General features: G+C 51.7%; 54 protein-coding genes (1 of these 54 running past the window's edge). 27 read left to right on the plus strand and 27 right to left on the minus strand.

All coding sequences use genetic code 11. The features are described from left to right. Positions 1–1,047: the start of an NAD-glutamate dehydrogenase gene (locus C0081_RS15930; RefSeq protein WP_101534805.1), read on the minus strand. It extends 3,783 nt beyond the left edge of the window; only the first 1,047 of its 4,830 coding nucleotides appear in the window; its start codon is at positions 1,045–1,047; its stop codon lies off the left edge, out of view. A 371-nt stretch (positions 1,048–1,418) separates the two neighbouring features. Here C0081_RS15930 and C0081_RS15935 point away from each other — a divergent pair, with 371 nt between their 5' ends. Next, a complete protein-coding gene (locus tag C0081_RS15935) occupies positions 1,419–2,024 on the plus strand; it encodes a peroxidase-related enzyme (RefSeq protein ID WP_101534941.1) in 606 nt (201 codons plus the stop codon). A 63-nt stretch (positions 2,025–2,087) separates the two neighbouring features. On the opposite strand, the gene leuB is transcribed toward C0081_RS15935, so the two are convergent. From leuB to C0081_RS15960, 5 genes are all read right to left on the minus strand, one after another. Further along, positions 2,088–3,197 carry a 3-isopropylmalate dehydrogenase gene (leuB, locus tag C0081_RS15940; protein ID WP_180966932.1) on the minus strand — a complete coding sequence of 370 codons (1,110 nt, stop codon included), beginning with the start codon at positions 3,195–3,197 and terminating at the stop codon, positions 2,088–2,090. A gap of 151 nt (positions 3,198–3,348) precedes the next feature. Continuing rightward, positions 3,349–3,969 (minus strand): LysE family translocator, encoded by a 621-nt coding sequence (locus tag C0081_RS15945; RefSeq protein WP_101534807.1) that lies wholly within the window; start codon positions 3,967–3,969, stop codon positions 3,349–3,351. 43 nt (positions 3,970–4,012) lie between these two features. Continuing rightward, the gene (gene leuD / locus C0081_RS15950; protein ID WP_101534808.1) at positions 4,013–4,618 is read right to left on the minus strand and encodes a 3-isopropylmalate dehydratase small subunit; all 606 of its coding nucleotides are present in this window, start codon (positions 4,616–4,618) and stop codon (positions 4,013–4,015) included. Positions 4,619–4,645: 27 nt separating this feature from the next. Further along, positions 4,646–5,617, minus strand: a complete 972-nt coding sequence (gene argC, locus C0081_RS15955) for an N-acetyl-gamma-glutamyl-phosphate reductase (RefSeq protein ID WP_101534809.1) — start codon at positions 5,615–5,617, stop codon at positions 4,646–4,648. Between the two features lie 103 nt (positions 5,618–5,720). Next, complete coding sequence (locus C0081_RS15960) at positions 5,721–5,993, minus strand: hypothetical protein (protein ID WP_101534810.1); 273 nt, start codon at positions 5,991–5,993, stop codon at positions 5,721–5,723. 433 nt (positions 5,994–6,426) lie between these two features. On the opposite strand from C0081_RS15960, the gene C0081_RS15970 reads away from it, so the two are divergent. Further along, positions 6,427–7,470: an aspartate-semialdehyde dehydrogenase gene (locus C0081_RS15970; protein ID WP_101534812.1), complete on the plus strand. Its 1,044-nt coding sequence runs from the start codon at positions 6,427–6,429 to the stop codon at positions 7,468–7,470. Between the two features lie 129 nt (positions 7,471–7,599). On the opposite strand, the gene C0081_RS15975 is transcribed toward C0081_RS15970, so the two are convergent. The 5 genes from C0081_RS15975 to C0081_RS15995 form a co-directional block, all read right to left on the minus strand. Continuing rightward, on the minus strand, positions 7,600–8,238 hold the full coding sequence (locus tag C0081_RS15975) for a carbonic anhydrase (protein ID WP_101534813.1): 639 nt from the start codon (positions 8,236–8,238) through the stop codon (positions 7,600–7,602). A gap of 165 nt (positions 8,239–8,403) precedes the next feature. Then, on the minus strand, positions 8,404–9,369 hold the full coding sequence (locus C0081_RS15980) for a threonine/serine dehydratase (protein ID WP_101534814.1): 966 nt from the start codon (positions 9,367–9,369) through the stop codon (positions 8,404–8,406). 29 nt (positions 9,370–9,398) lie between these two features. Continuing rightward, entirely contained in the window at positions 9,399–10,715 is a 1,317-nt protein-coding gene (locus tag C0081_RS15985) for an SAM-dependent methyltransferase (RefSeq protein WP_101534815.1), read from the minus strand. Positions 10,716–10,725: 10 nt separating this feature from the next. Continuing rightward, on the minus strand, positions 10,726–11,673 hold the full coding sequence (pdxY, locus tag C0081_RS15990) for a pyridoxal kinase (RefSeq protein WP_101534816.1): 948 nt from the start codon (positions 11,671–11,673) through the stop codon (positions 10,726–10,728). Positions 11,674–11,709: 36 nt separating this feature from the next. Further along, on the minus strand, positions 11,710–12,882 hold the full coding sequence (locus tag C0081_RS15995; protein ID WP_101534817.1) for an NAD(P)/FAD-dependent oxidoreductase: 1,173 nt from the start codon (positions 12,880–12,882) through the stop codon (positions 11,710–11,712). A gap of 130 nt (positions 12,883–13,012) precedes the next feature. On the opposite strand from C0081_RS15995, the gene C0081_RS16000 reads away from it, so the two are divergent. Together C0081_RS16000 and C0081_RS16005 are read left to right on the plus strand one after the other, a co-directional pair. Further along, positions 13,013–13,900, plus strand: coding sequence for an HpcH/HpaI aldolase/citrate lyase family protein (locus C0081_RS16000; RefSeq protein ID WP_101534942.1), 888 nt, complete (start codon positions 13,013–13,015; stop codon positions 13,898–13,900). Positions 13,901–13,902: 2 nt separating this feature from the next. Continuing rightward, positions 13,903–14,121, plus strand: a complete 219-nt coding sequence (locus C0081_RS16005) for a DUF1737 domain-containing protein (protein WP_101534818.1) — start codon at positions 13,903–13,905, stop codon at positions 14,119–14,121. A gap of 82 nt (positions 14,122–14,203) precedes the next feature. Here the strand turns inward: C0081_RS16005 and C0081_RS16010 are convergent, their stop codons facing one another. After that, positions 14,204–15,424 (minus strand): glycerophosphodiester phosphodiesterase family protein, encoded by a 1,221-nt coding sequence (locus C0081_RS16010; RefSeq protein WP_101534819.1) that lies wholly within the window; start codon positions 15,422–15,424, stop codon positions 14,204–14,206. Between the two features lie 163 nt (positions 15,425–15,587). On the opposite strand from C0081_RS16010, the gene C0081_RS16015 reads away from it, so the two are divergent. The 17 genes from C0081_RS16015 (at position 15,588) to lpdA (ending at position 35,360) form a co-directional block, all read left to right on the plus strand. Next, on the plus strand, positions 15,588–16,649 hold the full coding sequence (locus C0081_RS16015) for a MaoC family dehydratase (RefSeq protein WP_101534820.1): 1,062 nt from the start codon (positions 15,588–15,590) through the stop codon (positions 16,647–16,649). A 431-nt stretch (positions 16,650–17,080) separates the two neighbouring features. After that, the gene (gene sdhC, locus C0081_RS16020; RefSeq protein ID WP_101534821.1) at positions 17,081–17,485 is read left to right on the plus strand and encodes a succinate dehydrogenase, cytochrome b556 subunit; all 405 of its coding nucleotides are present in this window, start codon (positions 17,081–17,083) and stop codon (positions 17,483–17,485) included. Between the two features lie 18 nt (positions 17,486–17,503). Then, the gene (gene sdhD / locus C0081_RS16025; protein WP_101534822.1) at positions 17,504–17,878 is read left to right on the plus strand and encodes a succinate dehydrogenase, hydrophobic membrane anchor protein; all 375 of its coding nucleotides are present in this window, start codon (positions 17,504–17,506) and stop codon (positions 17,876–17,878) included. A 7-nt stretch (positions 17,879–17,885) separates the two neighbouring features. Continuing rightward, positions 17,886–19,733: a succinate dehydrogenase flavoprotein subunit gene (gene sdhA, locus C0081_RS16030; RefSeq protein ID WP_101534823.1), complete on the plus strand. Its 1,848-nt coding sequence runs from the start codon at positions 17,886–17,888 to the stop codon at positions 19,731–19,733. Positions 19,734–19,839: 106 nt separating this feature from the next. Further along, the gene (locus tag C0081_RS16035; RefSeq protein WP_101534824.1) at positions 19,840–20,622 is read left to right on the plus strand and encodes a succinate dehydrogenase iron-sulfur subunit; all 783 of its coding nucleotides are present in this window, start codon (positions 19,840–19,842) and stop codon (positions 20,620–20,622) included. Between the two features lie 298 nt (positions 20,623–20,920). Further along, the gene (locus C0081_RS16040) at positions 20,921–21,373 is read left to right on the plus strand and encodes an arsenate-mycothiol transferase ArsC (RefSeq protein ID WP_180966925.1); all 453 of its coding nucleotides are present in this window, start codon (positions 20,921–20,923) and stop codon (positions 21,371–21,373) included. Positions 21,374–21,648: 275 nt separating this feature from the next. Beyond that, positions 21,649–22,731 carry a class II fructose-bisphosphate aldolase gene (fbaA, locus tag C0081_RS16045; protein ID WP_210200529.1) on the plus strand — a complete coding sequence of 361 codons (1,083 nt, stop codon included), beginning with the start codon at positions 21,649–21,651 and terminating at the stop codon, positions 22,729–22,731. Positions 22,732–23,231: 500 nt separating this feature from the next. Further along, positions 23,232–23,699: an AprI/Inh family metalloprotease inhibitor gene (locus tag C0081_RS16050; protein WP_180966926.1), complete on the plus strand. Its 468-nt coding sequence runs from the start codon at positions 23,232–23,234 to the stop codon at positions 23,697–23,699. A gap of 97 nt (positions 23,700–23,796) precedes the next feature. Next, the gene (locus tag C0081_RS16055) at positions 23,797–24,360 is read left to right on the plus strand and encodes an AprI/Inh family metalloprotease inhibitor (protein ID WP_101534828.1); all 564 of its coding nucleotides are present in this window, start codon (positions 23,797–23,799) and stop codon (positions 24,358–24,360) included. 178 nt (positions 24,361–24,538) lie between these two features. Further along, positions 24,539–25,684: a cell division protein ZapE gene (gene zapE / locus C0081_RS16060; RefSeq protein ID WP_101534829.1), complete on the plus strand. Its 1,146-nt coding sequence runs from the start codon at positions 24,539–24,541 to the stop codon at positions 25,682–25,684. A 153-nt stretch (positions 25,685–25,837) separates the two neighbouring features. Next, a complete protein-coding gene (gene mdh / locus C0081_RS16065) occupies positions 25,838–26,803 on the plus strand; it encodes a malate dehydrogenase (RefSeq protein ID WP_101534830.1) in 966 nt (321 codons plus the stop codon). A 141-nt stretch (positions 26,804–26,944) separates the two neighbouring features. Further along, entirely contained in the window at positions 26,945–28,141 is a 1,197-nt protein-coding gene (gene sucC, locus C0081_RS16070; protein ID WP_101534831.1) for an ADP-forming succinate--CoA ligase subunit beta, read from the plus strand. A gap of 4 nt (positions 28,142–28,145) precedes the next feature. Further along, the gene (gene sucD / locus C0081_RS16075; RefSeq protein ID WP_101534832.1) at positions 28,146–29,057 is read left to right on the plus strand and encodes a succinate--CoA ligase subunit alpha; all 912 of its coding nucleotides are present in this window, start codon (positions 28,146–28,148) and stop codon (positions 29,055–29,057) included. 124 nt (positions 29,058–29,181) lie between these two features. Next, positions 29,182–32,163: a 2-oxoglutarate dehydrogenase E1 component gene (locus tag C0081_RS16080; RefSeq protein ID WP_101534943.1), complete on the plus strand. Its 2,982-nt coding sequence runs from the start codon at positions 29,182–29,184 to the stop codon at positions 32,161–32,163. A 38-nt stretch (positions 32,164–32,201) separates the two neighbouring features. Beyond that, on the plus strand, positions 32,202–33,428 hold the full coding sequence (odhB, locus tag C0081_RS16085; protein ID WP_101534833.1) for a 2-oxoglutarate dehydrogenase complex dihydrolipoyllysine-residue succinyltransferase: 1,227 nt from the start codon (positions 32,202–32,204) through the stop codon (positions 33,426–33,428). A gap of 28 nt (positions 33,429–33,456) precedes the next feature. Then, the gene (locus C0081_RS16090) at positions 33,457–33,939 is read left to right on the plus strand and encodes a hypothetical protein (protein WP_146006483.1); all 483 of its coding nucleotides are present in this window, start codon (positions 33,457–33,459) and stop codon (positions 33,937–33,939) included. 20 nt (positions 33,940–33,959) lie between these two features. Continuing rightward, complete coding sequence (lpdA, locus tag C0081_RS16095) at positions 33,960–35,360, plus strand: dihydrolipoyl dehydrogenase (protein WP_101534835.1); 1,401 nt, start codon at positions 33,960–33,962, stop codon at positions 35,358–35,360. Positions 35,361–35,436: 76 nt separating this feature from the next. Here lpdA and C0081_RS16100 read toward each other — a convergent pair whose 3' ends face one another. The 3 genes from C0081_RS16100 to fsa form a co-directional block, all read right to left on the minus strand. Then, complete coding sequence (locus C0081_RS16100) at positions 35,437–35,847, minus strand: hypothetical protein (protein ID WP_146006484.1); 411 nt, start codon at positions 35,845–35,847, stop codon at positions 35,437–35,439. Between the two features lie 271 nt (positions 35,848–36,118). Continuing rightward, positions 36,119–37,081: a tyrosine recombinase XerC gene (locus C0081_RS16105; protein ID WP_101534837.1), complete on the minus strand. Its 963-nt coding sequence runs from the start codon at positions 37,079–37,081 to the stop codon at positions 36,119–36,121. Positions 37,082–37,205: 124 nt separating this feature from the next. Next, positions 37,206–37,859 carry a fructose-6-phosphate aldolase gene (fsa, locus tag C0081_RS16110; protein ID WP_101534838.1) on the minus strand — a complete coding sequence of 218 codons (654 nt, stop codon included), beginning with the start codon at positions 37,857–37,859 and terminating at the stop codon, positions 37,206–37,208. 166 nt (positions 37,860–38,025) lie between these two features. Here fsa and C0081_RS16115 point away from each other — a divergent pair, with 166 nt between their 5' ends. From C0081_RS16115 to C0081_RS16140, 6 genes are all read left to right on the plus strand, one after another. After that, positions 38,026–40,230, plus strand: a complete 2,205-nt coding sequence (locus tag C0081_RS16115; protein WP_245417972.1) for a primosomal protein N' — start codon at positions 38,026–38,028, stop codon at positions 40,228–40,230. Positions 40,231–40,436: 206 nt separating this feature from the next. Continuing rightward, a complete protein-coding gene (locus C0081_RS16120) occupies positions 40,437–41,015 on the plus strand; it encodes a F0F1 ATP synthase subunit delta (RefSeq protein ID WP_101534840.1) in 579 nt (192 codons plus the stop codon). Next, entirely contained in the window at positions 41,015–42,544 is a 1,530-nt protein-coding gene (atpA, locus tag C0081_RS16125) for a F0F1 ATP synthase subunit alpha (RefSeq protein WP_101534841.1), read from the plus strand. The genes C0081_RS16120 and atpA overlap by 1 nt, the downstream gene beginning before the upstream one ends. Before the next feature lie 32 nt (positions 42,545–42,576). After that, the gene (locus tag C0081_RS16130; RefSeq protein ID WP_101534842.1) at positions 42,577–43,464 is read left to right on the plus strand and encodes a F0F1 ATP synthase subunit gamma; all 888 of its coding nucleotides are present in this window, start codon (positions 42,577–42,579) and stop codon (positions 43,462–43,464) included. Between the two features lie 23 nt (positions 43,465–43,487). After that, the gene (gene atpD / locus C0081_RS16135) at positions 43,488–44,915 is read left to right on the plus strand and encodes a F0F1 ATP synthase subunit beta (protein WP_101534843.1); all 1,428 of its coding nucleotides are present in this window, start codon (positions 43,488–43,490) and stop codon (positions 44,913–44,915) included. 42 nt (positions 44,916–44,957) lie between these two features. After that, a complete protein-coding gene (locus C0081_RS16140; protein ID WP_101534844.1) occupies positions 44,958–45,362 on the plus strand; it encodes a F0F1 ATP synthase subunit epsilon in 405 nt (134 codons plus the stop codon). A 113-nt stretch (positions 45,363–45,475) separates the two neighbouring features. Here C0081_RS16140 and C0081_RS16145 read toward each other — a convergent pair whose 3' ends face one another. The 12 genes from C0081_RS16145 to C0081_RS16200 form a co-directional block, all read right to left on the minus strand. Further along, complete coding sequence (locus C0081_RS16145; RefSeq protein ID WP_101534845.1) at positions 45,476–45,979, minus strand: RNA pyrophosphohydrolase; 504 nt, start codon at positions 45,977–45,979, stop codon at positions 45,476–45,478. A gap of 10 nt (positions 45,980–45,989) precedes the next feature. Further along, positions 45,990–47,114 carry a divergent polysaccharide deacetylase family protein gene (locus C0081_RS16150; RefSeq protein ID WP_101534846.1) on the minus strand — a complete coding sequence of 375 codons (1,125 nt, stop codon included), beginning with the start codon at positions 47,112–47,114 and terminating at the stop codon, positions 45,990–45,992. Between the two features lie 66 nt (positions 47,115–47,180). Next, positions 47,181–48,545 (minus strand): S41 family peptidase, encoded by a 1,365-nt coding sequence (locus tag C0081_RS16155; RefSeq protein ID WP_101534847.1) that lies wholly within the window; start codon positions 48,543–48,545, stop codon positions 47,181–47,183. Next, on the minus strand, positions 48,542–49,909 hold the full coding sequence (locus tag C0081_RS16160; RefSeq protein WP_146006485.1) for a murein hydrolase activator EnvC family protein: 1,368 nt from the start codon (positions 49,907–49,909) through the stop codon (positions 48,542–48,544). The genes C0081_RS16155 and C0081_RS16160 overlap by 4 nt, the downstream gene beginning before the upstream one ends. A gap of 252 nt (positions 49,910–50,161) precedes the next feature. After that, positions 50,162–50,644, minus strand: a complete 483-nt coding sequence (gene rlmH / locus C0081_RS16165; protein WP_101534849.1) for a 23S rRNA (pseudouridine(1915)-N(3))-methyltransferase RlmH — start codon at positions 50,642–50,644, stop codon at positions 50,162–50,164. Between the two features lie 72 nt (positions 50,645–50,716). Next, complete coding sequence (gene rsfS, locus C0081_RS16170; RefSeq protein ID WP_101534850.1) at positions 50,717–51,097, minus strand: ribosome silencing factor; 381 nt, start codon at positions 51,095–51,097, stop codon at positions 50,717–50,719. A 174-nt stretch (positions 51,098–51,271) separates the two neighbouring features. After that, positions 51,272–51,916 (minus strand): nicotinate-nucleotide adenylyltransferase, encoded by a 645-nt coding sequence (locus tag C0081_RS16175; RefSeq protein ID WP_101534851.1) that lies wholly within the window; start codon positions 51,914–51,916, stop codon positions 51,272–51,274. 60 nt (positions 51,917–51,976) lie between these two features. Next, the gene (locus tag C0081_RS16180; RefSeq protein ID WP_245417973.1) at positions 51,977–53,251 is read right to left on the minus strand and encodes a glutamate-5-semialdehyde dehydrogenase; all 1,275 of its coding nucleotides are present in this window, start codon (positions 53,249–53,251) and stop codon (positions 51,977–51,979) included. Positions 53,252–53,324: 73 nt separating this feature from the next. Continuing rightward, positions 53,325–54,455 carry a glutamate 5-kinase gene (gene proB, locus C0081_RS16185; RefSeq protein ID WP_245417974.1) on the minus strand — a complete coding sequence of 377 codons (1,131 nt, stop codon included), beginning with the start codon at positions 54,453–54,455 and terminating at the stop codon, positions 53,325–53,327. A gap of 43 nt (positions 54,456–54,498) precedes the next feature. Beyond that, on the minus strand, positions 54,499–55,536 hold the full coding sequence (gene obgE, locus C0081_RS16190; protein ID WP_101534853.1) for a GTPase ObgE: 1,038 nt from the start codon (positions 55,534–55,536) through the stop codon (positions 54,499–54,501). A gap of 91 nt (positions 55,537–55,627) precedes the next feature. Continuing rightward, positions 55,628–56,182 carry a GNAT family N-acetyltransferase gene (locus tag C0081_RS16195; RefSeq protein ID WP_101534854.1) on the minus strand — a complete coding sequence of 185 codons (555 nt, stop codon included), beginning with the start codon at positions 56,180–56,182 and terminating at the stop codon, positions 55,628–55,630. After that, positions 56,182–56,856 (minus strand): GNAT family N-acetyltransferase, encoded by a 675-nt coding sequence (locus tag C0081_RS16200; RefSeq protein ID WP_101534855.1) that lies wholly within the window; start codon positions 56,854–56,856, stop codon positions 56,182–56,184. The genes C0081_RS16195 and C0081_RS16200 overlap by 1 nt, the downstream gene beginning before the upstream one ends. Positions 56,857–56,937 lie beyond the last annotated feature (81 nt).

A 56,937-nucleotide genomic window follows, 5' to 3' on the forward strand; every position in this document is an offset into this window, starting at 1 on the left:
CAGGAAGGGGATGTTGGTAGCGGAGCGGTTATAGGCTGTCGAGGTGAAGAGGCCGACAATGCGAAGTTCGCCGGTTAACTGCCCTTGATCGCCATAGAGTTTGACGCCGATATAATCCATGTAGGTGCGGCGATGGACATTTGTTTTGACGTTTGCCTTGGTGATGATCAATGGCTCGGGGCGCATTAGAAATTCGCGAATTTCTGGCGTCATGGTTACCAGCTCTGTGCCGCGGCGCAGCACCCGGACATCTGGATTGCGCAAGAGGCCGAGGCCGGGGCGCTGGGTGCGCGTCAACTCGCCTTCTTCTGACGTGCCATCGAAAGCATATTCGCGCATGCCCAAAAGCGTGAAATTGTTGCCGGCCAGCCAGCGCAGGAACTCAACTGTTTCATCGATATCGTCTTGCGGCAGGGGCGGCGGCATGATCTTGAACACTGCAATGGTTTCTTCCAAGCGCAGCAGCATGCTTTTCCAGTCACCAACCACCGCATCCACGTCGCTGAGAATAGAATCCAGCGTTTTCTCCAACTCGGCGCGCTTGCTCTTGCTGGGCAGACGGGAAACATGAACGTGAATGAGGCTCTCGCGCTGAAGTTTTGGATCGCCCCTGACGTCCAGACGGTTATGCAAGGCAATCAGGTTGCCCTTGTCATCGCGTTCGACTGTGAGGATGGGGTGAAGAACCAGATGAATATCCAGCCCTGCGTTTTGCAGAGCACCCATGATGGAATCGACCAAGAAGGGCTTGTTGATATTGTTCAGCTCGATGATTGTGATCTGGTTGGTCATGGCATCGGCGTCGCCTTTAAAGGCGGGATCGAAAATTTCGATGTGATGCTGGCCATCATAGCTAGAAGCAAATTTTTCGAAAGACTTGTGGACAAGCTGGGCAATTTCAGGCGCTTTATAGCGCGCAAGATCTTCTTTGTCGCCGAGGGCAAAAAACTTCTCCAGAAAATCAACTTCCAAGGGGCTGTTCTTCGCGGCCAAGGCTTTGGCTTCTGCTATGCGTGCTGCGTGTTCGCGTTTGAGTTCCGGTGCCATTGTGTTTCCTCCAGGCGAACCATTTCTGTTGTAAGTTCTGCCTCATATTGTTGACCGCTTGGTGACAATCAACCGGGTGCCTGCGTCATATTAAGGACGTTCGTCTCATAAGATACTGCATTTAGAGTAAATGAGAGCCAAACAAGTTTCGTAAAATTTTGTTGATTGCGAATAAGTTGTGCATTGAAAAACGACGATAATACGTTGTAACGCGTATATTTGTTGAATGAAGCCCGCTTTGCAGCGCTCTGTGTTGGCTTCTCAGACCTGTGTCCATCTTGCGCGGGTGATTGTGGCTGGTCATGATGTTTGTTCAAGCAAATGCCAATCAGAACCAAAACGGTCGCTTGGCACATGAGGGGGGGAAGAGAATGTCTGATCATCAAGGGCCAGAAGCGCCCAAGCCGCAGAGTGGCAAGGCTGTCATCGCGCTGGACCTGTCACCAATGGATCCTATGCCAGAAGACATTGCCAAATATTTCGCTATTTGTGCTGATAAACTGGGCATGGTACCCAACGTCTTGGTTGCTCACAGCTTTGATGAAGCGAAATTCCGCGCTTTTTCAGCGCTTTACAACAATTTGATGTTGGATGAAAGCGGGCTTTCCAAACTGGAACGAGAAATGATCGCGGTGGTGGTGTCGTCCATCAATCGTTGCTTATATTGTCTCGTGGCGCATGGACAGGCGGTGCGGGCTTTGTCTGGTGATCCGCTTCTGGGGGAGTTGTTGGTTATGAATTACCGAGCGGCTGATTTGTCGCCGCGTCACAGGGCGATGCTGGATTATGCTGCCAAACTCACCGAGGAACCTGAGAAAATGACCGCTGCGGATCGGCAAGCTTTGAGCGATGTCGGCTTTTCTGATCTGGATATTTGGGATATCGCCAATGTGATCGGCTTTTTCAATATGTCAAATCGTGTTGCCATCGCAACCGACATGGCCCCTAATGATGCCTATCACAGCATGGACCGGTGATATTCAACAAAAAAGCCGGGTGATAAATCATCCGGCTTTTAGATTCTGTCGTGATAGCGCTGATTAATTCAGAGCTTCTAGTTCGGCGATGATGGCCGCGCCCATTTGCGTTGTGGTGACCGTTGTATCGCCTTCTTTGGCGATGTCGCGGGTGCGCAGGCCTTTTTCCAGTACGTTGGCAATGGCTTTTTCGACCATATCGGCTTCTTTGACCATTTCAAAGCTGTAGCGCAGAGCCATGGCAAAGGACGCAATCGTTGCGATGGGGTTGGCAGAGCCCGTGCCTGAAATGTCAGGGGCCGAACCGTGGACAGGTTCATACATGGCTTTGCGTTTGCCTGTTACAGCGTCCGGGGCACCCAGTGATGCGGATGGCAACATGCCAAGTGAGCCGGTTAGCATGGCGGCGACATCAGACAGGATATCTCCGAACAGGTTGTCACAGACAATCACGTCATATTGTTTCGGACGGCGGACCAGCTGCATGGCGCAGTTGTCTGCCAAAACATGCTCGAGCGGGGTGTCGGGATATTCTTCCGACCCGATTTTGGTGACGATTTGCTTCCAGAGCACACCGGATTTCATCACATTGTGTTTCTCGGCAGAAGATACACGGTTTGAACGGGTTTTTGCCAGATCGAAAGCGACGCGGGTGATCCGTTCGATCTCGGACGTGGTGTAGACCTGGGTATCGACAGCGCGCTGTTGGCCATCTTCCAAGGTGACGACTTCTTTGGGTTCACCAAAATAAACACCACCGGTCAATTCGCGCACGATGAGAATGTCGAGGCCCTCAACCAGTTCTTTTTTAAGCGAGGAGCTGTCAGCCAATGCGGGATAACAAAGCGCAGGGCGCAAGTTGGCAAACAAGCCAAGATCTTTGCGCAAGCGCAGCAAGCCTGCTTCAGGGCGCTTATCATAAGGGACGTCAGCCCATTTTGGGCCCCCGACAGCACCGAACATCACAGCATCAGCGGCAAGAGCCTTGGCCATATCTTCTTCTGAAATGGCTTCCCCACAGGCATCATAGGCGGATCCACCAACAAGGCCTTCGTCGCACTCGAACGTGACATCCATGTTGGCATTCATCCAATTGATGATTGCCTTCACTTCGTTCATGATTTCGGGACCAATACCATCGCCGGGCAGAAGAAAGAGCTTATGAGACATGATAGATTTCCTGTTTGGGTAACAAGTCGCTCCAATCCAGCATGCAAGACGCAAAGATCGGAAAGAAATGGAATGTTGTTGAGTGGATTAATACTCAACGAGCTGCATTGCAAGGGCTAAGCTGATTTACAGTGCTTGGCTTGGCTTGGTTTGGCTAACGGCGGGCGGCTGTCAAAAACAGGCCTGCTGAAATGAGCGCCACCCCCGAACCCCGGTTGAGCCATTTTTGACCCCGCGCAGAACGCACGAGGTGGCTTAAATAGGCTCCAGCAAAGGCGTATGAAGAGATTGCGATCAGCTGAAGCAGCAAGAACGTGATTCCAAGCAGGGTGAATTGCAAAAATACCGGTTCGGATTCTTTAAGAAACTGAGGGAAAAACGCGGTAAAAATAATGATCGCTTTGGGATTTGTGATCGCAACCAGAAAATCCTGTCGGGCGAGTTGGCCCCATTCCAGATGATGGGTTTGTCGCAGGTGTTGATCAGCCGGCTTGGACAAGACCATGCGCAGGCCAATATATATCAGGTAAATGCCACCTACCCATTTGAGGAGTATGAAATAGGTTTCCGAAGCGGCCAACAATGTGCCAAGACCCAGCCCGCATAGGGCAATGAGGATGGCAAAAGCAGACAGACGGCCAATGCCTGCCAGAATGGTTATGATAAAGCCCTGCTTGGCAGCCGTAGAAAGGGCCAACAGATTGTTGGGTCCGGGATAGACAGCTAAAGCCAAGGCAGCAGGAATGAAAAGAAGCCAAGTCTGTATCGAGAGCATGATTTGGCTCCTTTTCTAATTCCTAAAATGCCTTTGGCTTAGGTTACACCCAAGGGCGATCCTGCGCCATTTTCGCTTCGTATTTGTCGACATTTTCAATTTTTGCCATCGACAAACCGATATCGTCCAAACCTTCGAGCAGGCATTTCTTTTTGGCCGGATCAAGATCGAAGCTGATTTCGCCGCCGTCTGGTCCTTTAATGACCTGATTTTCCAGATCAATGGTCAATGTGGCATTGGAGCCGCGCGATGCGTCGTCCATCAGTTTGGCATGGTCTTCTTCGTTCACAACGATTGGCAAGATGCCGTTTTTGAAGCTGTTGCTATAGAAAATGTCGGCAAAGCTGGTGGAAATGATGCAGGTGATGCCGAAATCAAGCAACGCCCAAGGGGCATGCTCGCGAGAAGAGCCACAGCCAAAATTGTCACCGGCTACGATGATGTTGGCGTTGCGATAGCCGTCTTTATTCAAAATGAAATCCGGATTTTCGGAGCCATCTTCATTAAAACGCATTTCATGAAACAGATTGGCACCCAGACCGGAACGCTTGATGGTCTTGAGGAACTGTTTGGGGATGATCATATCGGTATCGATATTGATCAGCGGCATGGGCGCCGCAACGGCGGTCAAAGTGGTGAATTTTTCCATCTGGTCGATCCTTTAGCGGTCTTTGTCTTAATGCGAGGCGGTGGGCAGCGAAGCAGCTGTGAGGCCGGTGGCTTCGTCGATACCCATCATGATATTCATATTTTGAACAGCAGCGCCGGATGCGCCTTTGCCCAGATTGTCGTAAACAGCAAGCAGCACAGCCTGACCGATGTCGTCATTGCCATGCACGTGAATATGCAGCGAGTTGGTGCCGTTCAGATGTTCCGGCGTAATGGCGTCCAGTTTTCCTGCAGATGCCAGCGGGGCCACTTTTACAAATGTTTCCCCTTCATACCGCTTTGTCAGGCACGCATGCAAATCGGCCATTTTCAATCCACTTTCAAGCGCCCATAGATTGAGCGGAATAGCATCAATCATGCCTTGGGCATAGTGGCCCACAGCCGGTTGAAACACGGGAGGGTGTTGCAGGCCAGCATAGGCTGTCATTTCGGGCACATGCTTGTGGCCAAGGGTCAGACCATAAGGCCAATACGGCACTTTGATCGGCTCTTCACCTTGTTCATACTCGGCAATCATGCCCTTGCCGCCGCCGGAATAGCCCGAGACAGCATTCAGCGTGGCTGGAAAATCGCTTGGGATCAACCCGGCCTCGACCAACGGACGCATCATGGCGATATAGCCTTGCGGATAACAGCCTGGATTGGACAGCCGCTTTGATGCCGCGATCTCGGCGCGCTGGGTGGGGGACAGTTCGGCAAAGCCGTAGGTCCAGCCATCGGCTACGCGATGGGCGGAGGAGGCATCAATCACCCGTGTTGTTTTATTCTCGATCAACGCGACGGCTTCAATGGCAGCGGCGTCCGGCAAGCACAGGATCGCGATGTCGGCTTCATTGAGCATTTGGGCGCGGGCTTCTCGCTCTTTGCGCAGATTTTCAGGCAGGCGCAAAAATTTGATATCGCTGCGGCCATCAAGACGGGCCCGAATTTGCAATCCAGTGGTGCCAACTTCGCCATCAATAAAAATTTTTGCAGTCATGATAAAGGTGCCCGAATATCGTGTAGAAACTGTCGAACGGTGAATGCCGTTTCCAAAGGCTCACCTCGATTTTTCCTCTGCTTACAGCAAAGGTAGCGCTTTGTCATCGTGTGAAATGGCTAACCAGCCATAGGACAAGGATAATCGCAAAGATGGCCCCGCCGATGCGGCCAATACGGGTGCCCCAAACCTCAATGAGATCGTCGGGATCGGCATCTTGTGCCCCCAAATGGTCTTTTGCCTTATTGGCCGTGCGTGCAAAAGCCGAGGTGCCAAGGGCTTCGCCTTCCATATCGACACGCGCGAGCGCTCGTTCGGCTTGTTGCCGCTGCTCTTCTTGGCGCTGTTCTCTAGAGGCTGTGTTTTGCTCAGTCATGTAAGCTGTTTAACCCGTTTTATAGCTCTTTATCAAGAAACTCCGGATAATACGGGGCTCTGATGTGATCTTTTTGTTCGTTTGTTGGCGTTGTTGCGCAAGATATATGTATTTGGTCTTGACTTCACAAACCCCTTCCCGCAAAAACCCAAGCGTGAGCCGAGAGGGTTTGGCATCCATTGCCACATATGGGTTTGAAATGGCATTTGTTGTAACAACAGCATTGAAGAGCAAGACCACAGGTCAAATGACCGGTGCGGTTTTTGCTGGCCAGATCACATCAACCACAACCGAAACTACCACCAAGGTTTAACCCCTCTTGCTCCCTGTTCGCTTCCCCCAGGGTTGTGAGGGGAGTGAAACCGCACGTTGGAGCGCAAGCGAAAACGGCGGGTACTTCGGGGAAGCTGGCGGATCAGGAGATCATTTGAAAATGGGTTATAAAGTTGCAGTCGTCGGGGCTACGGGCAATGTTGGTCGCGAGATGATGGACATACTTTCCGAGCGCGGGTTCCCCGCAGACGAAGTTGTCGCATTGGCGTCCAGCCGCTCAAAAGGCAAAGAAGTGTCCTATGGCGATAAAACCCTGAAATGTCAGGTGTTGGATCATTATGATTTTTCCGACGTGGATTTCTGCTTGATGTCCGCGGGGGGCACTTTGTCCAAAGAATGGTCGCCCAAGATTGCCGCGACCGGTTGCATCGTCATCGATAACAGTTCCCAATGGCGCTACGACGAACGCATTCCACTGATCGTTCCTGAAGTGAACGCGCATGTGCTGGACGAATGGGTGAAGAAGAAAGATCGCATCAATATTATTGCGAACCCTAACTGTTCCACTGCGCAGTTGTTGGTGGCGCTGAAACCCTTGCATGACAAAGCCACGATCAAACGCATCGTTGTGTCTACCTATCAGTCTGTTTCTGGTGGTGGCAAAGCGGCTATGGACGAGTTGTTTCATCAGACCCGCGCTGTTTTTGTTGCGGATCCGATTGAAAATAACATTTTTACCAAACGCATCGCCTTTAATGTGATTCCGCATATCGACAGCTTTATGGATGACGGCTCCACCAAAGAAGAATGGAAAGTGGTTGCCGAAACCAAAAAAATGCTCGACCCGAAAATCAAGGTCACTTGCACCGCGGTGCGCGTGCCTGTGTTTGTGAGCCATGCGGAAGCGGTGAATATCGAGTTTGAAAACCCGCTGTCAGCCGATGAAGCCCGCGACATCCTGCGCGAAGCGCCTGGTTGTCTGGTAATCGACAAACGCGAAGATGGTGGTTACATCACACCGGTGGAAGCCGCTGGTGAAGATGCGACTTATATTTCGCGTATTCGCGAAGATCCGACCCTTGAGAATGGCCTAAACATCTGGGTTGTTTCTGATAATCTGCGCAAAGGGGCTGCGTTGAACACGGTTCAGATCGCTGAGACTTTGGTCAACAAGGGCCTTGTTAAACCGCGCTCAGACGCATAATCAGACCGCGTCTGTAGAGGGCCTTTGCCTGCTGCGATCCATCAAATAAAAGCCAGCCCGACGTCTGTCAGGCTGGCTTTTTGCTTCTGTTGGTTACGGCGCTTTGGGTGCCTTAGCGGCTGCCTTCAATCACACTTTCAAAAATGTGCCTTTGTCGACGTCGTAATATTCCAATTCGCTTGATGAGATATCGAACCAGGCTCCGTGCAAGGAAATCAGGTTTTTATCTGCTCTTTCCTTGATGAATCGATAGGAATAAAGATTTTCCATGGATTGGATAACAGAGGCGCGTTCGAGCAATCCGCAATGGTCCAGATCTGGGCGATTGAGTGCGCGGAAGCGGATTGGATTGTCCACGCTTTCGAGCTGACCGGACCATTTGCCTATGTAATCTCCTTCTGTTAGAGGCTCATCGTCTTCGATATAGGCTTTTACGCCGCCACAGCGGCCATGGCCCATGACAACGATATGGTCAACTTCCAAGCCGTTGACGGCAAATTCCAACGCTGCCGTGGTGCCGTGCACTCCGGTTTGCTGGGTAGAGGCGTGTGGCACAAAGTTAGCAACGTTGCGGACCACAAAGATCTCGCCTGGGCCTGTATCAAAAATCGTCTCTGGTGCAGCGCGACTGTCGCAGCATCCGACCACCATAATCTTGGGATTCTGCCCTAATTCAGCCAGTTTTTCATAACGAGCACGCTCGGTTTCGAAACGACCATTTTTGAAATCGGCATATCCCTTGATGAGTCGCGTGGGTAAATTTGGCATTTTGCTCTCTTTGCTCTCTTTGCTCTCTCTCAACTCAAGTCTTTTCCATGTCGCGTTTATACAGAGTTTTTTCAAGTTCCGATCACACAATTCTATGGATTGATCGTAATAATTCCCCTTTGGACTGTTTGAATGGAGTTTGCTGCACGTTGTCCTGCTTCTTTCTCAGGTGGAGGCTATGTCTGCCAATTTTTCCAGTTCAATGTTTGATCCGCACAAAATGACACCGACACGTTCATTGGGCGCAGGCTTGTAAGCGCCAGATAAAAGCGCCGCAAAAGCAGTGGCCCCTCCTGCTTCGCATGCAAGACGATAGTCATTCCACAGGGTTCTTTGTGCTGCAATGATGGCGTCATCGGGTAGGGTGATCACCCGTTCGATTTTGTTTTTGGCGATTTCAAAAACCATCTCGCCGGTGCGCTTGGCCCCTAGAGAATCTGCAGCGACTCCTGACACAGGCACATCAACAGGCTGGCCTTGTTCGAGTGCTTGTGCAAGCGCGCTGGCTTTGTCCGGCTCAACACCAATTATTTTGATGTGTCCCTTTTGACTGAATCGGGAAAACCAGCTGGCGATGCCGGAAATCAAACCACCGCCGCCAACGGCCACCAGCAAGGTATCGGGCAAATCGTCGCCAGTTTGGTTTTCCAGTTCAAGACCGAGTGTGCCTTGGCCGCAGATGGTGTGGAAACCATCATAGGCATGCAGGCCAATGGCGCCTGTTTTTTGCTGATAGGCGGTGCATAGCTCGAGGGAATCGGCATAGCGATCACCTTGGACCAGAATGTCTGCGCCATAGCTTTTTATGCGCTCGATTTTAGAAGGTGAGGCAATTTCAGGTACAAAGATTTTGGCCTTGATACCCAGTTGAGCTGCGGCATAGGCGACTGCTGCGCCATGATTGCCGCCGGAAGCGGCTGCAACACCGGCTTGAGGCACCTGGCGACTCAACAGGTTGAAAAAAGCCCCGCGGGGTTTGAAGGAGCCCGCATGTTGCAGCATTTCCAGTTTGAGCTGAATGGGTTGGTTGGTGCCAAATGCATTGCCGCTGATCTCTAAAATAGGGGTTTTGCGAATATGGGACCGGATTTGATTGTAGGCTTTCTGGATGTCATCTTTTGTCGGGGTCATTGGGCCATGCTGACTTCATTGTGAGTGGACTATTGATAAAGGTCGGCGCGACTGGGAGGTAGGCGGCTTGGACCTTTGGCATTTTTACTGGCAAGTGTTTGATACAGACGGGCAGAGCCGCGCATGAACGCAAGGGAGCAGCCAGCCAGATAAGCGACCCATATGCGATAGACTTCTTCTCCGACCAGTTTGATGGCTTCGTCCTTGTTGGCTTCCAGACGTTCCAGCCAGAATTTTGTTGTCAGTTGGTAGTGCTCGCGCCATCCCTCGACATCCATGATTTCGAATTTATGGTGTTCAAACTTGGCAATGGTCTCTCCCAGATCAATCAATTCACCACCGGGAAAAATGTATTTTTGAAGGGCGCGCTGTTCGGGGCGGGAGGAGAATTTGCGTTTCTGTTTTTTGGCCTTGCGGGATATGGCGTGGTTAAGAAACAGGCCTTTGTCAACGAGCAGGCGATTGACGGTGCCGCAATAGATGTCGAGATTGTCCTGTCCTATATGCTCCATCATGCCGATTGAGGAGATTTTATCAAAAGGGCCGTCAAGCAGAGTGTAATCTTTCAATTCCACCGTGATTTTGTCACTCAGACCCAATTCTGTAACTTTTTTCGAGACATGATCATATTGTTCTTGAGAGAGCGTCACCCCGTGGGCCTTGACTCCATAGTGGGTTGCGGCATGAATGATGAGAGCGCCCCAACCGCAACCGATGTCGAGAAAACGTTCATCGGGCTTGAGGCGAAGCTTGCGACAAATCATATCGATTTTGTCGAGCTGTGCCTGCTCCAAGTCGTTGTTCCAGTCTGTGAAATAGGCGCAGCTGTAGAGCCGTTGGGGATCCAGGAACAATTTGTAAAAATCATTGCTGACATCATAGTGGAACTGAATGTAGTTTTTATCGTCAGCCTTGGATCGTTTGGCTTTTTGGCCCTGTTCGTCGCCTTTATAAGCGCGTCCTGCATTCAGTGGCAGTCCCGGTGCAAAGATGAAGCTTTTTACAACATTGAAGAGTATCCGCTTTGGGATTGCTTTGAGTCGTTTGCGCGTGGGTAGAAAGGCCAATAGGCTGCCGAGATCAAGTAGATTGCCACCTTCGATATCGATCAGGCCATTGATGTAGGGGCGGATGATATTGTCCAGCTTGGGTCGACGCAGCAATGAGGTGACTACGCCCGGATGATGGATCGCTAAAATCAAGCTGGGGTTCTGATCGGATCCCAGTGCGGTGATCGAGCCGTCCCACAATTTGATGCCTATGTTGACGTCTAGCGCCTTGCCTATTTCCTGCAGCAGTACTTTGGCAGAATCCAGCTGTTTGGTCTGTTTGGCATTGGATGACATGATTGGTCTCCTAGGCGCTGTTGGGTTTGTATTTCTTTGCTTTCTTAACGATAGGGTTTGCTGTGATGGTGCGGGTGTTGACCATGGCCATGGGGTGTAGGAAGCAATCGGCGAAGCGGGCGACTTCAAGGTCGCGATACCCTTGAGACGCGGAGCTTGAGACCACGTCCAACGTGGCGCTGGAGGCCAACTTTAGAGCCAACTCGTCCTTTTGTCCTGCCAATTTTCGCGCCAGAAACAGTGCCGCGATCATGTCGCCAGTGCCGCTGGGCGGATTGGGTATCGAGCGATGCTCACACAACAAAGCTTGTTCTTTGCTGTCCTGTGTCGCGGCATGTATCAGCAGATTGGCGATAGAATTGCGCATCATGGGAAACGCGCTGGTGATCAATGTCGAGGGGCGGTCCAGCTTTTTTGATTGTTTTGCGAGCGCTTCGTTGCTGTCTTCCTTGCTTGCCGTGAGCCAGTTGAACTCAAAGCGGTTGGGGGTGATGATGTCGGCGCGCGGTACCAGCTCGTCACGGATGGCTTCTGCGATCTCTTGGGCAATATAAAGGCCGCTTTCTTCCCCCATCACCGGATCGCAGAGATACAACGCATCGCTGTTTTTAGCTTTGAGCCGATCAACCAGTTTTGTCACGGCGCGCACCTGATCAACCGACCCCATATAGCCGGTCAGAATCGCACCCAAATTGGCAAAATCAGGATGATTGGCCAGATCTTCAAGGCTTTTGGCAAACAGTGCCGCGTCGATGGTTTGGCGCGTGGAAGGGCCATGTCCGGGATGCCAGGGCAAAATGACCGTTGGGACTTCCCAGACGGGATGCCCCAGTCTCTCAAGCGCAAAGGCGGCGGCGCGGTTGCCCACGGCACCGGTCATCACGTGGGACGAGATGACCAGAACGGTGCTTGTTTCAGTACTTTTTCCAGCCTTGGGCTTGCCGACAGCTTGCGTCATATTTTGTCTCGCAAAAGGGTCTTATGGCCAACTTATTCAGATGACGTTGATTTCTCTAACCGGTTTTTGGCTCACTATTCTTTCATAGCCGAAAATGGAGGCATCAAGCGAGCGATATTCGCCAAACAGGAACAACTCTCCAATGGCACGGCCTGCGCCGGGGGCATGTTGCAAACCGTGGCCAGAATAGCCTGCATTGAAATAGAAGTTGGAGATTTCTGGATGGGCGCCAATGATAGCGTTTTGATCCAACGTGCAATATTCATAATGGCCGGCCCAAGCATTGACCATTTTGATGGCGTCAAAGCCGGGCATGCGGTTATAGAGTGATGGCCAGATCATCTCCTCGAACAGATCGTAATGGGGATCGAGATCGTCTGGACCCACTGGGATATCTTCTTCCGAAGAGGGGCAGACACCGGAAATAAAATAATTGCCTTCAGGACGAATATAGACCCCTGATGTATCGACCATCAGCGGCATGTCTGGATGCGGGGTTTTGCAGTCGATGACAAACACCGTGCGCTTGCGGGCTTCGATGGGCAGGGGGATGCCGAGCATCGAGGCGATGGAAGCGGCTGCCGGCCCTGCACAATTGACCACGGCACCGCAGGCGATGGTATCGCCCGAGCTTAACTTGACCGAGGTGACTTTGTTATTTTGCTTTTCCAGCCCGACCACTTCGTCTTTGAGGAAAAGAGCGCCTGCAGCAATTGCTCCCTTGCGGACCAGATCGAGCAACATATGAGCGTCAAACCAGCCTTCTCCCGAAGTGCCAAAAGCGCCTGCGGCCAAATCTTCGACATTGAGCCATGGGAAACGGGCTTTAAGACGGTCGGGGGTCATCAGGTCGATGTCGGCCCCTTGCGCAATCTGGGTGGTGTGGTTGTTTTGCAGAATGGGCAAACCGGCTTCACTTGCCAGCATCAAATAGCCGCCCTCATGAAAACCAATGTCCGCCTCCGGCCCGAATCGGTCTTTCAATTCGGATATGAATTTCAAACCAAATTGCGATAGGGCTATATTTTCCGGTGTCGAGAATTGTTGGCGAATTGACGCAGCCGAAAGGGTAGTGGAGCTTTTGGTGTAGGTGGGGTCCTTTTCAATCACGACAACCGAGCCTTTAAAACCAAGGTCGTGTTTGAGGAAATAGGCGACTGAGGCCCCCATGATTGCACCGCCTACAATGACGAGATCTGCCTGTTTCATGTCTTGCTTCCGCTTCTTTTCTGGATCCTTCTTCGGTCGATTGGCCTAACGAAGGGGATGGCGAGGCGCGCTATTGTTGATTATGGTGTCGCGCGTTCAGTATATTGCCTTGATGATTGGAGAAAATTCAATGACTTTCAGACCACGCCGCACCGCTCTTTACATGCCCGGCTCCAATGCACGGGCGCTTGAAAAGGCCCGCAACCTGAATGTGGATGTGCTGCTGCTGGATTTGGAAGATTCAGTGGCGCTGGACAATAAGGACATGGCCCGCCAACAAGTGGTGGACGCAGTCAAGGCAGGTGGCTTCGGATATCGCGAAGTGGTGGTTCGTATCAATGGTCTGGACACTGCGTGGGGGGAAGCCGATCTTGATGCCGTGGCCCGCGTGCAGCCCGATGCGGTGTTGGTCCCCAAGGTGGATTGTGCCGAAGATGTTTATGCTGTTGGACGCAGACTGAATGATGCCGGAGCCGATCAGGCGCTGAAGATCTGGGCGATGATGGAGACCCCCGGCGGGATGTTGCGGGCGGCTGAAATCACCGCCAGTACGCAAGAATTTAACGGTCGCCGTTTGTCCTGTTTGGTAATGGGAACCAATGACTTAGCCAAAGAAACCCGTGCGGCAATGTTGCCCGGTCGCGCGCCGATGATGCCGTGGCTAATGACCTGTCTGGCGGCGGCGCGGGCCTATGATCTCGATATTATTGACGGGGTGTATAACCAGTTCAATGATGCTGAAGGGTTTGACGCAGAATGTATGCAAGGAGCCCAGATGGGCATGGATGGCAAGACCATCATTCACCCCAAACAAATCGAAGCGGCCAATCGCATTTTTTCTCCCAGCTCTGAGGAGATCGAAAGCTGCCGTGAAATCATTGAAGCCTTTGACGCGCCGGAAAATCAGTCTAAAAATGTCATGACGATCAACGGCAATATGGTCGAACGATTGCATGCGGATATGGCCCGCCGTGTGGTCGAAATAGCCCAAGCCATTGCCAAGCAGGATGAGCAATAGTCATGAATGAAAAACAAAAGGTATACCGGTTTATCACAGGGGTGGACGATTCTAACTTTTGTCACAGGGTGACAGAGGCCCTGTCCAAAGGCTGGTCCATCCATGGTTCACCCTCCTACGCATTTGACGCAACCGAAGGTGTCATGAAATGCGGCCAAGCGGTGACAAAAGACGTTGAACCATTTGACTATACCCGCGAAGTAAAGTTGGGCGAGTTTTAGGCGCCAGGATTTTTCAAAAGCATTTAAGGCGGCCGGTGGTCGCCTTTTTTGTTTGTCATGCAAACGGGATTGATTCGGCTTGTTATTTCAGGCCCATGCAATTGGCGAAAAATGTGGTGGTGGCCGGCCAGTCGGAGAAGACGTTGGAAACGCCGATTCGATTCGCCAATACGTCAAGCAATTCATAAACCGCTCCGTCATTGTCGACGATGTTGTTGATGGATTGATAATACCAACCGCCGCCGGTGGTGAGTGGGCCGGAACGCTCTAGCGACCATGCGATGATGTTCAAACCTGCGGCCTTGGCTTGGGTGGCATAGATGGAAGGAACGATCTTGCCGTCTTGTGCTGTGACCAGCATCCAAAGGGGCGGAGCGATGTAATTGACGCCCATGTCTTTGAGCGCTTGCATCGATGGCTTGAAACTGTTGGCATCCATAATGTCGATTTGTTTGCTGTTGCGGCCATCAAGATAGACGGCCTGTTTGCCGAACGCGGGCTCATGTTTGATCCAGTATAAAATATCGTCGAGGTTGAAGCTTTGCACCCAGACATCAGAGGCTGGCACACCGGCGGTTTTGTAGTCGTCGATCAACATCTGGGCATAATTTTCTTGGCTCATGCCATCATAGGGCATGGTGACCGAAGGGGATTTGAGCTCCGGGGTGAATTTAACACCCAGTTGCTTGAGCAAAGTAATTGAGTCTTTGTGAGTCATCAGGGTGCCGGATGTCGCAGCGTAAAGGTCTGTACGCCAACCAGCGGTGCCCTTGATATATTCTTTAGGCGTCGTGGCGGTTTTGTCAGCTGCATCCATCTTGCCCTTCAGGCTTTGGAATTCTGCCAAGGTGATGTCTGAAGTCAGGCATTTGGCGTTGGCTTTGCTGTGCTTTGTGGCGGGTTCAAAAGGCGTGGTGCATTTGGCCGCGAGATCGGTGGTCAGAATGTTGGTTGTGGTGTGCAAGTCTGCTTGCGAATGACGGCAGACCAATTGTTTGTCCTTGGTAAAGGTCACATCGCACTCAACGATACCCGCGCCCATTTGGGCTGCGGCTTTATAGCTCTGGGCGGTGTGTTCGGGGAATTGTAACGGTGCGCCTCGGTGGCCGATCGAAAAGAGAGTGGTTTCCAGTTTTTTACCTGCCAAAAAATCTGCGGCACATGCGGAGAGCTGCTCTTTCAGCGGACCTTGTTGCATTTGATCAACAAGAAAAAAGGGACGAGGGCCGATGGTTGCCGCATGGGCGGCTGTGATGCCGACGGCGAAAGGGATTAGAAGGGACAGCAGAATTTGGGTGCGCATGGAAGCCTCTCGCTGGAATTTGATATGTGTCTATCGCGTGCATCTGAATGTTGATGGACCGTTTGGAATGCAGTGTAGCGTCTTATCCTAACGTTCGAATGACAGTTCTGTTGCGGTGCAATATAGTTTACGGACCCATTGAAGGCGTGTGAGGGAGGGTCTTATGAGCAAAACCAATTCGGGTCGTTATTTCGAAGATTTTACCATCGGTCATGTGATCCGTCACGCTACGCCACGTACCGTGACGCAAGGCGATGTCTCTCTTTATACTGCTCTGTATGGTTCTCGTTTTGCGGTGCAAAGCTCGGATGTCTTTGCCCAAGACATTGGCTATGAGCGGGCTCCGGTGGATGATCTGTTGGTCTTTCACATTGTGTTTGGCAAAACAGTGCCGGATATATCGCTCAATGCGGTGGCCAATCTGGGCTATGCTGGCTGCCGTTTTCTAGCTCCTGTCTTCCCCGGGGATACGCTGGTTGCCAGCTCGGAAGTGATCGGGCTGAAGGAAAACTCCAATGGCAAGACCGGCGTTGTTTATGTGCGCTCAACCGGCTTCAATCAAGAGGATGTGTGTGTTCTTGATTATGTGCGCTGGGTGATGGTGCGCAAAAAAGACCCTGCCATTGCGACGGGGCATGATGCTGTGCCGTCTTTGCCAGCCGCGTTGGCGCCAGACTCGCTGGGAGATGCGGTGCCGATCCTTGATGTTTCGGCCTTTGATACAGATCTTTCCGGCTCGGTCCATATGTGGGACGATTATCAGATCGGTGAGAAAATCGACCATGCAGATGGCATGACAGTAGAAGACGCCGAGCATCAGATGGCGACGCGGCTGTATCAAAATACGGCCAAAGTGCATTTCAATCATTTCATAGAAAGCAAAGGCCGGTTTGGCTGTCGGTTGATTTATGGTGGCCATGTGATGTCTCTGGCGCGTGCCTTGTCGTTTAACGGTCTAGGCAATGCTTTTCATATTGCTGCCATCAATGGCGGGCGTCATGTCGCGCCACTGTTTGCCGGTGATACGGTGTTTGCCTGGTCTGAAGTGATCAACAAAGCGGAACTGCCCGGACGTGAAGATGTGGGGGCGTTGCGGGTGCGGCTTTTTGCCACCAAGGACTGCCCGTGTGCTGCTTTTCCGACCAAGACGGAGGCTGGATATGATCCGGCTGTGATTCTCGATATGGATCTTTGGGTTTTGCTGCCACGGTCTTCCTCCGCCTGAAGACTGAGTGAACGGCTGGCCATTCGTATAGTCTTCGGATTGAGACACTTTCTCATCTGCTGGGCTGTAGCTGGGATGAACGGGATGAAAGCACGGCTGCTGTGTATCGCGCTTGTGGATCTTGATCCGCATGCGTTCTGATTCCCAAGCAAATCAAGTCGGGTTTGAGAAATATCATTTAACTTCTCGCCAAAGCCTTTTAAGCTTGGGTGCGATCCGGCTAATATCCCGTTGATTTATAGGATGGTCCAATGTTTTCGTTTTCGTAACGTAAGCTTTGTATCGTCCGTTAGGCGTATTTTGGACGAAAAATTTGAGTTTCACCCGCTACTGGCTTTGACCAAATGCCAATTTGTCGTTAAGACAACAGGCATGCGAACCAGCTCCTTGGTTACCTTTACGCAAGCGTCACCTGTCGAGGACCGAAAAATATGACAGACGTCGACCTGAAGGGCAAACGCCCTATTTCTCCCCATGTTCAGCAGGGTGCCTATGCCGTCACCTTTTCAATGGCTATTTCCATTAGCCATCGTCTATCCGGTATGGCCCTTTATGCTGGTACTTTTTTCCTTGCCTACTGGCTGATCGCTCTGGCGATTGGACCTGAAGCTTTCGATACTGCGCAGATGCTCTGGGGTTCGATCCTGGGCCGCTTGGTTTTGATGGCCTTCACTTGGGCGCTCGTGCATCACATGCTCGGCGGTATCCGGCACTTCATCTGGGATATTCCTGCGATGATGGAAAAACCGCAAATCGAGTTTCTGTATCGCGCGACCCTGATCGGTGGCATTTTGCTGACCGTGATCCTTTGGGTCATCGGCTACGCAGTAATGTAGTGGCAGGGAGATAGAATAATGAAAACACCTCTTAAAACAATTCGTGGACTGGGCAATACCCACCATGGCACCGAGCATCACTGGATTATGCGCCTCACATCTGTTGCGCTTCTTTTCCTGAGCGTCGGGTTCATCTGGTTTGTGATCTCTGCGCTCAATTCCGATTATGAAAGCGCAAAAGTGCTGGTTGGGCATCCGGTTGTTGCCGTGATGTTGCTGCTTTTTGTGGTCATCGGCTGTTACCATATGTATCAGGGTTCGCTGACCATTACCGAAGACTACTTCCAATGTCAGCTCTATCGGACTGCTTCGAAGATCGCCACCTTCTTTCTTTCAACCGTCGTCGGTACCGCATGTGTGTTTGCTGTACTGAAAGTGTCATTCGGGGGTTAATGATCAGATGGCAAATACCTATAGTATCAATGGCCGCGACTACACGGTTGTCGACCATTATCATGACGTTGTTGTTGTCGGTGCCGGTGGTGCAGGTTTGCGCGCCACACTTGGTATGGCAGAGCAGGGTCTGCGCACCGCATGTGTGACCAAAGTGTTCCCAACCCGTTCGCACACTGTTGCGGCACAGGGTGGCATCGCGGCGTCGCTGCAGAATATGGGCCCAGATAGCTGGCAGTGGCATATGTATGACACCGTCAAGGGTTCTGACTGGCTCGGCGATACCGATGCAATGGAATATCTTGCACGCGAAGCACCCAAGGCTGTGTATGAACTTGAGCATTACGGTGTTCCATTCTCACGCACAGAAGAAGGCAAGATCTACCAGCGGCCGTTCGGCGGTCATATGCAGAATTATGGTGAAGGTCCTGCTGTGCAGCGTACCTGTGCCGCGGCTGACCGTACCGGTCACGCGATCCTGCATACATTGTATGGTCAGTCCATCCGCAACAACGCGGAATTCTACATTGAGTATTTCGGCCTTGATTTGCTGATGTCCGATGAGGGCGTTTGTGAAGGCGTTGTGGCATGGAATCTTGATGACGGCACCATTCACCGTTTCAACGCCAAAATGGTTGTTTTGGCGACAGGTGGTTATGGACGCACTTACTTCTCTGCAACCTCGGCCCACACCATCACCGGTGATGGCAATGCCATGGTTGCTCGTGCAGGTCTGCCTTTGCAGGACATGGAGTTTGTTCAGTTCCATCCAACCGGCATTTATGGCGCTGGCTGTCTGATCACTGAAGGTGTTCGCGGCGAGGGTGGCTATCTGGTCAACTCTGAAGGCGAGCGCTTTATGGAACGTTATGCTCCGAGCGCCAAAGACCTTGCGTCTCGCGATGTGGTGTCTCGTTGTATGACCATCGAAATCCGCGAAGGCCGTGGTGTTGGTCCAAACAAGGATCATATCTTCCTGCATCTGGATCATCTTGATCCTGAAATGTTGGCAGAACGCCTGCCGGGCATTTCCGAATCAGCGCATATCTTTGCTGGTGTGGATGTGACCAAGGAGCCAATTCCGGTGTTGCCGACGGTTCACTATAATATGGGTGGTATTCCAACCAACTATTGGGGTGAAGTGTTGAATCCGACTGCTGAAGATCCGAACGCGATTGCGCCGGGCCTGATGGCTGTTGGTGAAGCAGCCTGTGCCTCTGTGCATGGTGCAAACCGTCTCGGGTCTAACTCCCTGATTGACCTTGTGGTCTTTGGCCGCGCAGCGGCGATCAAGGCCGGTACGATCATCGATCGTGATTCAGCGATGCCGACACCGAATCTTGGTTGCTTTGACAAAATCATGGCCAACTTTGACAAGATTCGCTTTGCTGACGGGTCTACCCCAACCGCCGATATTCGCCTGAAGATGCAGAAGAGCATGCAGAATAACGCTGCCGTCTTCCGTACACAGGAAACATTGGCACAAGGTTGCACCGAGATGAAGGCAATCTGGGGTGAAATGAACGACCTGAAAGTGACCGACCGGTCACTGGTCTGGAACTCCGATCTGATGGAAACATTGGAGCTGCAGAACTTGATGGCTAATGCGATCCCGACTGTTGTTGGCGCAGAAGCTCGCAAGGAAAGCCGTGGGGCCCATTCCCGTGAAGACTATAAAGATGGTGCGTTCAGCGGCCGTAACGATGAAGAGTGGCGCAAGCATACTCTGGCATGGGTGAATGAAGATGGCGACTGTCGCCTAGACTATCGCCCGGTTGTCCTGGATCCATTGACGACCGAGGAAGAAGGCGGGATTGATCTTGCGAAGATCGCGCCGAAAGCCCGTGTCTACTAACAGCCCTTAATGTCGGACAGCTTAGGCTGTCCGGCCTTTTCGAATATGCAGCCCTGATCCGCCAATGATGCGGCTGGGCGAGAACCGAACAATACGGAGCGAAAAGATGGTTGAACTTGCGCTGCCGAAAAACTCAGTGATTAAGGAAGGCAAGACTTGGCCGAAGCCCGAAGGCGCGTCCAACTTGACCGAATTCCGCATCTATCGATGGAATCCTGAAGACGGCAAAAACCCACAGATCGACACCTATTTTGTCGATCGTGATGACTGTGGCCCAATGGTCCTGGATGGTCTGCTTTACATCAAGGATAAGGTCGACGCGACCCTGACTTTGCGCCGGTCCTGTCGTGAGGGCATTTGTGGTTCTTGCGCCATGAATATCGATGGTGCCAATACATTGGCATGTACCTTCGGTATGGATGAATGCAAATCCAAGACAGTTAAAGTCTATCCACTGCCTCATATGAAAGTGGTCAAGGATCTCGTGCCGGACATGAATAATTTTTATGCCCAGCATGCCTCGATCGAACCATATTTGAAAACAGACACCCCTGCACCCGATACAGAATGGCTGCAGTCTCGCGAAGACCGTGCCAAACTGGATGGTCTTTATGAGTGTATTCTATGTGCCTGTTGTTCGACGTCCTGCCCGTCTTATTGGTGGAATGGCGAGCGTTATATGGGCCCAGCTGCGTTGTTGCAGGCCTATCGTTGGTTGATTGACAGTCGTGATGAATATACCGGTGAACGTCTGGATCAGCTTGATCATGTCTATGGCGCTTATCGTTGTCACACCATCATGAACTGCACCAAGGTTTGCCCTAAGGGTCTGAACCCTGCCAAGGCAATTGCAGAAATCAAAAAAATGTTGGTACAACGCGCAATCTAGGCGCGTTTTCACCTGACTTTGTGTTTTGCGTTTGAACCGCCTCCCGGCGTTATGCTGGGAGGCGGTTTTTTGTTGTGAACAGCCTATTCGTTGGCTTGCGGGGTTTGGGTGCGGTTCCGTCCTTTGCGCCTTGAAATTGTCCCAATTGTTGCCCACTTGCTGCTCGTAGTTTGATTGCAAATCGCTGTTTAAAGAACTGGCGTTTTGCTCTGCATGACAATTTGGGGGAATTGTCATGCGTCTGTAGGAAACATCAGATAATTCGCGGCTTAAGCGAAAAATGACACGGGAGGCTACCATGCTGCAGACAAATATTCTGTTTGTGGACGAAACGAACAATGGTCGCAGTATTCTTGCTGAAGCTTATTTTAATAATGGGCTCATGACCGAGGCGCGCGCATTCAGTGCCGGATTCTCTCCAACGCTGGAATTGGATCCTCATGTGTTTGATGTGTTGCGTGAGGAGGGAATCGCACCGGATGATTTTTGCCCCAAGCCTATCGACGTTTTTCTACAGGCCTATTCGCCCAGAATTGACTTGATTGTGGGGTTCAAACCCATGATCAATGCTTACAAATTGCCGATGTTTCCGCATCTCCCACCCGTCACGCATTTGACTATTGAACCGGCACAGGACCGGATTGAACAAAACGGTCGAAGGCGCGCATTTCGAGCGTGTTTTGCGGATGTTAAGATGGCTGTTGATCGTGCGATGGCGACCGGAAAATTACCAAACAACCAAGCAGCCTAAGCGATTTTTTGTCAGCGTTGCAGCGTGGGTTTTTGGCCCCGTTTGTGTGTTTGCCGCGTTGCGCTGCCATCGCATGAAGCACAATGGTCGCGGAATGGCTGGCAATGACGGTGATCAATGATTTATTCTTCTTAACTGCTATAAAAGCGGCCGAAAACCTCTAAAATCCGATGTCTAGCCCTTCTTTCGCTGCAAATAACTGGACGAGAGGGGGGGAATGTTCTATTTCGATAACAAGACTATACCCATCTCGAAGTTACACAGGAGAGATCAGCGTGAGCGGAATCAAACTGCGCCCCGGCGTCGTCACAGGCGATGAATATTTGCAGCTCTTGGATGCCTGCAAAGAAGGTGGCTATGCGCTACCGGCAGTAAATGTCACCGGCACCAACAGCCTGAATGCGGTTATGGAAGCCGCAGCCAAAGCCAAGTCTGATATCATTATTCAGATGTCAAATGGTGGCGCCCAGTTCTATGCAGGGCAAGGCGCTCCTGATCCAATGCGTGCTCGAGTTTTGGGGTCTATTTCCATCGCTCAGCATGTGCAATTGCTGGCTGAAGAATATGGCATTTGCGCTGTTCTGCATACCGACCACTGCAACCGCAAACTTCTGCCTTGGGTTGACGGCTTGATCGAAGCTGGTGAAAAGCATTTCAAAGAAACCGGTCGTCCGCTTTACACTTCTCACATGATCGATTTGTCCGAAGAATCTCTGGAAGACAACGTTCAGACCTGTGCGAAATATCTTGAGCGCATGGCGCCTATGGGTATGAGCCTGGAAATCGAACTGGGTGTCACCGGCGGTGAAGAAGACGGTATCGGTAAAGAGCTGGAAGAAGGCGACGCTGAGAATCCAAGTCTCTACACCCAGCCTTCTGATGTGCTTTATGCCTATGACGTTCTGTCCAAGATCGGTCACTTCACTGTGGCTGCTTCTTTCGGCAACGTGCATGGTGTTTATGCGCCGGGTAACGTCAAGCTGCGTCCTGAGATTCTGAAGCACTCACAGGAAATGGTTGCCAAAGAACGCAATCTGGCTGACAAGCCTCTGAGCCTCGTATTCCACGGTGGTTCTGGTTCTCGTAAAGACCAGATCACCGAAGCTGTTGGTTATGGTGTGTTCAAAATGAACCTCGATACAGATATCCAGTTCGCTTTTGCTGAGTCTGTTGGCGCTAAAGTCATGGAAAAACCGATTGCCTTCCAGCATCAGGTCGATCCAGAAGACGCCACTCCATACAAAAAATTCTATGATCCTCGTAAATGGCTGCGTGCCGGTGAAGAGGGCATGATTGCGCGTTTGCAAGAAGCAATGAATGATTTGGGTTCTGCCGGACGTTCTGTTGCAAGCAAGTAAGCTGCCTGATCTAAACTCTTAAATTAGACCCTCCGGATTGTTCATTCGGAGGGTTTTTTGTTTTGATGCGGTTTGAATCGTCCTGCCTGTGGCATAAACTATTAAGCGCTTTGAAAATAATTCAGAATTTAAACCAAAAATAATTTTGCGCTTCACAGAATCCCCTGTTATCACTGGATTGAGGGGATTGGTTCGCATTCGCACGCGCCACCACCAGGCGTGGAATCGGTGGGCCACGATCAAGAGGATTGCGGTGCTCGATTCGTTGAATCTCCTTCGGCGGTAACGGGGCTGAGGACGGCTGAGGACTTTAAGTGAATAGGCATTCATATATTTTTGTTGTTTTGACTGGCGCCCTTGCTTTGGGCGGATGCGCGGTGTCGAGCAATATGGTGCCATCGCGGCCCAGTGTGGCGTCTGCCCCTGTCGTGTCTAACACCTTGCCTCCACTACCCAGCTTGGTTGCCTCAGCAAGGGACGCTTCTTTGGAGTCTGATTCAATGCCTGAGAAATTTTCTCAGTCTGATCAGAAAATGCTAGCAGTTGAAGCGCCTGATGAATCCGCAGAAGATATTCGTGCGGAGATTCAGCAAGCCTATGCGAATGAAGTCTTGAACAGGCCTGTCATTAGCACTGAACGCAGCAGTCTAAAGCCATTTGTGGGGCGCTGGACATTGGCTACAACGAGTACACGCAGCAAAGTAAAGCAGGTCGGAACCTTGTTGGGAATTTCGGATCGTTGTGAACTGGTGCTGGAAGATGTGAGCGTTGAGTATGGCTACAAGGCTTCTGGCGCGTCTGCTTGTCCGACGAGCCTGTTTATGCTTGACAGCTGGGTTGCATACAACAGTCGATTGGTGCTTAGGGACCATATGGGGGACGAGATCGTCAAGCTGACATCGCGTGGCTCCAACGTCTGGGTGGGTGTGAATAAAGACGGTAACACCGTTATCCTCAACAAATCTTAGGTTATTTTGCTATCATTTACCGCATAATAACCATTATCTCCTTGATAATAGAAGTAAGAGACTCGACCGTTGAGTTGGGTGTCGTAAGGAGAGTGTTATGATTCGCTATTGCGCACTAGGGTGCTTGAGCTTTTTGCTTGTTGGATGTTCGACTGCTGGATTTGATCGATTTGGTAGTAACAGTGCGGCTTCACTGCCCCCTGCACCAACAACACCGGTCGAGAGCCAAGGCCTTAGCCCGCTGGTCTTGGGTGATCAGTCCGGCCAACTGTCTCAGTCCAATCAGCCGATTAACAATGCGATGGGCGCTGAAGCCGAATTTAACGATTTATCTCAGACACCAGTGAATGTTGCCGCACCGTCGACAGCCCGTGCGCTTAGTCGCACAGATGTTTTGGGTGCATGGACGCTGGCGTCGGGTGCCGAACAGTGCAAACTCAATATCAATCTCACCAACTGGACTGGTGGTTATCGTGCTTCCACACGCGGCTGCGTCTCTCCGGATTTGCAGCGGATCAATGCATGGCGTCTGGATGGCAAGCAGGTTGTGTTGTTGGCTGAAGATGGAACGACGACAATTGCACGGCTTTTCTCGACCTCACCTGCGCGATTTGACGGTCAGGCCGATCAAGACGGGCGCGCAGTGTCTTTCTTCCGGTGAGTGCGTGATCGCTTGGGTCCCTGAAATTATCGACATGACTGATGGCGCGTCTTATGGCGCGCTATTTTGTTATAGAGTCATCTGAGTTTTCGTGGTCTATGGCGTCAAAGCCAAATCGGGCATTTGACTAATTTGCAATCGGTTTATCCGATATTTTGATCTTGAAAAGGACAAGTAATTGGGTAGCGAGTTTGGCGTCCATACTGTTTCCGGCCTCTATGATAACAAGGTCGAGCACGGCGAGATTGACCGTGACGAAGAGCAGCGGGCCTTGGCCTTGCGGTTTGACGACTTGCTTGTGGCCATCAGTGAAAAGAGACTGTCGCGTAAGACGTCTTCGTTGGGTTGGTTGTTTGCGCGCCGACAGCCGCCTGAGACTGTTAAGGGGCTTTACGTCTGGGGCGCTGTGGGGCGTGGCAAGACCATGGTGATGGACTTGTTTTTTGATGCCGTGCCTGTGCGTCGCAAGGGGCGCTTCCATTTCCATGAATTTATGCGCGACATGCATGAACGCATCAAGGTCGCGCGATCGGATATCAAATCCGGGCGGATCAAAGGAGATGATCCGATTAAGCCGGTTGCCGATGATTTGGCGCAAGAGTTGCAACTGCTGTGTTTCGATGAATTCTCCGTCTCTGATATTGCTGATGCTATGCTCTTGGGGCGCTTGTTTACACGCTTGTTCGAACATGGCGTGATAATGGTAGCAACATCGAATGTAGAACCGCGCCTTCTCTATAAGGATGGTCTCAATCGGCAGCTATTTCTGCCCTTCCTTGATTTGCTTCAGCACCAGTGTGATGTGATTGAGCTGGATTCCAGAACTGATTTTCGGATGGAGAAATTGGGTGGCGAATTGGTGTATTTGCATCCGCATAATGACGATACAGCGAGACGCTTTCAGAATATGTGGGAGATTTTAATCGACGGTCCTTGCGCACCAAGCGATGCGGTGGTCAATCAGGGGCGCAGTATTCACGTGCCGCAGGCCTATCATGGCTTTGCGCGATTCTCATTTGTCGATCTTTGCGCCAAGCCGTTGGGGGCGTCGGACTATTTACGGCTTTGCGGGCTGTATCACACGATATTTCTGGAAGATATTCCCGCGATGGGGCGGGCCAATCGCAATGAAGCCAAGCGCTTCATTATTCTCATTGATGCTTTATACGATAATCAAATCAGACTGATAGCAACTGCCGCAGCGTCACCCTTTGATTTGTATGGGGATGATAATGGAACCGAGGCTTTCGAGTTTGCGAGAACAACGTCGCGTTTAATTGAAATGCAGTCCAGCGACTATTTGTCGCATAGGGAGAGTGCGTAGTGACCCTGACGTTAGCGGTAAGTCAGTCAAAAGTCTGGTCTTTTATCTGGATTTAAAACTTTCTGTGACTTGAAAAGACAAGGGATTCGCGGTACTCACACCCATCCATTCCCAGTTTTCTGGGAGAACCTTACGTTAAGGGAAATACCTGATATGGCGCGGAATAAAATAGCTCTGATCGGCGCGGGTCAAATTGGTGGCACATTGGCGCACTTGGCTGGATTGTATGAATTGGGCGATGTCGTCCTTTTTGACATTGCTGAGGGCACCCCTGAAGGTAAAGCTCTCGATATCGCGGAGTCGTCTCCGGTAGACGGTTTCGATGCCAAATTTTCTGGCACCCAGTCTTATGAATCCATTGCTGGTGCGGATGTTGTCATCGTGACAGCGGGTATTCCTCGCAAGCCTGGCATGAGCCGCGATGATCTGGTTGAAATCAACCTCAAAGTTATGCAGCAAGTTGGCGCGGGCATTGGTAAATATGCTCCAGACGCCTTTGTAATCTGCATCACTAACCCACTTGATGCGATGGTTTGGGCTTTGCAGAAATTCTCTGGCCTGCCTACCAACAAGGTTGTCGGTATGGCTGGTGTGCTTGACTCCGCTCGCTTCCGTCATTTCCTTGCTGACGAATTCGATGTGTCCGTTCAAGACGTGACTGCATTTGTGTTGGGTGGTCATGGCGATACCATGGTGCCGTTGACACGCTATTCCACAGTTGCTGGTGTTCCTTTGACCGATCTGGTTAAAATGGGCTGGATCGAACAGGATCGTCTGGACGAAATCGTTCAGCGTACCCGTGATGGTGGTGCTGAAATCGTCAAGCTTTTGAAAACTGGTTCTGCTTTTTATGCGCCAGCAACATCCGCTATTGCGATGGCTGAATCCTATCTGAAAGACAAAAAACGCGTGTTGCCTTGTGCGGCTTACCTTTCTGGCGAGTATAATGTTGAAGGCATGTATTGCGGTGTTCCAACCGTGATCGGTGCAGGCGGCATTGAGCGCATTGTTGAAATTGAACTGGATAAGGATGAGCAGGCTCAGTTCGATCATTCTATCGATGCGGTGAAAGGCCTGATTGAGGCTTGTCAGCGTATTTCTCCAGATCTGGCTGACTAAGCTTCGTTGATTTGCACCCTGCCGGCATAAATTGGCCGTCCGGCAGGGTGCGCGATCTGCGATTATTGATAAAGACCACACTGGCGATCGGGGCTGCTCATTTACGGGTCTCGGGTCGGTCTGGATATAAGGGGAGCTCCCATGAATATTCATGAGTATCAGGCAAAGGCCCTTCTGAAGGAATATGGCGCACCCGTCGCAGACGGTATCGCTATTTTTTCTGCTGAAGAAGCCGCCAGTGCCGCAGACAAATTAGGCGGCCCGCTTTGGGTGGTCAAATCCCAGATCCACGCTGGTGGCCGTGGTAAAGGCAGCTTCAAAGAAGCCAGTGCCGGAGAAAAGGGTGGTGTACGCCTTGCTTTCTCAAAAGACGATGTGGTCGCAAATGCCAAGCAGATGCTGGGCGCAACCCTCGTGACCAAGCAAACCAGCGACGCTGGCAAGCAGGTCAACCGCCTGTATATTGAAGATGGCGCTGACATCGATCGCGAATTGTATTTGTCCTTGCTTGTCGATCGCACCTGTGGCCGTGTGGCCTTTGTGGTGTCGACCGAAGGGGGCATGGACATCGAGGCGGTTGCCGAAGAAACGCCTGAGAAAATCCTGACGGTACCTATTGATCCTGATAAGGGTGTGACGGTTGATGACGCGCGTCAGATTTGTGATGCGCTTGGTCTCGCCGATGCGGCCCGCGATGATGGCATTCATTTGTTCCCTCTTCTCTACAAGGCTTTCGTTGAGAAGGACATGGCTCTGCTTGAGATCAACCCGTTGATTGTCATGGAAAATGGCCGTTTGCGTGTGCTTGATGCCAAAATGTCTTTCGATGGCAACGCTTTGTTCCGTCACGCCGACATCATGAAGCTTCGTGATTTGACGGAAGAAGACGGCAAAGAGATCGAAGCCTCCAAATATGATCTGGCTTATGTGGCGCTCGATGGCAATATTGGGTGCATGGTGAACGGTGCAGGTCTTGCGATGGCGACGATGGACATCATCAAGCTTTATGGTGCAGAGCCTGCCAACTTCCTTGATGTGGGTGGCGGTGCGACCACAGAGAAAGTGACCGCGGCGTTTAAGATCATAACGTCAGATCCAAACGTCAAAGGCATTCTGGTCAACATCTTTGGCGGCATCATGCGTTGCGACATCATTGCGCAGGGTGTTTTGTCCGCTGTTAAAGAAGTCGGCCTTAGCGTGCCTCTTGTGGTGCGCCTCGAAGGTACGCGTGTTGAAGAAGGCAAGAAGCTCATTGATGAGAGTGATCTCAACGTGATCCCTGCCGATGATCTGAACGACGCAGCGCAGAAAATTGTTGCTGCTGTGAAGGGGGCGTAATTCGATGTCCATTCTTGTAGACAAAGATACCAAAATCATCGTTCAGGGCCTGACCGGCAAAACCGGCACCTTCCATACGGAACAGGCTCTTGACTATTTCGGCACACAGATGGTTGCTGGTGTTCATCCTAAAAAGGGTGGCGAAACCTGGACCAGCGGTGTTGAAAGCGCTGCTCAGCTGCCGATCTTTGCCACCGTAAAGGAAGCGAAAGCGGCCACTGGTGCCAATGCTTCGGTTGTTTATGTGCCGCCTGCAGGGGCTGGTGCGGCAATCATCGAAGCGATTGAGGCTGACATTCCTTTCATCGTTTGCATCACCGAAGGTATTCCGGTTGTTGATATGGTGAAAGTGAAACGTCGCCTTGAGACGTCAAACTCTCGCCTGCTGGGCCCCAACTGCCCCGGTGTTATGACCCCTGATGAATGTAAAATCGGTATTATGCCCGGTTCAATTTTCAAAAAGGGTTCTGTCGGCATTGTCTCCCGGTCGGGTACTTTGACCTATGAAGCTGTGTTCCAGACCACCAACGAAGGTTTGGGGCAATCCACGGCTGTCGGTATTGGTGGCGATCCGGTCAAGGGTACGGAATTTATTGATGTGCTTGATATGTTCCTAGATGACCCTGAAACGGAATCAATCATTATGATTGGTGAAATCGGTGGTTCTGCTGAAGAAGAAGCGGCTGAGTGGCTCAAAGAACAAGCTGCCAAGGGCCGTAAAAAACCAATGGTTGGCTTTATTGCTGGTCGGACTGCGCCTCCTGGCCGTACAATGGGTCATGCGGGTGCCGTGATTTCTGGCGGTAAAGGCGGTGCCGAAGACAAAATCGCAGCTATGGAAAACGCAGGAATTCGCGTTTCTCCATCCCCGGCGAGCTTGGGTACCACTTTGGTTGACTTGCTCAGCGGTAAATAAAAGCGCGACACTATGACACTGCCGCGAGGTAAAGTCCGAACTTTACCTCGCGGCTTTCCCCTTCCTCCGGCAATGGTGCCGGCGACGAGAAAGAGTGCCGGACGAAGGTTCGGCTATGGTGGCGATGGCACGTCAGGATGCAAATGAAGCGTTCGCGTTATCTTCCTTTTTGTATGGTGGTAATGCGTCCTATATTGAAGATCTTTATGCCCGTTATCAGCAAAATCCCGGGTCGGTAAAAGAAGAATGGCAAGTCTTCTTCAGGGATTTACATGATAATCAGGGTGATGTTCTTGCAAGCGCCCGTGGCGCCTCGTGGGGCCGGGCTGATTGGCCGCTTCCTGCGTCTGGTGACATGGTTTCTGCGTTGGGAGACTTTGGTGTTGACGAGCAGGCGCTTAGCGCAAAGCTGAAAGGCAAGGCTCAATCGCAAGGTGTTGAGCTCAGCGATGAAGCGGTGCAACAGGCGACTCGCGACTCGGTTCGGGCCCTGATGATGATTCGCGCCTATCGTATGCGCGGCCATTTTCATGCCGATCTTGACCCGCTCAAGATCGCGGAGCGGCAAGATCACGAAGAATTGCATCCGACCTCATACGGCTTCACCGAGGCGGACTATAGCCGCAAGATTTTCATTGACCATGTGTTGGGCCTTGAATTTGCAACCATTCCCGAAATGCTCGAAATTCTGCGGCGGACTTATTGTTCGACGTTGGGTGTCGAGTTTATGCATATTTCCGATCCGGCCGAAAAAAGCTGGATTCAGGAGCGCATCGAAGGGCCGGACAAGCATATTGAATTTACCCATGAGGGTAAAAAAGCCATTCTCTACAAACTTGTCGAAGCTGAAGGCTTTGAGAAGTTTCTTGATCTTAAATACACTGGCACCAAGCGGTTTGGCCTTGATGGTGGTGAAGCGCTGATCCCTGCACTGGAGCAAATCATCAAACGTGGCGGTGCTATGGGGGTGCAAGAGATTGTGCTCGGTATGGCCCACCGTGGTCGTTTGAATGTGCTTAGCCAAGTGATGGGCAAGCCGCATCGCGCCATTTTCCACGAATTCAAAGGCGGGTCTTATACCCCTGATGATGTGGAAGGATCGGGCGATGTGAAATATCATTTGGGCGCATCTTCGGATCGCTCGTTCGATGATAACAATGTGCATTTGTCACTGACTGCCAACCCCTCTCACCTTGAGATCGTCAATCCGGTTGTTTTGGGCAAAGCGCGCGCCAAGCAAGATCAGATTGCCGCCGGTGACGGGCCCTTTATCGATACCACCGAAGTGGGCCGCACAACGGTGCTGCCGTTGTTGTTGCACGGAGATGCAGCCTTTGCAGGGCAAGGTGTTGTCGCTGAATGTTTGGGGCTTTCGGGCCTGCGTGGCCATAAAACTGGTGGATCGATCCACTTTATTATCAACAACCAGATTGGCTTTACGACCAATCCGCGTTTTTCGCGCTCTTCGCCCTATCCTTCCGATCTGGCCAAGATGATCGAAGCACCAATTTTGCATTGTAACGGGGATGACCCCGAATCTGTGGTGTTTGCCGCCAAGATCGCGACGGAGTTCCGTCAATTGTTTGGCAAACCCGTCGTTATCGACATGTTCTGTTATCGCCGGTTTGGGCACAATGAGGGTGATGAGCCTGCGTTTACCCAGCCGTTGATGTATAAGCAGATCCGTCAGCATCCAACCAGCCTGCAGCTTTACGCAGACAAGCTGATTGCGGACGGGGTGATCACGGCTGAAGATCTCGAAGGCATGCGTGCGGATGTGCGCAAAGTCCTGGACGAAGAGTTCGAAGCTGGGCAGTCTTTCTCGCCGAACAAAGCCGATTGGTTCGATGGCAAATGGGCTGGCCTTACGACTGCCAGTGCCGAGGATGATCGTCGGTCCGGAGATACCGGTGTTGAAGTGGAAGACTTGCGGGCCATTGGCGCCAAGCTGACAGGCATTCCGGAAGACTTCAATGTGCATCGTACGATCAAACGGTTCCTGACCAACCGCGCAACAATGATGGAAACCGGTGACGGTATCGATTGGGCAACGGCTGAATCTCTGGCCTTTGGATCGTTGGTCAAAGAAGGGCATCCGGTTCGTTTGTCCGGACAGGATTGTGAACGTGGGACTTTCTCCCAGCGTCACACGGTGCTGTATGATCAACAGGACGAAAGTCGCTACATTCCGCTCAACCATATTGCCGATGGGCAAGAGCGTTATGAAGTGATCAACTCTATGTTGTCCGAAGAAGCTGTGCTTGGCTTTGAATATGGCTATACGCTGGCTGAACCGAATGGTTTGACCTTGTGGGAAGGCCAGTTCGGTGACTTTGCCAATGGCGCGCAGGTGGTGTTTGACCAATTCCTGACGTCGGGCGAACGAAAATGGTTGCGCGCATCTGCTCTGACCGTTCTGTTGCCTCATGGTTATGAAGGCCAGGGCCCTGAACATAGTTCTGCACGACTTGAGCGCTTCTTACAGTCCTGCGCGGAAGACAATATTCAGGTAGCAAACTGCACCACACCTGCTAACTATTTCCACATTCTGCGGCGTCAAGTGAAGCGGTCATTCCGTAAACCACTTATTTTGATGACACCCAAAAGCCTGTTGCGTCACAAGCGTGCGGTTTCCAATTTAGCCGAACTGGGTGCTGGCAGTACATTCCACCGTGTTTTGTGGGATGATGCAGAGATCCGCCCGAAGCAGGAAATCAAGCTGGCATCGGATGACAAGATCCGTCGTGTCATTCTGTGTACTGGTAAAGTCTATTACGATCTGTATGAAGAGCGTGAGAAGCGCGGCATCAATGATGTCTATTTGATGCGCATCGAACAGCTTTATCCATTCCCTGCCAAAACACTGATCAAAGAACTGTCGCGCTTTAAGCAGGCAGACATGGTTTGGTGTCAGGAAGAGCCGAAAAACCAGGGTGCCTGGTTCTTCATTGAGCCTTATATGGAATGGGTGCTGAACCAGATTGAGGCGAAGATCAAACGGCCTTCCTACGTGGGCCGTCCTGCTTCCGCTGCAACCGCTACCGGCCTCATGAGCAAGCATCTTGCTCAATTGCAGGCCTTCCTTGATGATGCGTTCGCCGAGTAACCGGCTGACCTAGACGATACAAATGTGAGAAATAACAAATGGCTACGGAAATCAAAGTCCCAACTTTGGGCGAGTCTGTGACCGAAGCAACCATCGGTCAGTGGTTTAAGAAAACAGGTGAAGCGGTGCAGGCCGATGAGCCTCTTGTGGAACTGGAAACCGATAAAGTGACCATCGAAGTGCCAGCTCCTGTGGCTGGTACTATGGGTGACATTGTTGCTGCGGAAGGTGAAACTGTCGAAGTTGGCTCTCTGCTTGCGATGTTGATGGAAGGTGCTGGCGCAGCCGCACCTGCGCCGGCCGCTGCTGCTAAGCCGTCCGACGCTGAACCAACGGCCCCAGCTGCTGCTGCACCTGTAGCACCAAGCTCAATGCCTCCTGCTCCAGCTGCTGCCAAAATGCTTGCCGAGAAAAAAGTTGACGCATCCGCTGTTGCTGGTTCGGGTGTGCGCGGTCAAGTTCTTAAAGGCGATGTAATCAACGCAATTGCAGCTGGTGCTACTGCACCTGCCGCCGCTGTTGCTGCTCCTGTCGCTAGCCGACCGGCATCTGTCGCAGAAGACGCTGTGCGAGAAGAGCGTGTTCGCATGACAAAATTGCGTCAGACTATTGCGCGCCGTTTGAAAGATGCTCAGAACACTGCTGCCATGCTGACTACGTTTAATGACGTTGACATGTCCGCAGTGATGAATCTGCGCAAAGAATACAAAGATCTGTTCGAGAAAAAACACGGTGTACGTCTTGGCTTCATGGGATTTTTCGCCAAGGCTGTCTGTCAGGCCCTGAAAGAAATTCCGGCTGTTAATGCCGAGATCGACGGCACAGATCTTGTTTACAAGAATTTTGTGCATTTGGGTGTTGCGGTTGGTTCGCCACGTGGTCTTGTTGTACCTGTAGTGCGTGATGCGGACCAAATGTCTATCGCCGAAATCGAGAAGTCCATTGGAGAGTTCGGACGTCGTGCGCGTGACGGTCAATTGACCATTGCAGAAATGCAGGGCGGTACCTTCACCGTTTCCAACGGGGGTGTCTATGGCTCTATGATGTCGACGCCTATCCTCAACGCACCGCAGTCCGGTATTCTGGGTATGCATCGCATTGAAGATCGTCCTGTTGTGCGGAATGGTGAAATAGTCATTCGTCCCATGATGTATCTGGCTTTGTCCTATGATCACCGGGTCGTTGATGGCAAAGAAGCCGTGACGTTCCTCGTTCGGATCAAAGAAGGTCTAGAAGATCCTCAGCGTTTGGTGTTGGATCTTTAAGCTTTAATCATTCGAGACGGGGCAGTTGATGCCCCGTTTCTGTTTGGTTCGATGGTGTGATATGGGGCGTTCTCAGACGCTTAAGAAAGGCGAGAGATTGGCCGTTTCTTTAAAAATTGGAAGTTGGCTTTGTGCCTTCTTCGTGATTTTTTCAGCCCTCGTTTGGCTGATTGGCGGATTTCTCGTTTCTAGTGCGATATCAAACAATGCTGCAACGGTGTCGGGATTGGAATTGATCCCCCAGATTTTCTGGCCTGTACGGGCGATTGTCTCGGCGCTGGGGGTTGTTGGTGCCATCATTCTTGTTTTGTCACGCCCGTCCTTTTTTCGGGTGTTGTCCGTCTGGTTTGCTTCCGAGTTGGCGCTCGTTGCGTGGCTTTATGCGACCGGTTTTCTTGTTTCTCAATTCGATAGTCTGGATAGCGTACGCAATTTGGTCATTTTGCAGATATGCGGTTTCTGCGTTGTGCTGTTTGCGTGGGTGAAGCACAATGTGCTCTATCGATCTTAGTTCCCTCAGGAGTGAACAAAATGTCTTATGATCTTGTTGTGATTGGTACGGGCCCCGGCGGCTATGTTTGTGCTATCCGCGCCGCGCAGCTCGGCTTGAAAGTGGCTGTTGTTGAAAAACGAAAAACCCACGGCGGCACTTGTTTGAATGTGGGGTGTATTCCTTCTAAGGCCTTATTGCATGCCTCTGAGCTGTTCGAAGAGGCTGGGCATGATTTTGCCAATATGGGCATCAAGGTTGGCACCCCTGAACTGGATCTCAAGGCCATGATGGGGCACAAAAATGAAGTCGTTGACAGCAATGTGACTGGCGTGAATTTTTTGCTCAAGAAAAACAAGATCGATGTTTTTCACGGTTTGGGTAAAATTCTTGCTGCTGGCAAAGTGCAAGTCACGCCGGATGAGGGCGATGAACAAACGCTTGATGCCAAGAATATCGTCATTGCGACTGGTTCTGACGTGGCCAATCTGCCCGGCATCGAAATAGATGAAAAACAGATTGTATCTTCCACTGGCGCGCTGGAGCTGGACAAGGTGCCTGGCAAACTGATCGTGGTTGGTGCTGGCGTGATTGGGCTTGAGCTTGGCTCAGTCTGGCGTCGTTTGGGCTCTGAAGTGACGGTTGTTGAGTATTTGGATCGTATTTTGCCCGGTATGGATGGCGAGATCGTCAAAAATGCCCAGCGCATGTTTAAAAAGCAGGGCTTTGATTTCAAACTCGGCTCCAAGGTTACCGGCGTTAAAAAAGACAAAAAAGGCCTCAAGGTTACAATTGAGCCTGCTGCCGGTGGCGATGCATCGCAGTTAGACGCAGATGTGGTTTTGGTCGCGATTGGTCGCCGTCCTTACACCGACGGTCTGGGCCTTGAAGAGGTTGGTGTAGCTCTGGATGACCGCGGTCGCGTGGCGACGGACGGACATTTCAAAACCAATATAGACGGTATCTATGCAATTGGTGATGTGATCGTCGGACCAATGCTGGCACATAAGGCTGAAGATGACGGCGTTGCGCTGGCCGAAATTCTGGTCGGTCAGGCTGGGCATGTTGATTATAATCTTGTCCCGGGTGTTGTTTATACCATGCCGGAAATTGCGGTTATCGGTCAGACTGAAGAACAGCTGAAAGACGCTGGTATTGCCTACAATGTTGGCAAATTCCCCTTCACCGCCAATGGCCGCGCCAAAGCGCAGCGCCATACGGACGGGTTTGTTAAGATTTTGGCTGACAAGGCCAGTGACAAGGTTCTGGGTGTCCATATGATTGGCGCAGGGGTTGGCGAGTTGATCCACGAGACATCCGTGCTGATGGCCTTCTCTGGCTCTGCAGAGGATTTGGCGCGCACCATCCATGCCCATCCAACGCTGTCAGAAGCCGTAAAAGAAGCGGCCTTCGCAGTCGACAAACGCGCAATCCATATGTGAGCCCGTTCAGGGGATGGCAATCAACCGTTAGGAAAAGGCTGCTGTTTGGCAGCCTTTTTTTCAAACGGAGGGTCTTTTATTTTTTCCATAAAACGAAAGAGCGGTTGCCGTTTGGTTTCCGGGAATCGTGGAAGTCGTCCAAAACTTTGGCATCCATGCGTCGTCCGTTGATGGAGACTGTTACTGTGCGCTTGGCATAAAATGTGTTGTAGCTAACGGTCAGTCGATTGCCACTTGTCTCTTTGGCAATGGCGCGGCCCCAAGTGCAATCTCGTGGTGCGCAAGCGGTGTATGTTTTAACCTGAATATGAGGCACTGTTTCGGCTGTGCAGATTTCCCGGATTTCCAGTTTGGTGATGTCCGATTTGTATCCGGCGAATGGGTTGACCCAAGTGCCTAGAGACAGGGACTGGATACACCCTCCGGCTTGTCCGTTGGCAGTTGTTGCCAAAAGAGCGAAGAGTAATATTGCGGCCCGATACATCATCAGTTTCCTCCGGAATTTCGATTGTTGCTAGCCCGACAGTAGGACGGATGTCTTGGATGTGGGTGCAAGCAAAGGAATGGTTTGGGAACCGTTTAGTCTTTCATATAGTGATTTATTGATCCAATTTTTCTGCAAAAGATCCTCGTACAGCACCGTTCGCGGCACTTGGTAATGACCCTATCATAATTGTGTTACGGCGCTGTTAATAGAACCATAAGATTTGGTTTGTTTTGGATGAGTCTTTAATACCGAATTCCTCGCACTTCGTGGTTCAGGAACGAGGATGTGCTTTTTGGTAAATATCCATCAATTCGGACATTTCTACCTCGGTATAGCTTTGTGTGGTGGACAGGCTGGCGTGGCCCAGAAGCTCTTGGATGGTGCGCAGGTCGCCGCCATTGGCCAAAAGATGCGTGGCAAAAGAATGCCGCAAACCATGTGGCGTTGCGCTGTCGGGCAAACCAAGTGCCCCGCGCATTGTTTCGACGGTTTTTTGCACGATGCGTGGGCTGAGTGGACCGCCACGGACGCCTCGGAACATCGGCTCATCGGGTTTTAGCTCAAACGGGCAGAGCGAAACATAATGATCCAGAGCCTTTTGCACCACGGGCAAGACGGGAAGTCGGCGTTGCTTTCCTCCTTTGCCGGTGACCGTCAGGGCATCCTGTCCAGAGAAGGGGGCTGTCTTGAGGGTCAAGGCCAGCGCTTCGGAAATCCGCAAACCAACTGCATAGAGCAATAACAGCACGGTGCTGTCACGGGCCGTGACCCATGCCTCGGTTGCTAGCGACTGGCTCGGGTCGACCAGCATTCTGGCTTTATCCATTGTCAGGGGTTTGGGAAGAGATTTCGAATATTTGGGCGTTTGAATGGCATTGAAGGGTGCAGAGGTTGCTTGCCCGCGATCTTCTAGATGACGGACGAAAGATCGGACGCCGGCCATGATGCGCGCAAGGGAGCGCGATGTGATACCTGTCTTGCGGCGCTTGGCCATGAAGGCGCGAATGTCAGCAGGGCGAAGCGATGGGAAATGAGATAAATCAGCAGGCTCGCCCATGTGTGCTGTTAGAAAGCTGAGGAACTGATCCAAGTCCCGATCATAGGCTTGCAATGTTGCTTGTGACAGACGGCGCTCATTTGCAAGGCTTTGCAGCCATGCTTGTTGAGATTGGCGCAAGGCTGGTGTGGCGATAATAAGCGGTGCATTGCCTGTTGCTGCCGTTTTGGGGGCCATGTTGGTCTCTATCCGGTCCGAATGGCGTTCAGGGTGTTGCGAATCAAAAACCCCGATGCCTTATTCAAACATCGGGGATAAGCTTTACTCAACATTTAAGGCGATAGCCTGATGGCTTTTGCCCTTAAACGATAGATTGGCCTGTTTTTGACCAATCAGCCAAGAAGGCTTCGAGACCTTTTTCAGTCAGAACATGGTTGGCAAGGCCCTTGATCACCCCTGGAGGGATGGTTGCAACATCAGCGCCGGCCAATGCGCATTCTTTTACATGGTTGGCTGTGCGGATGGATGCAGCCAGAATTTCTGTTTCAAAACCGTAATTGTCATAAATGGTGCGAATGTCTTCAATCAGTTCCATGCCATCGATGTTAAGGTCGTCGAGGCGGCCGATGAATGGGGAAATGAAGGTTGCACCAGCTTTGGCAGCCAGAAGGGCCTGATTGGCGGAGAAGCACAAGGTCACATTGACCTTATGGCCTTGGTCTGTCAGGGCTTTACAGGCTTTCAGGCCTTCAATCGTCAATGGCACCTTGATACAAACATTTTTGGCGATTTTTAGCAGTTCTGCAGCTTCGGCCAACATGGCTTCGCATTCCAGAGCGGTCACTTCGGCAGAAACGGGGCCATCGGTAAGCTCACAAATCTCTGCGATGACTTCTTTGAAATCACGGCCGGATTTTACGATCAAAGACGGGTTTGTGGTAACACCATCGATCAAGCCAGTAGCCGTCAGCTCGCGAATGTCGTTGGTATCAGCAGTATCTACGAAGAATTTCATTGTGCTCAGAGCTCCGTTTCCGTTAGCCATAGGTCCGTACAATTTTCCCGATTGGAAATGCTTGTCGGATTTGCTTATGTTCCTTAAACCAAAGTGGGGCAAAGGTCAGCCCCTAGTGTCCATACAGCCGTTTATTTAAGCGCAAAAAATAAACATAAGGATCATCGTGTCGTCAACATGCCAAATTGTGTCGGTTTTGGTGCCGGTTTATGTGGACAGTAGCTACAGTTATCGGGTGCCAAATGGGCCATTGGATACTGAAGATGGGGCTGCGCCGTCAAAACTGGTTGCCGGACAGGTGGTCAAGGTGCCATTGGGGCCGCGATCCGTGCTGGGCGTGGTGTGGGATGATGACGTCGCGTTTACTGACAACAACCGCCTTAAAGATATAGAGCATGTTTATCACGGCACGGTGTTGTCAGCGAATTTCCGCAAATTTGTTGATTGGATTGCGCAGTATACTCTGGCTCAAAGAGGCATGGTGCTGCGGATGGTGCTGCGTGGAGAAGAATCGCTGTTGCCACCCAAGCCGATAAAGGCCCTGCGTCTGGCAGGCCCTGTACCCGCGCGCATGACCAAGGCGCGCGAGCAGGTGCTATCGGTGATGGAAGGTGGTCTTGCACAGGTCAAAGCGGATATTGTGGAGCGCAGTGGGGTTTCTGCCTCGGTTGTTGATGGGTTGGTCAAGGCCGGTACGCTTGAGCCTTGCTTTTTGCCCGCACCAGCGTTGGTGGCGACACCTCAAGCTGATTTTGCCGCCCCTAGGTTGAGCGAACAGCAGGAAGTAGCCGCGCAGCAGTTGCGTCAGGCTGTTGCAGCTGACTGTTTTGCAGGCTTGCTGCTGGATGGTGTGACTGGGTCTGGTAAGACAGAAGTCTATTTTGAAGGTGTTGCCGAAGCCCTACGACACGGTAAGCAGATTTTGATCATGGTGCCCGAAATTGCGCTGACCGGCGCGTTTCTGGATCGGTTTGAAGCGCGTTTTGGTGTAAGACCGGGCGAATGGCATTCCGGTCAGTCGCAGCGCTATAAAAACTTGATATGGCGCGGTGTGGCGACGGGTGAAATTCAAGTTGTTGTCGGCGCACGATCCTCGCTGATGTTGCCGTTTCGTGATTTGGGGCTGATTGTGGTCGATGAGGAGCATGACGGCGCCTATAAACAAGAAGACCGTGTGATTTATAATGCACGGGACATGGCCGTCGTGCGGGGGCATTTGTCCGGGTTTCCTGTGGTGTTGGCAAGCGCAACGCCTTCGGTAGAGAGTCACAACAACGCACTTCAGGGGCGTTACAGTCGGATACATCTTCCGGATCGGTTTGGTGGCCAGTCGATGCCGGATATCGCGCTGATTGATATGCGGGCCAATCCGCCAGAGAAGGGCCACTGGCTGTCGCCTGTGCTGATTGAGGCGGTGAATGAGACGTTGGAGGCCGGTCAACAGAGTCTGTTGTTCCTCAATCGGCGTGGCTATGCCCCGTTGACCTTGTGTCGGACCTGTGGGCACCGATTTCAATGTCCTTCCTGTTCCACTTGGTTGGTGGAGCATCGCTTCCGTAAGCAATTGGTCTGTCACCATTGTGGTCATTGCGAGCCCGTTCCGCCTGCGTGTCCTGCATGTGGCCAAGAAGACAGTCTCGTGGCATGCGGTCCCGGTGTCGAACGTATTGCGGAAGAGGCTGCCAGCTTGTGGCCGGACCGGCATATTGTGATTCTCTCCAGTGATCTGATCCATGGTGTGCAGCAATTGCGAACCGAACTGGAGCTGATCTCTTCAGGCAAGGCGGACATTGTCATCGGCACGCAGCTCGTGGCCAAAGGGCATAATTTCCCTGCGATGATGCTGGTTGGTGTGATTGATGCCGATCTGGGGTTGGCGCATGGAGATTTGCGGGCTGGGGAGAAGGTTTTTCAAACTTTGGCGCAAGTAACCGGTCGTGCGGGGCGGCACACGGGGCAGGGGCGCGGCTTATTGCAAAGCTACGCGCCCGATCATCCGGTGATTGCTGCACTCGCAAATGGGGATCGTGAGGGGTTTTACACATATGAACTTGAACAACGTCATAGAGCCATGATGCCGCCCTTTGGGCGATTGGCAGCCATCATCCTGTCGGCGGAAGATAGAGAGGCTGCTTTGTCTTATGGCCGACTGATGGTTCGGGCTGTGCCGCGCGAGAATGACGTGCGGGTATTGGGACCGGCAGAAGCGCCGCTTTCTGTGCTTCGTGGCCGCTATCGCTTTCGATTGCTGGTGGCGACTCCTCGGAGTTTTTCTCTTTCGCCATGGTTGCGGCTTTGGTTATCCCAATGCCCGAAACCAAAAGGATCGCTGCGTGTGCAAATAGATGTCGATCCTGTGTCTTTCGTCTAAATGGTCAGGGCTTTATTTATCAGTCTTTTGCATTAGAAAGGCGATTTACGACTTATGGCCTTTAAGGTAATGTTGCGCATGGTCTAGGCATGTGCTAGACGAGCAACGGTTTTAGGGGTGATGCGATCCCAGACAGATGAGGCGTACTCTCTCATGGCAGAGACACCAAAATGGGGTTACACTGTTGTGATGGGATCAATCTCCAAATGTCAGAGAGCGACCAGGTGACGAATAAAAATTCAGAGATTTCAGGAGTGGCCGAACGATACGCTCGCGCGTTGTTTGACCTCGCCCTTGAAGAAAACGCCATTGAGGCTACCGAGCAAGATCTCGGTCGTGTCGATGCTATCATGTCCGAGAGTGAAGACTTCATGCGACTCGTCAAGAGTCCTGTCTTTACGGCTGACGAACAGCTAACGGCTCTATCAGCCATTCTTGATAAAGCTGAAATTACTGGCATCGTCGGCAATTTCGTTCGTGTCGTCACCAGAAATCGTCGGCTGTTTTCTTTGCCGGGGATTATAAAAGCTTTCCGTAATATTCTTACTGTTCATCGTGGTGAGCAAGTGGCCGAGGTCACATCTGCTCAGCCTTTGAGTGATGCAGATTTGACGGCGCTTAAGGCGTCTCTCAAAGACGCATTGGGTAAGGATATTGCGATTGATGCCAAGGTCGATGCCGAGCTTCTCGGTGGCCTTGTTGTAAAAGTCGGTTCGCAGATGGTTGATTCCTCTGTGCGCACTAAACTCAACTCGCTCAAGATTGCACTGAAAGAGGTCGGCTGATGGATATTCGGGCCGCGGAAATTTCCGCAATCCTCAAAGAGCAGATCAAAAACTTCGGTTCGGACGCCCAAGTCTCCGAAGTTGGTCAGGTTCTCTCTGTTGGTGATGGTATCGCCCGCATCTACGGTCTGGACAATGTTCAGGCTGGTGAGATGGTGGAATTCCCTGGTGGGATGCGCGGCATGGCTCTTAACCTTGAAATGGACAATGTCGGAGCCGTGCTATTCGGCGATGACCGTGCCGTCAAGGAAGGCGATGTCGTAAAGCGTACTGGTGCCATTGTTGATGTACCTGTCGGCAAAGGCCTTTTGGGCCGCGTCGTTGATCCGCTTGGAAACCCTATCGACGGTAAGGGACCAATTGAGTCCACTGAACGTCGTCGTGTGGACGTGAAGGCTCCGGGGATTATTCCTCGTAAGTCGGTTCACGAACCAATGCAGACCGGCATTAAAGCCGTTGATGCTCTCATTCCGATTGGTCGCGGACAACGCGAACTGATCATTGGTGACCGCCAAACCGGTAAAACCGCGATCGCGCTGGATGCCATTCTGAACCAGAAGTCAATCAATGACACCGGTTCTGAGAATGAAAAACTATATTGCGTCTATGTGGCCATCGGTCAGAAGCGTTCTACGGTTGCTCAGTTTGTGAAAACGCTGGAAGAAAATGGTGCGATGGAATATTCCATCGTCGTTGCGGCTACCGCATCTGACCCTGCTCCAATGCAGTTCCTGGCTCCGTTTGCTGGCTGTGCGATGGGTGAGTTTTTCCGCGATAACGGTATGCATTCCTTGTTGGTCTATGATGATTTGACCAAGCAGGCTGTTGCCTATCGCCAGATGTCCCTGTTGCTGCGCCGTCCTCCAGGACGTGAAGCTTATCCTGGTGACGTTTTCTATCTCCATTCTCGTCTGCTGGAACGCGCGGCGAAGTTGAACGAAGACAATGGCTCTGGTTCCATGACCGCATTGCCGGTTATTGAAACTCAGGCGAACGACGTGTCTGCGTTTATCCCGACCAACGTGATTTCAATCACAGATGGTCAGATCTTCCTGGAAACCGATCTGTTCTATCAGGGTATTCGTCCTGCTGTGAACGTTGGTTTGTCGGTCTCGCGCGTTGGGTCTTCGGCTCAGATTAAAGCCATGAAGCAAGTTGCTGGCCCGATTAAGGGTGAGCTGGCGCAGTATCGTGAAATGGCTGCTTTTGCGCAGTTCGGTTCCGATCTCGATGCCACGACACAAAAAATGCTTAACCGTGGTGCCCGTCTTACCGAGCTGTTGAAACAGCCTCAGTTCTCCCCATTGAAAGTGGAAGAGCAGGTTGCTGTGATCTATGCCGGTGTAAACGGCTATCTGGACGGCATTGAAGTCAGCCAGGTTCATGCGTTTGAAGAAGGCCTTCTTTCTGTGATGCGTAACGAGCATAAAGACGTGCTCGATGGTATTCGCGACAAGAAAGCCCTTGATGACGAACTCAAATCTAAACTGAAGGCGGCGGTCGACAGCTTCGCAAAGAATTTTGCGTAATTCGCTGGGACTGACGGGGAACGGAGGCTAACATGCCAAGCCTTAAGGACCTCAAGAATCGTATCGCCTCGGTTAAGGCGACACAGAAGATCACCAAAGCCATGCAGATGGTTGCGGCTGCAAAGCTCCGTCGTGCGCAAAGCGCGGCGGAAGATGCGCGGCCTTATGCCGAACGTATGGACGAAGTGCTTGCCAACGTTGCAGGAAATTTTGCCGGTGATGACACCGCGCCGAAGCTTCTGTCAGGAACTGGTTCGGACCAGAGGCACCTGTTGTTGGTTTGTACGGCGGAACGTGGTCTTTGTGGTGGTTTTAACTCTTCTATCGCGCGTCTTGCGCGCGATAAAGCCCGTGCTCTGAAGGCGGCGGGCAAAACAGTCAAGATGTTGTGCGTAGGCAAAAAAGGCTTTGACGCACTCAAGAGTGAATTCGGCAATGACATCATTGATGTCATTGATATGCGTGATTTGAAAAAAGTCAATTTCACGGATGCTGAAGTTCGCATCGGACGTCCGTTGCTTTATAAGTATGAGCAAGGTGAGTTTGATGTCTGCACTCTTTTCTACTCCCGGTTCCAGTCTGTGGTGACACAGATTCCGACCGCGCAGCAGATCATCCCGGCTGTTTTTGAAGAGAAAGAGGACGATGGATCACAATCATCTGGTGCCATATATGAATATGAGCCGGGTGAAGAGGAAATCCTAGCGGATCTTCTACCAAGAAACGTTTCGGTGCAGATTTTCCGGGCGATTCTTGAAAATGGTGCTTCTGAGCAAGGGGCTCGTATGTCTGCTATGGACAATGCGACCCGTAACGCTGGTGACATGATCAACAAGCTTGAAATGTCATATAACCGCCAGCGACAAGCTCAGATCACGGGTGAATTGATTGAGATCATCTCGGGTGCTGAGGCGCTCTGACGGCGATTGATGAGGATAGACGAATGGCAGCATTAAAAGCTACCGGACGTATCACGCAGGTTATCGGCGCTGTTGTGGACGTCCAGTTCGAGGGTGAACTTCCATCCATTCTGAACGCACTTGAAACTGAAAACAATGGCCAACGCCTTGTGCTCGAAGTTTCTCTTCACCTTGGTGAGAACACTGTTCGTACCATCGCGATGGATAGTACCGAAGGTTTGGTTCGCGGCCAGCCTGTTTCTGACACTGGTGGCGCGATTGCGGTTCCTGTTGGTAAAGAAATGCTGGGGCGTATCGTTAATGTCATCGGTGAACCTGTTGATGAAGCAGGGGAACTTGGTGCGACAATGACCCGCGAAATCCACCAACCGGCGCCTACATTTGTTGACCAGTCAACCGAATCTGCGATTCTGGAGACAGGCATTAAAGTGGTTGATTTGCTGGCTCCGTATGCAAGGGGTGGTAAGATTGGTCTGTTCGGTGGTGCCGGTGTCGGCAAAACCGTTTTGATCATGGAATTGATCAACAATATCGCCAAAGCCCACGGTGGTTATTCGGTGTTTGCTGGTGTAGGCGAGCGTACCCGTGAGGGTAACGATCTATACTGGGAAATGATCGAATCCGGTGTGAACAAAGAAGGCGGCGGTGAAGGCTCTAAATGTGCGCTGGTTTATGGCCAGATGAACGAGCCTCCAGGAGCCCGTGCTCGTGTTGCTTTGACCGGTCTGACCGTCGCTGAGCAGTTCCGTGATGAAGGTCAGGACGTGTTGTTCTTCGTGGACAATATCTTCCGCTTTACACAGGCCGGTTCCGAGGTGTCTGCCCTTTTGGGTCGTATTCCTTCTGCTGTGGGTTACCAGCCAACATTGGCAACCGATATGGGTGCGCTACAAGAACGCATTACCACGACGCATAAAGGCTCGATTACGTCCGTGCAGGCCATTTACGTGCCAGCCGATGACTTGACCGATCCGGCGCCTGCAGCTTCCTTTGCTCACTTGGACGCAACCACCGTGTTGAACCGTTCCATTGCGGAGAAGGGTATTTATCCTGCCGTTGATCCGCTTGATTCCACGTCTCGTATGCTTGACGCTCGCATCATTGGCGAAGAGCATTATGGGGTTGCACGTCGGGTTCAGGAAATTCTTCAGCGCTATAAGGCTCTTCAGGATATCATCGCCATTCTTGGTATGGATGAATTGTCTGAAGAAGATAAAATGGCTGTTGCCCGTGCTCGTAAGATTGAGCGCTTCTTGTCCCAGCCGTTCCATGTGGCCGAGATCTTTACTGGTTCTCCTGGTAAGCTGGTTTCACTGGAAGACACCATCAAAGGCTTTAAAGGCCTTGTTGAAGGTGAATATGACCATTTGCCGGAAGCTGCTTTCTACATGGTTGGTTCCATGGACGAAGCAATGGAGAAGGCTCAGAAACTAGCAGCAGACGCCGCTTAAGCGGCGTCTTACGCCTTTTTTTCCGGGAAGTAGGTATTCATCATGGCCCAAGCTTTCAGTTTTGAACTGGTTTCGCCAGAGAGGCTCGTTCTTTCAGAATCCTGCACCTCAGTCGTGGTTCCAGGTCTGGACGGTTTCTTTACCGTATTGAAAGATCATTCGCCTGTGATCGCTTCTATTTCTCCTGGTGTTCTCGAAGCCGAGATGGAAGACGGCAGCAAACGCGACATTTATGTCCGTGGTGGTTTTGCCGATGTTGCCAATTCAGGCTTGAAGGTGCTCGTCGAACAGGCGCTTCCGATCGATGAACTGGACCACGACAAGGTGGCTCAGTTGATTAAAGATGCGGAAGAAGATGTTGCGGACGCTCAAAGTGATGACGTCAGGAACGAAGCCGATCTTCGGCTCTCTCGACTGCATAAGTTGCAGGCCGCGGTTTCAAAGTAAGATCGCTGCAGAAACAAAGAAAAAGGCCGCAGAGAATTTCATCTCGCGGCCTTTTTTGTTTTAATGCGTGGGCTGAACAGGGCTATGCGCGGAGCCCAATATGTATTGTTGGGCTATATAACAAGTTCGGAAAAAACGTTGGCGACTTGTGTATAGACGTCTCTTTTGAAGGGTACAATGAGGTTGGGAACAACGTGTAAAGACTCCCAACGCCAACCTTGAAATTCTTGATGTTGGTTGCCGTCACCGGGCGCGAGAACATTGATTTCCGACTCGTCGCCATCAAAGTGAAATGCAAACCATCGTTGGCGTTGGCCGCGAAACTTGCCTTTTAGGCCAATGCCGAGAAGATCGTCAGGTAAGTCGTAATAAAGCCAATCGGGCGCTTCTTTAAGCAAAGATATGGTTTGGATAGAGGTCTCTTCAAACAATTCTCTTTTTGCTGCGACCAGTGGATCCTCGCCCTTGTCGATGCCACCTTGCGGCATTTGCCATGTGTAGTTCGATTTTTGGAGTTCGGTCGATCCCAAACGGTCTCCAAGCCAAACTTTCTTATCTTGGTTGATGACACAAATGCCAACGCAGTCGCGGTAGGGGAGCTTGTCGCGGGAGACCATGAAAATCGCCTTATTGTTGCAAGAGAGTGGTGACAGGGACAAGAGCAAAGCCGCGTGAACGAAGGGTCTGCGTCCACTCCGAGATGCTGCGTACCGACGCTGGCAATGCAGAGGCAACGCCGAGCGCGACACCGTTTTCTTGTGCTATGGCTTCGAGCTGTATCAGCCGTGTTTCGATATCAGAAGCGCGCCCCCGAAAATCAACAACCAAATCAGCATGCAGGTTCGGTACGCTTAAATTGGTGGCGATGGCGTTAAGCCTGCTACGTCCTGACGCTCCTGTCTCGACGTAGAGCAAACCATTCTTTCGCAATTCTCGCATAAAATCCGTACCGGCCAATTCATCAGATGAGAAACGGGCACCCATGTAGTTCATAACGCCGACATAAGACTCAAATCTTGCCAATACCCACTTCAAATTGGCTGTGTTCGCGTCAGTGTTGGCTGTTGTCAGCAGAGTATGTGGACCAGGATCATTGTTTGGGTAATCAAACGGTTCCATGGGCACCTGAACCAGCAGCTCGTGCCCCTGACTGCGTGCCTTTTGGGTCCAGCGCGAGAGGCTGTTGCCATAAGGTGCAAAAGCCAAGGTGACATCTGGGGACAAGAGGCTGAGGGCTTCTTGGGTGGTTGTCTGTGATAGACCCAAACCATCAATGATCATCGCAATTTTTGGCAATCCTGCAATTGCATCGCTGTTGATTGGTCTGGAATATATCTTATAGGGCGCTTGTGGGTCGTCGTTGATTACGCTGTTCAATGACGGCGCTGACGGGTCAAGAATACGTATTTGACCGTCTTGTAGGTCGTTTGGCTTGCCTGAATTGGGCTCTGGAAAAAGTGGAGCCTGTGCGTTGGCCTCTTGGTCCGGACGGGTTGTCTCGGGAATGCCGGGTTTGATGCCTGGGCGAATGGCATCGACGCCAATTCTGGCTGTTTCGTTAAGAGAGCCGGTTAAATCGATGTGCTTTCTTGCGTATCCCCCATAGGGATCGTCAACGATGGCGACCCATGCAACAAGTCCTATAACCATTGCCGCGAGAGTGCCTACGGATCCAAGCATGAAGATCTGGCTGCCTCTTACGGGTGCCTTTTTATTTTGCCCCAAGGGCTGTTTCAGATCATTCGCCGCCACGATCCGTCTCCTGAAGAGATAGAAATGAGGCGGACCCCTAAGGGCCCGCCGGTCTTTTGATAAAGTTTATTTTTCGGCCTTAACAGGATAAGCGACGTTGGTTTCTTCGCCACGCATCAGCTTAAGGGCATACTGCAACTGCGTGTCTTTTTCCAGTTCAGTCGGAACATAAGAAGGAGAATAGGTTTCCTTCTTCTTGTCTTCTGCGCCTTCTCCCTTGTTGGCATCATCTGTCGTTTCGCCTTCAGCCTCCAAATGACCCTTCAATTTTGCTTCAGTCGTGGAGGTTTGTGGGAACCGATCTTTCAGTTCGTCTGGCAGTTCCTGTTTGACAAAAATGTCTGGAACAATGCCCTTGGCCTGAATGGATGTGCCTGATGGGGTGTAGTAACGCGCTGTGGTCAAGCGAATTGCGCCGTTGTTTTCCAGAGGAATGATGGTCTGAACAGACCCCTTGCCGAAGCTTTTGGAGCCAATCAATGTCGCCCGTTTGTGGTCATACAACGCGCCAGCCACAATTTCTGAAGCACTGGCTGAGCCGCCGTTGATCAGGACAATCAAAGGAAGTCCTTTTGTCAGGTCACCGGCGCGTGCGTAGAAGCGTTTGACTTCTTCTTTGTTACGGCCTCGGGTGGAGACAATCTCACCTTGATCTAGGAAGGTGTCTGAAATAGCGATCGATTGATCGAGTTGGCCACCGGGATTTGATCTCAAATCCAGAATGAAGCCTTTGATTTCTTTTTCGCCAATCTCTTTCTCGAGGTCAGCAATCGCATTCTTCAATCCTTCAAAAGCCTGGCCATTAAATTGGGTGATGCGAACATATCCGATTTTGCCGTAGGCCTTTGATTTAACGGAAGAGATTTTGATAATTTCACGTGTAATCTCGACCTTAATTGGTTGTTCTACTTCCTTGCGGATGATCGTCAGCTGGATTTTGGTTCCAACCCGGCCGCGCATTCTGTCAACGGCATCACTGAGTGTCATGCCGCGCACGGGTTCATCATCAAGATGTGTGATCAGGTCATCGGCCAAAATCCCAGCCGCATGGGCGGGGGTATCGTCAATAGGGGATATGACTTTAACCAGACCATCTTCGAGTGTTACCTGAATGCCAAGGCCACCAAACTCACCTGATGTCTCGACGCTCATTTCCTCGAAGCTTTCCGGTGACATATAGCTGGAATGCGGATCGAGCGAGGTCAACATGCCGTTTAGGGCGGATGCGATGAGCTTTTTGTCTTCTGGTTCCTCAACATATTCGCGACGGATACGTTCAAATACATCCCCGAACAGATTCAGGTGACGATAAGTCTCGGCACCAGCGGCATTGGCGATGCCAGTCGCATTCCATGGTGCCACTGACAGGGTCACGACAAGGCTTGCACCCATAAGGGCGCCAATAAGCAATAATGAGAGTTTACGGATCATCCGTCTGCCTTTTCTTTCAAAGCTACTGTCCACCATGGTGCAGGATTGATCGCAACACCATCTTTTCTCAATTCAATATATAGCACCGGTTTAGACATTCCCGCATCCAAAAGATCCGTTGATGCCAACCGAGCTTGTTGCATCGTTCCAACCGGTTCATTGGTTAAAACAAAACTGCCAACTTCCGCAAACACATCATCAAGGCCTGCCAGAACGACATGGTACCCGTCTCCGGTGTTTATGATCAAGAGTTTACCGAAGGATCTGAACGGTCCTGCGTAAACTATCCATCCATCTGCCGGACTTGTCACTTGGGCTCCTGCGCGTGTTGCGATGGACAAACCTTTGGTTTGACCGCCGAACCCATCATTACTACCAAAATCTTTCAAAAGTGCTCCACGAGCGGGAAGTCGTAAAAGTCCCTTCATTTTATCAAAAGGTATGGCAGGAGAAAGGCGGGCGGCGTCTTTCAAGGCAGCAATTTTTTGTTTTTTGCTTTCAATCTTTTGTTCAAGACTGCGGCGCTCTGCTTCTTTGGCTTCTGAAACAGCCAAGCGAGCGGCTTCGATCTCTTGTTCCATGCCATTGATCAGGTCTTGGAGGGTTCTGGCTCTTGCGGCCAATTCAATGGTTTTCTTTTCTTCGTCAATTGCTGCGCGCTTGGATTCTGCTTCCTGATTTTTCTTTTTGGCAACCAGAAGATCAAGGCGTTTTTGCTCTTCTGCCAGTTTTTGTAACCCACTTTGCAGTCCGGTTTTTTCGGTCTCGATTTTTGTATGCAGGCGCACAAGTTCATCCAGCTGGGCGGCAAGAGATTGTGCTTCTATGCGGATTTCTGGCACCAGTGTGCTGAGCAATATGGCGGATCGCACTGCATTGAGTGCTTCATTGGGCCGAATCACCAAAGCCGGGGGCGGGTTTCGTCCGATGCGTTGCAAGGCGGCCAGAACCTGCGACAATGAATCGCGTTGTTCTGCCAATGATACGCGTAGGGCTGTCTGATCGGCAAAAAGGATTTTCAGGCGGGTTTCCCGATCTGATAGCGAACTTTCCAATTCTTTGATTCGTTCTGCCGTGGCGATCAAGTCGGACTGTATGGTCTCTCGGTCCGACCGCAGTTGCTCCACTTCTTTCACCAGTTGACTCTGCTTCTCTTTCGACATTTCGATGGAAGCTTCGATGCGTGTGAGGGTGGCTTCTTGTTCTTTGCGCGCCTTTAGACGGGCTTCCAGAGCACGGGCTGCTTTTTGTTCGTCTTCGGATTGCTGTATCTCTCTCGCCGTCTTCGCGCCGTCGGTTATTGGAGGCTCGGTGATATTTGTCTGTTGTGCGTAAGCGGACGCTGCCCCAACCAAAATCAACAAACAAAATGTGACTTGGTAGAGCAGACGCGAACAAAAGGCTCGCAAAACGGATGGGAATAATCCCGTTTTGACCGAGTGTTTCGCTGAGTTTTTATTGCTGCGCGGCACGTTGTGCACCCGAATCACCTGGTTTGTTTGCGTGCTGGCAATGTAGAGCAAGGTCGCGTCGGGTGGAATCGCTCGATGAGAAAAATGCGCCTATTACCGTGTGTTTGAGCCAACACATTGTCCAGACAATGGTGTGCGGCTTGGTTAAATACGATGATAGGGATGGCCCGTCAAAATAGTGATTGCCCGATATATTTGTTCAGTGAGAAGAACTCTCGCAATCTGGTGCGGCCAAGTCATGGAACCTAACGCCAGTTTGACGTGGGCTTGGTCCAGCAGTGGCTGTCCGTGGCCATCGGGCCCGCCCAGAACAAATGCCATGGCGGGACTGCCGCCATTGCGATGTTTGTCGATGAGTTTTGCAAATGACTCGCTGGACATATTCTGTCCATGCTCGTCCAGTGCGACGATGATGCAGCCTGCGGGCAGTGCCTTTAAAAGCTGGTCCGCTTCCTGCGTTTTTCTTTCGCCCGTGCTGCGAGCACGGCTTTCGGAATACTCGACGATTTCAGGTCCGGCAAGGCCGAGGGTTCGTCCTGCTTTTTTTGCCCGATCCTGATAACGCAGGGCGAGTTCTGTCTCCGGCCCGGCTTTTTGCCGTCCGATAGCCGCTAGGATGAGCTTCATTTTCCAATCCTTCTGATCGCCATATCTGTCCCGGTGGTGTGGGACAGGGGCTGGCGTTCAAATCCGGTTGGCTTATGCTTCGTCTTCAGACTCAGCAGTCCACATTTTCTCGATATTGTAGAATTCGCGGACTTCAGGACGGAAGATATGCACAATATGGTCGCCTGTGTCGATAAGCACCCAATCGCAATTGGGCATACCTTCCACATGGGCGTTGCCAAGGCCGTTGTCTTTAAGGTCTCTGAGGAGACGATCGGCGACGGCACCGACGTGGCGATGGGAACGACCAGATGCAATAATCATATAGTCGGCAAGCGAAGACTTGCCGCGCAGGTCAATGGGCAGAATCTCTTCGGCCTTGGAATCATCCAGGCTTGTGAGGATCAGGTCAAGGGCCTGTTCAGGATCTTTGCGATCCAAAACTGGGCTAACGGGAGAAGGGCCTTCGGGCATGATCTCCATGTGTGTTGCGGTGGACAGGAATGCACCTCGTTTATCAAACTGAATTAACAGTTTCTCTGCCCGTACCGGACGCTTTAAAGCGTATGTACGGAATTGGACAGGCGAAAGAATGATTCGAAAATCGAACCGACGCCAAATTAAATTATGTCATGCTGTGTGACATTTTCAAGGCACTTGCTTATCTGGCGTCAGCTGTATCTTCGCGCTTTGCCTTAAAGCGGTTGAAGACAAGTTTGAACGGGGTCCATAAAGGAACGTCCAAGCCGGACACGCCATTGTTGCCAATGCTTTTTCCCGATGACTGGGAATGCGGGCATGAGCGAAATGATGTGCCGCTGTCGCATAAAGCGGTGACAGACTGTATCCGGGACGGTCGATAATGGCAACCGGGATTCGTGTCAAAATGTCTTGCCAACGCTGCCATTTGTGAAATTGTTTAAGATTATCTGCCCCCATAACCCAAACTAGGTCGATTCCTCGGGTTCGAAGCTGGATCCAATCAAGGGTTTCGGCAGTGTAACGCGTGCCAGCTTTCTTTTCTGCGCCGGTTATGTCGATCTTTGGATGGTTCATCACTTGCGCCGTGCCAGACAGGCGCGTCTCAAGTGTGGGTAGGGCGCTGATGTCTTTGAGCGGGTTGCCGGGTGTTACAAGGCACCAGATGCGATCAAGGCCCAATCGCCTGAGCGCGGTAATAGCCACATGGCGGTGCCCATCGTGGGCAGGGTTGAAGCTGCCGCCGTAGAGGCCAACCTTCATCCCCGGTGATACGGGCGGCAAGCCAGAGCTGTAAATACGGGATCTCGTCATCGCGCCTGCCGCATGGGTTGGAGATGGTGTGACAAAGGCTCAGGCCTTTAATGGAGAGTTTTACGGTCGAATTTGGCCGGTGCCATGCACCCGATATTTGAAGCTGGTGAGTTGTTCAAGTCCTACCGGGCCGCGTGCATGCATGCGGCCGGTCGCAATGCCTATTTCTGCACCCATACCAAATTCGCCACCATCTGCAAACTGGGTAGATGCATTGTGCATGACAATTGCGCTATCGACCTCATTGAGGAACTGGGTCGCAACCTCAAGATCCTCGGTGATGATGCTTTCCGTGTGGCTGGATCCGTAGGTGGCGATATGATCGATTGCTTCGGCCACACCATCAACCATTTTTGCTGAAATGATGGTATCAAGATATTCGGTCGACCAGTCTTCTTCATTGGCCAGTGTGGCGGCTGGCAGTAATGCGATGATTTCTTCTGTGCCGCGAATGGCGCAACCCGCATCGGACAGGGCGCGCAACACGGCTTTGCCGCTCGTCTCAGCCACTGCGCGGTCGATCAATAGGGTTTCGGCAGATCCGCAAATGCCGGTACGACGCATTTTTGCGTTGACCACAATGGCTTTGGCTTTTTCCAAATCAGCGGCTTTGTCCACATACAAGTGGCAAATGCCTTCCAGATGGGAGAAGACCGGCACGCGGGCTTCGGACTGCACACGACCAACCAATCCTTTGCCTCCGCGTGGAACGATCACATCGACATTGCCGCCCAAGCCCTTAAGCATTTCGCCTACCGCAGCGCGATCTGTGGTGGGGACCACCTGAATGGAATCCACTGGGAGACCCGCAGCTTGCAATCCTGACACCAAGCAGGCGTGAATCGCGCGCGATGAATGATAACTATCCGAACCGCCGCGTAAAATGGAGGCGTTTCCTGCTTTAAGGCAGAGGGCCCCAGCATCGGCGGTTACATTGGGGCGGCTTTCATAGATCACGCCAATGACACCCAAAGGGGTGCGGACGCGTTCGATATTGAGGCCATTTGGGCGGTCCCAGCTTGCCATAACTCCACCGACGGGATCTGCCAGTGCGACAATGGCGTCAAGGCCGGAGGCAATGGCTTCGATACGGTCATTATCTAGGGTCAAGCGATCCAAGAAGGCTTTGCTCATGCCGTCTTGTTCGCCTTTGGCGACGTCCTTGGCATTGGCTTCCAATATCGCATTGACGCTTGCGCGGACACTTTTTGCCGCTGCCTGCAAAGCGTTATTCTTTTGTTCTGTCGGGGCATTGGCTAGCTGACGAGATGCGCGGCGCGCGCGGGCACCCAGGTCATTCATGATGTCTGCCACAGTGCTCGTCATGTTGTTCATGTCCGTCTCTTTTCGTCTATCTCGGATATAGATTTATTGCTTCGTTTGGGTCAAGCGGTCTTTGGGTTGCAGCTTATGCGTTTGCCGGATCTTTTCCGCTTAACACCATATCATCGCGGTGAATCAGTTCGGAGCGCCCTCTATAGCCAAGAATATCGGCAATTTTGGCCGATTTGCATCCCCGGATTTTGTTGGAATCCTGACAGTCATAGGATATCAGCCCACGCGCCACTTCTTCTCCGTCTGGTCCCAGCAAAATCACTGCGTCCCCTTTGGCAAAATCGCCGTCTATTTTTTTAACGCCGGCTGGAAGCAGGCTTTTGCCAGACAATAGAGCGCGGACAGCGCCGGCATCAAGTGTGAGTGTGCCGTGGGGTTCCAAGTGACCGTTGATCCAGCGCTTGCGTTCCGTGATCGGATTCGTTTTGGCTGTGAACCAGCTGCATTTGGCCCCATTCATAATCGAACGCAATGGATTATAGTCGTTGCCATTGGCGATGAGCATCGTGGTGCCCGCATTGACTGCGATTTTTGCCGCTGCAATTTTGGTCGCCATTCCGCCCTTGGCCAGCGAGGATCCTGCGCTGCCTGCCATTGCTTCAATGTCGTGGGTGATGTGTTCGATAACCGGAATATGCTGGGCGTCCGGATTGGTGGCGGGCGGGGCAGTGTATAGCCCGTCGATGTCGGACAGAAGCACCAGACAATCGGCGCTGATCATGGTGGCCACACGAGCGGCCAAGCGGTCATTATCCCCGAATTTTATCTCGGATGTGGCGACCGTATCATTCTCATTGATGATAGGAACCGCACCCAGCTCCAACAGGGTGGTCAGTGTGGCGCGGGCGTTGAGATAATGTCGTCGTTCTTCGGTATCGCTGAGGGTGAGCAAGATTTGTCCAGCGATCAAGTCAACCTTGTGCAAGGCGTCAGCATAGGCCTCGCCCAACGCAATTTGCCCGATAGCGGCCGCGGCCTGACTCTCATCGAGCCGCAGCTTTCCCTGTGGCAGGTTGGTTTGTCGACGTCCCAATGCGATGGCACCGGAAGAGACGATCAGTACTTCCTTGCCCTGTTCTTTCAGCATGGCAATATCATCAACCAGCGTTTGCAGCCAAGCGGCTCGCAAACGCCCCGTCTTCTCGTCCACCAATGTGGCCGAGCCGATTTTTATGACAATTCGTTTTTGGTCCTGCAGTCTCACGACACGTCCCGTCTTCAGCTTGATTTTATGTCTTGATGGTTTATCAGGGGCGCCAGCTTTGCGGTTCTTCTCCCGCATCGGATTCGAGTTTGTTTTCCAGTTGAATCTTGCTCATGAGTGCGCGCAGGATATCGTCCATGTTGGTTTTGGCAACAGCAGAGATAGCCATCGGGCGGAAGCCATAGGCGGCTTCAAAGGCGTCCGTTCTTTCGGTGATCTCGTCCTCGGTGAGCGAGTCAATTTTGGTCAATGCGACGATTTCATCTTTTTGGCCCAGACCTTCGTCATAGGCTTTTAGCTCGCCGCGGATCACGCGGTATGCATCAATGTAATCGTCCTGCGTGATATCAACCAAATGCAAAAGAACACGGCAGCGTTCAACGTGACCTAGGAACCGGTCGCCAATGCCGACGCCTTCGTGGGCGCCTTCGATCAAGCCGGGGATGTCAGCCATTACAAACTCGCGTCCGTCTATGCCAACCACACCCAGATTGGGATGCAGTGTGGTGAAAGGATAGTCAGCGATTTTGGGCTTGGCTGAAGAAACCGAAGCGAGAAATGTGGATTTTCCTGCATTGGGCAAGCCAACCAGACCGGCGTCGGCGATCAGTTTCAACCGCAGCCAAATCCAGTGCTCTTGGCCTTCTTGACCGGGATTGGCATGACGTGGGGCCTGATTGACCGATGTTTTGAAATGGGTGTTACCGAAGCCACCATTGCCGCCTTTGGCCAAAACATAGATTTGGCCCACTCTGGTAAAGTCGACAAGGACGGTTTCATTGTCTTCATCCAAAACCTGTGTGCCAACGGGGACCCGCAAGGTGACGTCTTTGCCCTTATGGCCGTTGCGATTGCGCCCCATGCCGTGCAAGCCGATTTCGGCCTTGAAATGCTGTTTGAAGCGGTAGTCAATCAACGTGTTGAGGCCATTGACGCACTCAATGATTATATCGCCACCTTTGCCGCCATCACCACCATCGGGTCCGCCAAGGGCGATATACTTTTCGCGCCGGAAGGAAATGCAACCCGCTCCACCGTCGCCGGAGCGGACATAGACCTTGGCCTGGTCAAGAAATTTCATTTGGTGCTCCTTACAGCCTATCGCCCAAAAGCTGCTCGCCTTTTGGGGTCGGAATAGGCGCGAAAAATAAATTCTAGAGTGATGGTGCGTTTCAGTGAAACGCACCATGCTCCCGATAGCGTTCTGCGGTTAGTTCCATTTTGATTTGTGGAACTTCATGTCCTCGAGCCGGGCTGAAGGCTAAGTTTCTGTCAACCTCTCGAAAACCCAGCTTGCTCAAGACACTAAGAGAACGTTCATTGTCTTCAAATGCCGCTGCGCACATCTTTTCAGTCGGTTCATGGGGCATGTACCAGTCTAACAGACGGCGCGCTGCTTCTTGCATAAAGCCTTTACCCCAGAATGGGGGCGCAAGCCAATAGCCAATTGTTGGTGCAAAGACTCCAAGGGTCTTTTCACTGGATGCTTTTATACCAATAACACCAACAAATGTATTGTCGTGGGTGATTGCAAGATTAAGGCCCGCCACTCCCTTTGCTTGCGCCTCGATCCAATTCAGGGCTCCACCTTTTGGAAAGGGGTGGGGTCTCTCGATGAGGCACCCATTTACGCTGGTTGCGCTGACATATTGTTCGATAGGTCGTGCATCCTCTGGATGAGGAGGGCGCAGCACAAGGCGTTCGCTATTCAGGGTTGGATAATGCATCAGGCTGCTCCTTTCACCTCAAGAGGTTGGTTGGTTGGTTGATTTCTATATATCGGCATATGGCTGGCACCTGCCCAATGGCGAATGGCTGTCCATATGCCTCTATCCAAATGGTAACGGTCTATCGGAATCATGCCGCGATAGTGTGGGGACTGGGCCATGCCGGTGCCGCTATATTGAAAGCCGCATTTTTCAACGATACGCCTCGATTTTCTGCAGGAAACGCGGCATTGTGCTGTCACGGTTTGTAGTTTGGGGTGGTTTTGGTTCGGGTTTGAGAATGCAAAATCTGCCAATGCCTGAATAGCGCGGGTGGCATAACCATTTTGCCATTTGTCGCGACAAATCATGATGCTGATTTCGGCTTGAGTTCTTTCTTCTTGTAACATCAGGCAAGCCGTGCCGAGATAATTTCCCTTCATGTCGGTTAAAACAAAGGGGAAATCGGTCGGATTGGTCTCTTGGTTATGACTGGCAAACCAAAGGTCTGCTGCCCGCGATGATGTTGGCAACCAGTTGCTGCAGAGATTTTTGGCGAGGACCGGGTTTGTTGCTGATGCAACCAACATGTCCAAATCCGCTTGCGCAGGCTGGCGTAACAGAAAGTTCTTGTTTCCCAAACCCTCGCTACAGTCGGGTTCGGTTTGCTGAAGTTTTTTATCTATGTCCAACATGGGTCTCTCCTGGGGTGTTGCCCGGGTATTCCCCCCTTGGTTTTTCTGCTGTTCAACAGCAAGGAGGGGATGCGGTGTGAA

It is taken from the genome of Cohaesibacter celericrescens, assembly GCF_002866925.1.
Lineage (GTDB): Bacteria > Pseudomonadota > Alphaproteobacteria > Rhizobiales > Cohaesibacteraceae > Cohaesibacter > Cohaesibacter celericrescens.

Excerpts from the sequence above, each read along its gene's own strand:
- C0081_RS15935 (WP_101534941.1), top strand. The coding sequence starts at position 1,419 with ATGTCTGATCATCAAGGGCCAGAAGCGCCCAAGCCGCAGAGTGGCAAG.
- C0081_RS15945 (WP_101534807.1), bottom strand. The coding sequence starts at position 3,969 with ATGCTCTCGATACAGACTTGGCTTCTTTTCATTCCTGCTGCCTTGGCT.
- leuD (WP_101534808.1), bottom strand. The coding sequence starts at position 4,618 with ATGGAAAAATTCACCACTTTGACCGCCGTTGCGGCGCCCATGCCGCTG.
- argC (WP_101534809.1), bottom strand. The coding sequence starts at position 5,617 with ATGACTGCAAAAATTTTTATTGATGGCGAAGTTGGCACCACTGGATTG.
- C0081_RS15960 (WP_101534810.1), bottom strand. The coding sequence starts at position 5,993 with ATGACTGAGCAAAACACAGCCTCTAGAGAACAGCGCCAAGAAGAGCAG.
- C0081_RS15970 (WP_101534812.1), top strand. The coding sequence starts at position 6,427 with ATGGGTTATAAAGTTGCAGTCGTCGGGGCTACGGGCAATGTTGGTCGC.
- C0081_RS15975 (WP_101534813.1), bottom strand. The coding sequence starts at position 8,238 with ATGCCAAATTTACCCACGCGACTCATCAAGGGATATGCCGATTTCAAA.
- C0081_RS15980 (WP_101534814.1), bottom strand. The coding sequence starts at position 9,369 with ATGACCCCGACAAAAGATGACATCCAGAAAGCCTACAATCAAATCCGG.
- C0081_RS15985 (WP_101534815.1), bottom strand. The coding sequence starts at position 10,715 with ATGTCATCCAATGCCAAACAGACCAAACAGCTGGATTCTGCCAAAGTA.
- pdxY (WP_101534816.1), bottom strand. The coding sequence starts at position 11,673 with ATGACGCAAGCTGTCGGCAAGCCCAAGGCTGGAAAAAGTACTGAAACA.
- C0081_RS15995 (WP_101534817.1), bottom strand. The coding sequence starts at position 12,882 with ATGAAACAGGCAGATCTCGTCATTGTAGGCGGTGCAATCATGGGGGCC.
- C0081_RS16000 (WP_101534942.1), top strand. The coding sequence starts at position 13,013 with ATGACTTTCAGACCACGCCGCACCGCTCTTTACATGCCCGGCTCCAAT.
- C0081_RS16005 (WP_101534818.1), top strand. The coding sequence starts at position 13,903 with ATGAATGAAAAACAAAAGGTATACCGGTTTATCACAGGGGTGGACGAT.
- C0081_RS16010 (WP_101534819.1), bottom strand. The coding sequence starts at position 15,424 with ATGCGCACCCAAATTCTGCTGTCCCTTCTAATCCCTTTCGCCGTCGGC.
- C0081_RS16015 (WP_101534820.1), top strand. The coding sequence starts at position 15,588 with ATGAGCAAAACCAATTCGGGTCGTTATTTCGAAGATTTTACCATCGGT.
- sdhC (WP_101534821.1), top strand. The coding sequence starts at position 17,081 with ATGACAGACGTCGACCTGAAGGGCAAACGCCCTATTTCTCCCCATGTT.
- sdhD (WP_101534822.1), top strand. The coding sequence starts at position 17,504 with ATGAAAACACCTCTTAAAACAATTCGTGGACTGGGCAATACCCACCAT.
- sdhA (WP_101534823.1), top strand. The coding sequence starts at position 17,886 with ATGGCAAATACCTATAGTATCAATGGCCGCGACTACACGGTTGTCGAC.
- C0081_RS16035 (WP_101534824.1), top strand. The coding sequence starts at position 19,840 with ATGGTTGAACTTGCGCTGCCGAAAAACTCAGTGATTAAGGAAGGCAAG.
- C0081_RS16040 (WP_180966925.1), top strand. The coding sequence starts at position 20,921 with ATGCTGCAGACAAATATTCTGTTTGTGGACGAAACGAACAATGGTCGC.
- C0081_RS16050 (WP_180966926.1), top strand. The coding sequence starts at position 23,232 with ATGCCTGAGAAATTTTCTCAGTCTGATCAGAAAATGCTAGCAGTTGAA.
- C0081_RS16055 (WP_101534828.1), top strand. The coding sequence starts at position 23,797 with ATGATTCGCTATTGCGCACTAGGGTGCTTGAGCTTTTTGCTTGTTGGA.
- mdh (WP_101534830.1), top strand. The coding sequence starts at position 25,838 with ATGGCGCGGAATAAAATAGCTCTGATCGGCGCGGGTCAAATTGGTGGC.
- sucC (WP_101534831.1), top strand. The coding sequence starts at position 26,945 with ATGAATATTCATGAGTATCAGGCAAAGGCCCTTCTGAAGGAATATGGC.
- sucD (WP_101534832.1), top strand. The coding sequence starts at position 28,146 with ATGTCCATTCTTGTAGACAAAGATACCAAAATCATCGTTCAGGGCCTG.
- C0081_RS16080 (WP_101534943.1), top strand. The coding sequence starts at position 29,182 with ATGGCACGTCAGGATGCAAATGAAGCGTTCGCGTTATCTTCCTTTTTG.
- odhB (WP_101534833.1), top strand. The coding sequence starts at position 32,202 with ATGGCTACGGAAATCAAAGTCCCAACTTTGGGCGAGTCTGTGACCGAA.
- C0081_RS16090 (WP_146006483.1), top strand. The coding sequence starts at position 33,457 with ATGCCCCGTTTCTGTTTGGTTCGATGGTGTGATATGGGGCGTTCTCAG.
- lpdA (WP_101534835.1), top strand. The coding sequence starts at position 33,960 with ATGTCTTATGATCTTGTTGTGATTGGTACGGGCCCCGGCGGCTATGTT.
- C0081_RS16100 (WP_146006484.1), bottom strand. The coding sequence starts at position 35,847 with ATGATGTATCGGGCCGCAATATTACTCTTCGCTCTTTTGGCAACAACT.
- C0081_RS16105 (WP_101534837.1), bottom strand. The coding sequence starts at position 37,081 with ATGGCCCCCAAAACGGCAGCAACAGGCAATGCACCGCTTATTATCGCC.
- fsa (WP_101534838.1), bottom strand. The coding sequence starts at position 37,859 with ATGAAATTCTTCGTAGATACTGCTGATACCAACGACATTCGCGAGCTG.
- C0081_RS16120 (WP_101534840.1), top strand. The coding sequence starts at position 40,437 with ATGTCAGAGAGCGACCAGGTGACGAATAAAAATTCAGAGATTTCAGGA.
- atpA (WP_101534841.1), top strand. The coding sequence starts at position 41,015 with ATGGATATTCGGGCCGCGGAAATTTCCGCAATCCTCAAAGAGCAGATC.
- C0081_RS16130 (WP_101534842.1), top strand. The coding sequence starts at position 42,577 with ATGCCAAGCCTTAAGGACCTCAAGAATCGTATCGCCTCGGTTAAGGCG.
- atpD (WP_101534843.1), top strand. The coding sequence starts at position 43,488 with ATGGCAGCATTAAAAGCTACCGGACGTATCACGCAGGTTATCGGCGCT.
- C0081_RS16140 (WP_101534844.1), top strand. The coding sequence starts at position 44,958 with ATGGCCCAAGCTTTCAGTTTTGAACTGGTTTCGCCAGAGAGGCTCGTT.
- C0081_RS16145 (WP_101534845.1), bottom strand. The coding sequence starts at position 45,979 with ATGGTCTCCCGCGACAAGCTCCCCTACCGCGACTGCGTTGGCATTTGT.
- C0081_RS16155 (WP_101534847.1), bottom strand. The coding sequence starts at position 48,545 with ATGATCCGTAAACTCTCATTATTGCTTATTGGCGCCCTTATGGGTGCA.
- rlmH (WP_101534849.1), bottom strand. The coding sequence starts at position 50,644 with ATGAAGCTCATCCTAGCGGCTATCGGACGGCAAAAAGCCGGGCCGGAG.
- rsfS (WP_101534850.1), bottom strand. The coding sequence starts at position 51,097 with ATGCCCGAAGGCCCTTCTCCCGTTAGCCCAGTTTTGGATCGCAAAGAT.
- C0081_RS16175 (WP_101534851.1), bottom strand. The coding sequence starts at position 51,916 with ATGACGAGATCCCGTATTTACAGCTCTGGCTTGCCGCCCGTATCACCG.
- C0081_RS16180 (WP_245417973.1), bottom strand. The coding sequence starts at position 53,251 with ATGAACAACATGACGAGCACTGTGGCAGACATCATGAATGACCTGGGT.
- obgE (WP_101534853.1), bottom strand. The coding sequence starts at position 55,536 with ATGAAATTTCTTGACCAGGCCAAGGTCTATGTCCGCTCCGGCGACGGT.
- C0081_RS16195 (WP_101534854.1), bottom strand. The coding sequence starts at position 56,182 with ATGCATTATCCAACCCTGAATAGCGAACGCCTTGTGCTGCGCCCTCCT.
- C0081_RS16200 (WP_101534855.1), bottom strand. The coding sequence starts at position 56,856 with ATGTTGGACATAGATAAAAAACTTCAGCAAACCGAACCCGACTGTAGC.